At 36.9% G+C, this 57,671-nt stretch carries 51 protein-coding genes, 1 pseudogene and 1 other annotated feature; of the genes and pseudogenes, 41 read left to right on the forward strand and 11 right to left on the reverse strand.

Annotated features, from left to right (window positions below; all coding sequences use genetic code 11):
- The first annotated feature begins 376 nt into the window (after window positions 1–376).
- From JCM9152_RS02990 to JCM9152_RS03070, 16 genes are all read left to right on the forward strand, one after another.
- On the forward strand, window positions 377–772 hold the full coding sequence (locus JCM9152_RS02990) for a hypothetical protein (RefSeq protein ID WP_035340762.1): 396 nt from the start codon (window positions 377–379) through the stop codon (window positions 770–772).
- A gap of 40 nt (window positions 773–812) precedes the next feature.
- Complete coding sequence (locus tag JCM9152_RS02995; protein WP_035340765.1) at window positions 813–1,421, forward strand: FMN-binding negative transcriptional regulator; 609 nt, start codon at window positions 813–815, stop codon at window positions 1,419–1,421.
- Window positions 1,422–2,262: 841 nt separating this feature from the next.
- On the forward strand, window positions 2,263–2,478 hold the full coding sequence (locus JCM9152_RS03005) for a YdbC family protein (RefSeq protein WP_035340771.1): 216 nt from the start codon (window positions 2,263–2,265) through the stop codon (window positions 2,476–2,478).
- A 599-nt stretch (window positions 2,479–3,077) separates the two neighbouring features.
- Complete coding sequence (locus JCM9152_RS21705) at window positions 3,078–6,092, forward strand: GH32 C-terminal domain-containing protein (RefSeq protein WP_235715604.1); 3,015 nt, start codon at window positions 3,078–3,080, stop codon at window positions 6,090–6,092.
- Window positions 6,093–6,663: 571 nt separating this feature from the next.
- Window positions 6,664–7,647 carry a LacI family DNA-binding transcriptional regulator gene (locus JCM9152_RS03015; protein WP_035341077.1) on the forward strand — a complete coding sequence of 328 codons (984 nt, stop codon included), beginning with the start codon at window positions 6,664–6,666 and terminating at the stop codon, window positions 7,645–7,647.
- A gap of 427 nt (window positions 7,648–8,074) precedes the next feature.
- A complete protein-coding gene (locus tag JCM9152_RS03020) occupies window positions 8,075–9,001 on the forward strand; it encodes an ABC transporter permease (protein WP_035341080.1) in 927 nt (308 codons plus the stop codon).
- Window positions 9,002–9,018: 17 nt separating this feature from the next.
- Window positions 9,019–9,924, forward strand: a complete 906-nt coding sequence (locus tag JCM9152_RS03025) for a carbohydrate ABC transporter permease (protein ID WP_035340773.1) — start codon at window positions 9,019–9,021, stop codon at window positions 9,922–9,924.
- 19 nt (window positions 9,925–9,943) lie between these two features.
- Window positions 9,944–11,548: a type 2 periplasmic-binding domain-containing protein gene (locus JCM9152_RS03030; RefSeq protein ID WP_035340774.1), complete on the forward strand. Its 1,605-nt coding sequence runs from the start codon at window positions 9,944–9,946 to the stop codon at window positions 11,546–11,548.
- A gap of 10 nt (window positions 11,549–11,558) precedes the next feature.
- Window positions 11,559–13,007, forward strand: a complete 1,449-nt coding sequence (locus tag JCM9152_RS03035) for a glycoside hydrolase family 32 protein (protein WP_035340775.1) — start codon at window positions 11,559–11,561, stop codon at window positions 13,005–13,007.
- Window positions 13,008–13,234: 227 nt separating this feature from the next.
- Complete coding sequence (locus JCM9152_RS03040) at window positions 13,235–14,089, forward strand: glycosyl hydrolase family 28-related protein (protein WP_035340776.1); 855 nt, start codon at window positions 13,235–13,237, stop codon at window positions 14,087–14,089.
- A complete protein-coding gene (locus JCM9152_RS03045; protein WP_148296421.1) occupies window positions 14,086–14,472 on the forward strand; it encodes a hypothetical protein in 387 nt (128 codons plus the stop codon). The genes JCM9152_RS03040 and JCM9152_RS03045 overlap by 4 nt, the downstream gene beginning before the upstream one ends.
- Window positions 14,473–14,609: 137 nt before the next feature.
- Complete coding sequence (locus tag JCM9152_RS03050; protein ID WP_035340780.1) at window positions 14,610–15,578, forward strand: carbohydrate kinase family protein; 969 nt, start codon at window positions 14,610–14,612, stop codon at window positions 15,576–15,578.
- Between the two features lie 441 nt (window positions 15,579–16,019).
- Complete coding sequence (locus JCM9152_RS03055) at window positions 16,020–17,030, forward strand: DUF3231 family protein (protein WP_035340782.1); 1,011 nt, start codon at window positions 16,020–16,022, stop codon at window positions 17,028–17,030.
- 136 nt (window positions 17,031–17,166) lie between these two features.
- Window positions 17,167–18,129: a tRNA dihydrouridine synthase gene (locus JCM9152_RS03060; protein WP_035340784.1), complete on the forward strand. Its 963-nt coding sequence runs from the start codon at window positions 17,167–17,169 to the stop codon at window positions 18,127–18,129.
- Between the two features lie 782 nt (window positions 18,130–18,911).
- A complete protein-coding gene (locus JCM9152_RS03065; protein ID WP_035340786.1) occupies window positions 18,912–19,532 on the forward strand; it encodes a TetR/AcrR family transcriptional regulator in 621 nt (206 codons plus the stop codon).
- A gap of 32 nt (window positions 19,533–19,564) precedes the next feature.
- On the forward strand, window positions 19,565–19,801 hold the full coding sequence (locus JCM9152_RS03070; protein WP_035340788.1) for a hypothetical protein: 237 nt from the start codon (window positions 19,565–19,567) through the stop codon (window positions 19,799–19,801).
- 51 nt (window positions 19,802–19,852) lie between these two features.
- Here the strand turns inward: JCM9152_RS03070 and JCM9152_RS03075 are convergent, their stop codons facing one another.
- On the reverse strand, window positions 19,853–20,776 hold the full coding sequence (locus JCM9152_RS03075) for an aldo/keto reductase (RefSeq protein WP_035340789.1): 924 nt from the start codon (window positions 20,774–20,776) through the stop codon (window positions 19,853–19,855).
- Between the two features lie 224 nt (window positions 20,777–21,000).
- Here JCM9152_RS03075 and JCM9152_RS03080 point away from each other — a divergent pair, with 224 nt between their 5' ends.
- From JCM9152_RS03080 to JCM9152_RS03095, 4 genes are all read left to right on the forward strand, one after another.
- Window positions 21,001–21,765: an ABC transporter ATP-binding protein gene (locus JCM9152_RS03080; RefSeq protein WP_035340793.1), complete on the forward strand. Its 765-nt coding sequence runs from the start codon at window positions 21,001–21,003 to the stop codon at window positions 21,763–21,765.
- Window positions 21,755–23,707, forward strand: a complete 1,953-nt coding sequence (locus tag JCM9152_RS03085) for an ABC transporter permease (protein WP_035340796.1) — start codon at window positions 21,755–21,757, stop codon at window positions 23,705–23,707. The genes JCM9152_RS03080 and JCM9152_RS03085 overlap by 11 nt, the downstream gene beginning before the upstream one ends.
- 62 nt (window positions 23,708–23,769) lie before the next feature.
- Window positions 23,770–24,279, forward strand: coding sequence for a hypothetical protein (locus JCM9152_RS03090; protein WP_035340798.1), 510 nt, complete (start codon window positions 23,770–23,772; stop codon window positions 24,277–24,279).
- A 13-nt stretch (window positions 24,280–24,292) separates the two neighbouring features.
- On the forward strand, window positions 24,293–24,760 hold the full coding sequence (locus JCM9152_RS03095) for a hypothetical protein (protein WP_035340800.1): 468 nt from the start codon (window positions 24,293–24,295) through the stop codon (window positions 24,758–24,760).
- 167 nt (window positions 24,761–24,927) lie between these two features.
- Here JCM9152_RS03095 and JCM9152_RS03100 read toward each other — a convergent pair whose 3' ends face one another.
- Both JCM9152_RS03100 and JCM9152_RS03105 read right to left on the reverse strand, forming a co-directional pair.
- Window positions 24,928–25,707, reverse strand: a complete 780-nt coding sequence (locus JCM9152_RS03100) for an alpha/beta fold hydrolase (RefSeq protein WP_035340802.1) — start codon at window positions 25,705–25,707, stop codon at window positions 24,928–24,930.
- 11 nt (window positions 25,708–25,718) lie between these two features.
- Window positions 25,719–26,297 (reverse strand): TetR/AcrR family transcriptional regulator, encoded by a 579-nt coding sequence (locus tag JCM9152_RS03105; protein ID WP_035340804.1) that lies wholly within the window; start codon window positions 26,295–26,297, stop codon window positions 25,719–25,721.
- Window positions 26,298–26,609: 312 nt separating this feature from the next.
- Here JCM9152_RS03105 and JCM9152_RS03110 point away from each other — a divergent pair, with 312 nt between their 5' ends.
- The 5 genes from JCM9152_RS03110 (at window position 26,610) to JCM9152_RS03125 (ending at window position 31,689) form a co-directional block, all read left to right on the forward strand.
- The gene (locus tag JCM9152_RS03110; RefSeq protein WP_035340806.1) at window positions 26,610–27,329 is read left to right on the forward strand and encodes an ABC transporter ATP-binding protein; all 720 of its coding nucleotides are present in this window, start codon (window positions 26,610–26,612) and stop codon (window positions 27,327–27,329) included.
- Window positions 27,298–28,443 (forward strand): ABC transporter permease, encoded by a 1,146-nt coding sequence (locus JCM9152_RS23895; RefSeq protein WP_369384512.1) that lies wholly within the window; start codon window positions 27,298–27,300, stop codon window positions 28,441–28,443. Before JCM9152_RS03110 ends, JCM9152_RS23895 begins: the two co-directional genes overlap by 32 nt.
- Entirely contained in the window at window positions 28,350–29,753 is a 1,404-nt protein-coding gene (locus JCM9152_RS23900; protein WP_369384513.1) for an ABC transporter permease, read from the forward strand. The genes JCM9152_RS23895 and JCM9152_RS23900 overlap by 94 nt, the downstream gene beginning before the upstream one ends.
- Before the next feature lie 4 nt (window positions 29,754–29,757).
- Window positions 29,758–30,261, forward strand: coding sequence for a PadR family transcriptional regulator (locus tag JCM9152_RS03120; RefSeq protein ID WP_035340809.1), 504 nt, complete (start codon window positions 29,758–29,760; stop codon window positions 30,259–30,261).
- Window positions 30,262–30,837: 576 nt separating this feature from the next.
- Window positions 30,838–31,689 (forward strand): SDR family oxidoreductase, encoded by an 852-nt coding sequence (locus tag JCM9152_RS03125; RefSeq protein ID WP_035340810.1) that lies wholly within the window; start codon window positions 30,838–30,840, stop codon window positions 31,687–31,689.
- A 662-nt stretch (window positions 31,690–32,351) separates the two neighbouring features.
- Here the strand turns inward: JCM9152_RS03125 and JCM9152_RS23100 are convergent.
- The 5 genes from JCM9152_RS23100 to JCM9152_RS03145 all read right to left on the reverse strand — a co-directional run bounded on the left by JCM9152_RS23100 (window position 32,352) and on the right by JCM9152_RS03145 (window position 35,719).
- Window positions 32,352–32,795, reverse strand: coding sequence for a sensor histidine kinase (locus JCM9152_RS23100; protein WP_235715605.1), 444 nt, complete (start codon window positions 32,793–32,795; stop codon window positions 32,352–32,354).
- A gap of 2 nt (window positions 32,796–32,797) precedes the next feature.
- On the reverse strand, window positions 32,798–33,259 hold the full coding sequence (locus JCM9152_RS23105; protein ID WP_235715606.1) for a histidine kinase dimerization/phospho-acceptor domain-containing protein: 462 nt from the start codon (window positions 33,257–33,259) through the stop codon (window positions 32,798–32,800).
- Window positions 33,260–33,351: 92 nt separating this feature from the next.
- On the reverse strand, window positions 33,352–34,029 hold the full coding sequence (locus tag JCM9152_RS03135; protein WP_035340811.1) for an ABC transporter permease: 678 nt from the start codon (window positions 34,027–34,029) through the stop codon (window positions 33,352–33,354).
- Window positions 34,026–34,940, reverse strand: coding sequence for an ATP-binding cassette domain-containing protein (locus tag JCM9152_RS03140; protein WP_035340812.1), 915 nt, complete (start codon window positions 34,938–34,940; stop codon window positions 34,026–34,028). The genes JCM9152_RS03135 and JCM9152_RS03140 overlap by 4 nt, the downstream gene beginning before the upstream one ends.
- 95 nt (window positions 34,941–35,035) lie before the next feature.
- Complete coding sequence (locus JCM9152_RS03145) at window positions 35,036–35,719, reverse strand: response regulator transcription factor (protein ID WP_235715607.1); 684 nt, start codon at window positions 35,717–35,719, stop codon at window positions 35,036–35,038.
- Window positions 35,720–35,931: 212 nt separating this feature from the next.
- Between JCM9152_RS03145 and JCM9152_RS03150 the strand changes: the two genes are divergently transcribed.
- From JCM9152_RS03150 to JCM9152_RS03185, 7 genes are all read left to right on the forward strand, one after another.
- Window positions 35,932–36,114 (forward strand): PspC domain-containing protein, encoded by a 183-nt coding sequence (locus JCM9152_RS03150; protein ID WP_035340817.1) that lies wholly within the window; start codon window positions 35,932–35,934, stop codon window positions 36,112–36,114.
- A 112-nt stretch (window positions 36,115–36,226) separates the two neighbouring features.
- Window positions 36,227–36,595 carry a YybH family protein gene (locus JCM9152_RS03155; RefSeq protein ID WP_035340819.1) on the forward strand — a complete coding sequence of 123 codons (369 nt, stop codon included), beginning with the start codon at window positions 36,227–36,229 and terminating at the stop codon, window positions 36,593–36,595.
- A gap of 273 nt (window positions 36,596–36,868) precedes the next feature.
- On the forward strand, window positions 36,869–37,645 hold the full coding sequence (locus JCM9152_RS03160) for a CPBP family intramembrane glutamic endopeptidase (protein ID WP_035340822.1): 777 nt from the start codon (window positions 36,869–36,871) through the stop codon (window positions 37,643–37,645).
- Between the two features lie 320 nt (window positions 37,646–37,965).
- Window positions 37,966–38,214: a binding site (T-box leader), on the forward strand.
- Window positions 38,215–38,269: 55 nt separating this feature from the next.
- Window positions 38,270–39,268: a tryptophan--tRNA ligase gene (locus JCM9152_RS03165; RefSeq protein WP_035340829.1), complete on the forward strand. Its 999-nt coding sequence runs from the start codon at window positions 38,270–38,272 to the stop codon at window positions 39,266–39,268.
- A gap of 167 nt (window positions 39,269–39,435) precedes the next feature.
- The gene (locus JCM9152_RS03170) at window positions 39,436–39,972 is read left to right on the forward strand and encodes a GNAT family N-acetyltransferase (RefSeq protein ID WP_148296422.1); all 537 of its coding nucleotides are present in this window, start codon (window positions 39,436–39,438) and stop codon (window positions 39,970–39,972) included.
- Between the two features lie 48 nt (window positions 39,973–40,020).
- Entirely contained in the window at window positions 40,021–40,725 is a 705-nt protein-coding gene (locus JCM9152_RS03175) for a class I SAM-dependent methyltransferase (RefSeq protein ID WP_035340832.1), read from the forward strand.
- Between the two features lie 808 nt (window positions 40,726–41,533).
- The gene (locus tag JCM9152_RS03185) at window positions 41,534–41,758 is read left to right on the forward strand and encodes a hypothetical protein (RefSeq protein ID WP_035340838.1); all 225 of its coding nucleotides are present in this window, start codon (window positions 41,534–41,536) and stop codon (window positions 41,756–41,758) included.
- Between the two features lie 380 nt (window positions 41,759–42,138).
- On the opposite strand, the gene JCM9152_RS03190 is transcribed toward JCM9152_RS03185, so the two are convergent.
- Complete coding sequence (locus tag JCM9152_RS03190) at window positions 42,139–42,567, reverse strand: SRPBCC family protein (RefSeq protein WP_035340840.1); 429 nt, start codon at window positions 42,565–42,567, stop codon at window positions 42,139–42,141.
- A gap of 607 nt (window positions 42,568–43,174) precedes the next feature.
- On the opposite strand from JCM9152_RS03190, the gene JCM9152_RS03200 reads away from it, so the two are divergent.
- Window positions 43,175–44,092 carry a LysR family transcriptional regulator gene (locus tag JCM9152_RS03200; protein WP_035340845.1) on the forward strand — a complete coding sequence of 306 codons (918 nt, stop codon included), beginning with the start codon at window positions 43,175–43,177 and terminating at the stop codon, window positions 44,090–44,092.
- Between the two features lie 114 nt (window positions 44,093–44,206).
- Window positions 44,207–45,310, forward strand: a complete 1,104-nt coding sequence (locus JCM9152_RS03205) for a 5-methyltetrahydropteroyltriglutamate--homocysteine S-methyltransferase (protein ID WP_035340847.1) — start codon at window positions 44,207–44,209, stop codon at window positions 45,308–45,310.
- 1,038 nt (window positions 45,311–46,348) lie between these two features.
- Here JCM9152_RS03205 and JCM9152_RS03220 read toward each other — a convergent pair.
- Together JCM9152_RS03220 and JCM9152_RS03225 are read right to left on the reverse strand one after the other, a co-directional pair.
- Window positions 46,349–47,454: pseudogene (locus JCM9152_RS03220) on the reverse strand (MBL fold metallo-hydrolase).
- A 95-nt stretch (window positions 47,455–47,549) separates the two neighbouring features.
- Window positions 47,550–48,452, reverse strand: a complete 903-nt coding sequence (locus JCM9152_RS03225; RefSeq protein ID WP_035340855.1) for a DUF2268 domain-containing putative Zn-dependent protease — start codon at window positions 48,450–48,452, stop codon at window positions 47,550–47,552.
- Window positions 48,453–49,109: 657 nt separating this feature from the next.
- Here JCM9152_RS03225 and JCM9152_RS03230 point away from each other — a divergent pair.
- The 7 genes from JCM9152_RS03230 to JCM9152_RS03260 all read left to right on the forward strand — a co-directional run bounded on the left by JCM9152_RS03230 (window position 49,110) and on the right by JCM9152_RS03260 (window position 57,627).
- Window positions 49,110–50,141 carry a LacI family DNA-binding transcriptional regulator gene (locus JCM9152_RS03230; RefSeq protein WP_035340858.1) on the forward strand — a complete coding sequence of 344 codons (1,032 nt, stop codon included), beginning with the start codon at window positions 49,110–49,112 and terminating at the stop codon, window positions 50,139–50,141.
- A 434-nt stretch (window positions 50,142–50,575) separates the two neighbouring features.
- Entirely contained in the window at window positions 50,576–52,921 is a 2,346-nt protein-coding gene (locus tag JCM9152_RS03235; protein ID WP_035340861.1) for a glycoside hydrolase family 2 TIM barrel-domain containing protein, read from the forward strand.
- Between the two features lie 24 nt (window positions 52,922–52,945).
- Entirely contained in the window at window positions 52,946–54,241 is a 1,296-nt protein-coding gene (locus JCM9152_RS03240) for an ABC transporter substrate-binding protein (RefSeq protein WP_035340863.1), read from the forward strand.
- 74 nt (window positions 54,242–54,315) lie between these two features.
- Window positions 54,316–55,191, forward strand: a complete 876-nt coding sequence (locus JCM9152_RS03245; protein ID WP_035340867.1) for a carbohydrate ABC transporter permease — start codon at window positions 54,316–54,318, stop codon at window positions 55,189–55,191.
- Window positions 55,184–56,065, forward strand: a complete 882-nt coding sequence (locus tag JCM9152_RS03250) for a carbohydrate ABC transporter permease (RefSeq protein WP_052015511.1) — start codon at window positions 55,184–55,186, stop codon at window positions 56,063–56,065. Before JCM9152_RS03245 ends, JCM9152_RS03250 begins: the two co-directional genes overlap by 8 nt.
- Window positions 56,066–56,086: 21 nt before the next feature.
- Window positions 56,087–56,731 (forward strand): YesL family protein, encoded by a 645-nt coding sequence (locus JCM9152_RS03255; RefSeq protein WP_035340870.1) that lies wholly within the window; start codon window positions 56,087–56,089, stop codon window positions 56,729–56,731.
- Between the two features lie 389 nt (window positions 56,732–57,120).
- Complete coding sequence (locus JCM9152_RS03260) at window positions 57,121–57,627, forward strand: DUF3231 family protein (protein ID WP_035340873.1); 507 nt, start codon at window positions 57,121–57,123, stop codon at window positions 57,625–57,627.
- Window positions 57,628–57,671 lie beyond the last annotated feature (44 nt).

A 57,671-nucleotide genomic window follows, 5' to 3' on the forward strand; every position in this document is an offset into this window, starting at 1 on the left:
CTAAATTTCCTTATATTAGATATGGATTTTATTTGAAAACGGGTGGAATTATGAGTGCATGGTAGGAGGAGACGTAACCCTAGAAAGTCTCCTGCTATCTGATTACTTACTTATTAAAAGCCATTCAATTGAAAAAGCAAAAGTCGTATTAGAGAATGAAGGTCACATTTTAGCGATCAAAAAAAATTATTAGACAAACGGATGCGATAGTTGAATAAGTTTGGACGCTTCGTTTATTGCGCTAAGTAGGCAATCTCAATAAGTGAAAGGGAGCGATGATCCATGAAGGATTATCGTTTTTAATATTGAATTAAGTGTATTAACGTAGAAAATGAGGTCAGATCGGCATTAGTTTTTTATACAAGGGGGATGTAGATTGACTTATTTAAAAAGGTTATTTTTGTGGATTTTCCTTTTATTTATTTCCGCATGGTTATTAGAACAATCACAGGGATGGAAAAACACCTCATTTTTCCCTACAACACCATTTTTACATATATTATCCATTGTAACGCCAATAACTGTGCTGATAGCATTTGGAATTTTACTAGGAAATAAACACTTAATGAAAGAAATTAAAGCAGAAGGGAGGTGGAGGATGAATCTCCCCAAGCTGATTATACTTGGTATATTTCCATTTCTAATCGTTAGTCTACTAGGGTTATTCTATGAACAACTCCATAGTAGCATAGATTTATATATGTTAGAAATTTTAGCCTTAATTTTATGTGGCTACTATATTTCTCATAGTATATATAAAGTGAAAACTTAATGATCGTATAGTGAGAAAAAGAAAGATAGGAGAAACAATCATGTATATCCCTTCACATTTTAAAGTTACAGATGAAAAAATAGTTTACGACATTATGAAAGAAAATAGTTTTGCGACTCTTTGTTCTCAACACAATGGAATGCCATTTGCAACTCATTTACCGTTGATTTTGAATAAGGAGAATACATATTTATATGGGCACTTTGCTCGCTCGAATCCTCAGTGGAAAGATATCAACAATCAAACGGTTCTAGCTATTTTCCATGGTCCACATTGTTATATCTCACCATCATGGTATGAAACGAAAAAAGCAGTGCCAACATGGAATTACGTGACAGCTCATGTTTATGGAGAAGTCGAGCTGTTAGGTGAAGATGAGTTAATGGGCTCCTTACATGAAATGGTACTGAAATATGAAACCCCTGATAGTTCATACAGATTACAGGATGTAGATGCTGAGTTTCTCGATGGAATGAGCAAAGGAGTTCAAGGCTTCAAAATAAAAATCAATAAGATAGAAGGAAAAGCTAAGTTAAGTCAAAATCATTCATTGCAGCGACAAGAACTAGTGATTCATCAACTAGAACAAATTCCAAATACAGATGAGCAAGAGATTGCCTTATTAATGAAGGCAAATATAAAGAAATAATTGTTCAATGTTGCTTGCACTTACAGGTGCTTAGTGGATGAATGTAGTTGTCGTCCCTTCTTGCGCCAATGGGATAGGTTAGTGAACAAGCAAAACGACGGGGCAAAAATATTGATCTACTCGTTTTATACGATCGAGAAGATGACGTTTCAACTTTATACAATATTTCCAATCTGCCAGTAACCCTTATCATTGATCAAAACTTTACATTGGTCAAATCCATTAAAGGTGAAGTCAATACAAACACTTTAATCGCTGAGATTGAAGAATTACTTTAAACATAACAAGACAAAATAATTGCATAACATAATTTGTATTTAAAATTATGATTGTGTTTTCCTTTTAATATAGGATCGAAAATGGAGCGGGAAATATGATATGAAAAAGAGAAATGAAAGGGTGGTTGTTTGAAGTATGGAAAATGGTCAGCCATATTGAGTATCATTTGTGGAGTAGGGCTTCTCTCTTGTTATGTTTTTGCTTCAGACACTCCACAAGGATTAGAATATATAATATTGATAGTACTTTTTTATGGTTCGTTATTTTTAGGGATACTCAGTCTTATTTATACGGTCATTGCTTACTATAAAAAGGAAAAAGGGTTCGTAAAAAACGTAGCACCTATTGTGATTAGTTTCATTCTGTTAGTGTATCTTTTGGTATTTATTTTAATGGTGATTGGATTAACGTCTGGTCCTTAATTAAGATGACACTAAATAGTATTTGCTAAATCTAAATAATGGGATTAGGATGTGTTTGAGAAGAGAAGTCACTGTATGAAGTATCATTTTGGACACATGCGTAGAAATGATATGATTAGAATAATAGGAGGGTATTACGTATGGCTGAATTAAAATTCGAAATTACAGAACACATTGCGGTATTGTCTGAATCTCCGAAAGGCTGGACGAAAGAATTGAATCTCATTAGCTGGAACGGCCGTGAGCCGAAGTATGACATTCGTGACTGGGCTCCGAACCATGAGAAGATGGGCAAAGGGGTTACCATTTCAAAGGAAGAAATGGAAAAGCTGAAAGAGGCTTTACAAAAGGTGTAGGGAAAAAGGCATAATTAATTGATAAGAGTAACTTCATTAAAAAGTTGCTCTTAAAGGTTACTAAATTTGGAAAAAACATTCACAACAAAAAGCAAAACGAATAGGCATATTAGCAATGTGATCAAAAGAGACATTAATACGTATTATCACTTACTCAAAATGGGCTTATATCAAGGATATGATATTTTCAACTAGAAAAAGGGAAATACCTTACCTACTAATCTAACCTAATAAAGAGGTAACATTCTCAAATAACCAAGAATCCAGGGGACAAATTACAAAATATGAATTTTCAGATAGAGTTGATAGTGATTAAAAAGTTATTGACATTTTGAGAAATTATAAATTAATATGTATGTAACCGGTTGACATATGTTTTTAATAACATCATGTCTTTTATTTTTTTGTGTAAGTTTGGAAGCGCTAACAAACTATAAAAAGTTTTAACTCAACATTACTAAAGTAGAAACGAAAATTTTCAAAGGTTGCCTTTACTGATTAAATATTTTGATCTAGATAAACGATATTCACTTTTATGAATATGTGAAGCAGCCTTTAATCATTGTTGGTAGTAGTTAAAATTAATAGGAGGTTAGTTCATGCATAGGAAGAATCGATATTTAAGAGTATCAATGCTAATCTTTGTATTTACTTTATTTGTTAGCGGGACGGTAATAATAAGTGCAGAAGACGAAGATTCTATATCAAATATAGGAGGAAATAATGGGAGTATGCTAGTAGAGTCGAAGGATTATTATACAGAGTTGTATCGTCCACAATTTCACTTTTCTACACCAACAGGAAGGCTAGCTGATCCAAATGGGCTCGTATATTTTGAAGGTGAATACCATTTATTTCATCAAAAGATGGGAACATGGGCTCATGCCGTTAGTCAGGACCTTATTCATTGGGAGCACCTTCCAATAGCTTTGGAGCATGATGAATTAGGTCAGGCTCTATCTGGAAGTGCTGTAGTAGACTGGAACGATACGAGCGGTTTTTTTGCTGGAGAAGCAGGAATGGTAGCTATTTATACAAGTACTCATGGTGGAGAAGCACAAAGTATTGCCTACAGCAAAGACAATGGAAGAACGTGGGAGCGTTATGCTGGAAATCCTATAATTGAAAACCCTGGAATAAAAGATTTCCGTGATCCTAAAGTTTTTTGGCATGATGAGACAGAAAAATGGGTGATGGTTGTTAGCACTGATAAAAGTGTAGCCATTTATAACTCACCTAACTTGATCGAGTGGGAATATCAAAGTAGCTTTGGAGATGATCAAGGTTCACAAGTTGCAGTATGGGAATGTCCAGATTTGTTTAAGTTGCCAGTTGATGGTGATAAGAATAATCAAAAATGGGTATTACATGTGAGCATTGGCGATAATCATGTTACGGATGGCTCGACAGCACAATACTTTGTTGGAGAATTTGACGGATATGAATTTACGAACATAAATTCAGCTGACGAAGTATTATTTACTGACTTTGGACAGGACTTTTATGCAGCTCAGTCTTTTAATAATATTTCTGCTGCTGATGGCCGACGGATATGGTTAGGATGGATGGCGAATTGGCGTTACCCCTATCAATCTCCAACATTTCCATGGATGGGCGCTATGTCTATTCCAAGGGAATTGTCATTAAGGACAGTTGAAGATGATAGCATTCGTTTATTCCAGGAACCAATTAGTGAAATAGAAAGCCTACGGGCAACAAAACACATGATAGACCCATTTATACTTGAGGGTGAGCATTTAATCAAAGATTTTTCAGGGACAACATATGAATTTGAAATAGTTATTGCGTACGATGATGTTGATGAGTTTGGGATTCGTCTAAGACAGTCTGAAGAAAACGAAACAGTTGTCGGAGTTGATGTAAACTCACAAACCATTTTCCTTGATCGTACCAATGCAGGACTTGAAACATTAATTGATCGAAATGGAGACACTTTTCAATTTGGAAAACGCTTTGAAACGGATTACCCGACTGACATAAAACAAATAAAACTAAGAGGATTAGTAGATGATTCTTCGGTAGAACTATTTATCGATGATGGTGAGTATGTTTTTACAAATCTTATATACACAAAACCAACAAATAGAGGAATTGAGCTATATTCACATGGTGGTAAGGTGGAAGTTATCTCACTCGACTTTTACCATCTAGATTCGATATGGAGAGAGTCGCCGGCAGATAGAGAAATAGAACGAATCGTTGTTAGTGAGGAAGAAGTTGTTTTAGAAATAGGAGAACTTACTGAAGTGATTGCTCATGCTAAGCCGGATTGGTTAAATACATTAAACTCTTTTGATTGGGAGGTTGCAGAAGCAAATCTAATTGACTTGAAAGCAATTGATGAGACAACTGTTTCTATTACTGGACTAGAAATGGGTACAACCTCAGTTACAGTAAGCGATCCAAATAGTGGTATTTCCAAAGATATTATTGTAAGAGTGGTAGAGGATAGAACCTCTAAGTATATTAACGGTTGGGGGCCATCTCCTTTAACGGGAGTTTCTTCTGGGAACTGGGATATATTCGATAAGACCAGTTTAAGTAGTCATATTGAATTCAGTCCTGAGTGGAAAGAGATTTTTAGAGAGGAAGTTCTTACTACTGACTTTAGAGTTTTTACTGATATACAATGGATTGACCAAGGCGATGAAGGCTTTCCGAAATATGGAGTTACTATTCAAGACAAAGAAGGAACAATGGTCTCAGCCTTTTTCAACGTGGATATTAATCAGCTTGAAACATTTGCAAGAAACCACCACCAAGATTTCGGTTGGGAAGGCGTTGATTTACCAGCAGGTACGGATCTTCAAGAAGCATCAACGCTAAAAGTAGAGAAAGAAGGTGACATCTTTACTTTTTATATAAATGGTGAACAAATGTATGAAAGAATAGTCGAAATGAAAGGTGACATGAGTGTAGGTCTGATAAATGAAAATACAAAAGCTGAATTCCATAATTTTAAAGTTGAAAAACTATCGGATCCTATATTCGATCATGAAATCGATGTAACGGATTTAAAAAAATTAATAAATTCCGCAAAAGGAATTACAAATAAGGGTGTAACGGAAGCCTCATTTCAAAGATTGCAAGAGGCCATTAAAAGAGCAATTGAAGATCTTGAGACTATCACTACCGATGAAGAGTTGTTAATTGCTATTGAACGGTTACAAGAAAGTATTAATGATTTACAATTAAAGGAATCAGCCCCTGTCCCCATAAAAAAAGAGATTGATGTAAGTGATTTGGAAGAATTAATAGAAAGAGCCATAAAGTTAACAAATAAAAGTATGACAGAAGAATCTTATCAAGTACTACAAGCTGCTATAAATAGTGCAATGGAAAAGCTTGAAAATATATATTCAAAAGATGAATTAAATACAGCGATAAGTGAATTACAAGCAGCGATATCGGAGGTTGAATTCTATCTTCATGAAACGAAATCACAAGAAGGGGTTGATGAGGTACTATCCGACAGCGATAAATTACCGAATACAAGTACTGTTTTGTTTAACTTTTTATTGCTGGGAATGGTATTGGTCACAATCGGTGGAACGGTAATGTATCGTTATAGAAAGAGAGAAAATGAAAGCTAAATACGTAAGATGTACTCAGTGTTAAAGTGGCTGTCCGAAAGGGGTATTACCTTTTCGGGCAGTTTTTTTAAAAGATAAGAAAGTATAACATACGAGGAAGACATGTGGGAAAAGCATAGAGGGTGTAGGCAAACTCAAAGGAGAGCGACGGCTACAGCGGTTTCGCACGCTGCTTTAAAGAAAAGACTGCTGTGCAACTTTTCTTAAGGTGCTTTTTTAATTAGAGCATTGTGAATGTTAGTAGATTTAAAATATTGACAGAGGACAAAATTCTCATATACTATATATGTTACCGGTTGACATAAGGTGAATTAATTACGCTTCTAGTGATGCATACATATTGTTCTACAATTATCATTTTTACCATATCAAGGTATACTAATGCTATACTTATACTAATATCGTTGTCTGGTGATTTTATTTTATTCACCCGACTGGAGAGTGATTCTTTCGTTTTTAAATTGTAATGACATATAACAGAGATATATCATCAACAGCTGGATTTATAATGGTTTTCACAAAAATACATGTGTTATTTGATAAATATTTGATGATGTTAGGAGAATGGAAGTTGAAACCGAAAATAAGTGATGTAGCAAAAAAAGCCGGTGTATCCAAAACAACAGTATCCCGAGTGCTTAATAACAGAGGTTATATTAGTGATAAAACGAAAGACCTCGTCTATAAAGCGATGGAGGAACTTCATTATGTACCCAACGATTTAGCACGTTCGTTGTATAAAAAACGTTCTTATATCATTGGTTTAATTGTACCAACAACAAGTAATCCATTTTTTGGGGAATTAACTTTTCATATCGAAAATTTATGTGACGAATTAGGGTATAGAGTTTTATTATGTAATAGTTCTAATCGAAGTGATAAAGAGCAGAAGTATTGGGATATGTTACTTAGAAATCAAGTCGATGGAGTGATTGTTATAACGTATAATCGAGGACTAATAAATTCAGATAATAAAAAGAATCCTGTTGTCGCAATCGATCATTATTTATCTGATACGATTCCTGTCATTGGTTCTGATAATTATGAGGGAGGAAAACAGGCAACTGAATTATTAGTTTCAAAAAAATGCAAACAAATTATTCATATTCATGGACCAGACTCATTAGAAACACCAGCAAATTTACGTAAGCAAGCGTATGTTGATGTTATGAATTCATATAGCCGTACTCCTATCACCTATAGTGTGGAAAATGTACTTGATTCTAATAATCATATAAAAGTGATATCTACTTTATTTGATCAGCATCCTGATGTGGATGGTATCTTTGCAAGTGATGATTTATTAGCTGCGGCTGTGATTGTAGAAGCAAAAAAAAGAGAAATTTCAATACCTGATCAATTAAAAGTCATTGGTTACGATGGAACAGAGACAAGTAAAAGTCTCTTACCTGAATTGTCAACGATCCAGCAGCCAATTGATCAAATAGCAAAAGTAGCGATTGATTCATTACTGAAAATGATAGAAAATGAGAACCATGATTTACAATTAGAAACATGGTTGCCTATAAAATTAATAGAGGGACGTACGACTTAAAGTTAGCCATTGATTAGTCGATTTGAAAGCGTTCTTATTCATTCTCTTTAAAAAGCGACTCTTATCTTGAAAAGTTGTGACATTTTTCAAGATAAGAGTTTGTTTTTATTAAAGAGGAGAAGGGGCTATTCTTTGACGAAGATATGGACGTTATGAAACCGGTTGACATATGGAACCGGATGACATATAATCTAACTGTGGAATTCATTCCATCATAAATGTAAGAAGAAAAGGAAAAGTCATTTAGTTATGTCATTTCAGAAAACGCTATCATTAGCTCTATGTAAAGGTTTTGAGTTTGTATACCTGTTCCTTGAAAGGGGTGTTTGTTGTCAGTTTAAGAATGGAAGTAAGTTTGATGGTTATTTTATGAAGAATGATAGACAGGGGGGGTTTTATGTCTAAAAATTTGGAGTCTCTAAGTGAAATGGCAATGGTGCTAAATAAGAAAAAAAGAAGCCGTTTAAACTATATCAAAAAAAATTATTTATTGTATTTATTTTTAGCTCCTGCCGTTATTTTAGTTTTTACATTTAATTATGTTCCAATGTATGGGGTACTTATTGCCTTTAAAGATTTTAGTGTTGCTAGGGGGATTATGGGGAGTGAGTGGGTAGGTTTTGAACATTTTCGTAGTTTCTTAACTTCCCCAAACTTTTATCAAATATTTATGAATACGATCAAGCTTAGTACATTCGAGCTTTTAATTGGGTTCCCAGTTCCTGTCATATTAGCTATTATGTTAAACCAGGTAAGGAAATCTAGTATAAAGAAAAATATTCAATTAGTTATCTATGCTCCATATTTTATTTCAACAGTCGTGTTAGCAGGGATGGTTTTTATTTTTCTTTCACCATCAGGACCTATTAATTCATTATTGACAATATTTATCAATAATCCAATATCGTTTATGTCTGATCCTGATTACTTTAGGACGGTTTTCATCGCTTCAGGAATCTGGCAAGGGGCAGGATTTGCTTCGATTGTATATGTAGCAGCATTGTCGAATACGGACCCACAGCTGCATGACGCAGCAACGATTGATGGGGCATCACTTTTGCAAAGAATATGGCACATCGATTTTCAGGTTTTGAAACCAGTTATGGCTGTTCTGTTTATTTTATCTATTGGAGGAATTATGTCTATTGGATTTGAAAAGGCATACTTACTTCAAACCTCAATGAACCTACCAGCATCAGAGATCATTGATACGTATGTGTATAAAAGAGGTTTGATAGCAGGTGACTGGTCATTTGGTGCAGCCGTTGGATTGTTTAATACCATTATTGGACTTATTTTACTAGTAACAGCCAATACCGTTGTTAAAAAACTCAAAGGTGAAACCCTTTATTAAGAAGGGAGTAGGATCTTATGAAAAAAAGAAAGCACAAGACTCAACTAATAAATAATTCGAAGATTGATAGATTATTACTTTTTATAAATAGGATATTTCTAGGCTTAATCGTCATATGTGTTACCGTACCTCTTATATATGTTGTTCTAGGTTCATTTTTACAACCAAATGTATTGCTAACGAGAGGGATATCCTTTAACCCTGAGCATTGGACAATTGATGGATACGTTCGAATATTTGAAGATGGAACGATCATGCGTGGATTTTTAAATTCCGTTTTTTATGCAACTGGCTTTACGTTAGTATCGATTACGTTTACGGTTCTCGCAGGTTATTCTTTATCGATTGATGACCTTGTAGGGAAAAAAATATTTACTGTTTATTTCCTGTTTGCAATGTTCTTTAATGGAGGAATGATTCCAACTTATTTAGTCGTTCGTTCCCTAGGTTTAGTTGATACACCTTGGGCAATTATCCTTCCGGGAGCTATCGGTATTTGGAATATTATTCTAGCAAGAACCTTTTTCAAAGGCTTACCTAATGAATTGAAGGAAGCAGCGAGAATTGATGGAGCATCAGACTTAAGAATATTCTTTAGCATCATATTACCTTTATCGAAGCCAATTATATTCGTTATTGCGTTGTTTGCTTTTATCGGAAATTGGAATTCCTATTTTGATGCAATGATTTACCTTAATGACCGCTCTCTCTATCCGTTGCAATTAATTTTACGTGAAATTCTCGTGCAAAATGAAGTGCAACCTGGAATGATTGGTGATCAATTAGCACGGGCCGAAATGCAGAGAATTGCTGAAATGATTAAATACTCTTCTATTGTTGTAGCAAGTCTACCACTGATGATTATGTACCCATTTTTCCAAAAGTATTTTGAAAAAGGGGTAATGGTAGGTTCATTAAAATAAAAAAAGTGAGGGGATTCATTTGAAAAAAATATTAAAAGCATTATCTTTATCAATCATTGGAGCCGTCGTTATAACAGGATGTAGTAATGGTAATGAACAAACCTGGTCAGAAGATTACGGATTATCGAATATTTCCTTTCCTATAGAGGAAGAAGGGATATCTCTTAAAATTATGACTGAAAGTGCGCCAATAGCACCTGACGACCCTAACGAAAAGTTGATTTATCAACGTTTAGAAGAGCAAACAGGTGTCCATATAGAGTGGCAAAACTTTGTTGGTGAGACGTTTGCTGAAAGAAGGAATTTAGCACTTGCTACAGGAGAAATGCCGGATGCTATTAAGAATGCGCGTTTTAGTGATTATGAGCTTTTAAACTATGCCGAAGACGATGTGATTATTCCTTTAAATGATTTAATAGACAATTATATGCCTAATTTACAAGCAGTGTTGGAAAAGGCGCCGGAGTATCGCGAGATGATGACTGCCCCAGATGGAAATATATATGCCTTTCCTTGGATTGAAGAGCTAGGTTCTAATAAAGGAAGTATCCACTCAGTTGATAACTTCCCTTGGATAAATGTCGAGTGGTTAGATAAACTCGGATTAGATATGCCTACAACTACGGAGGAATTAAAAGAAGTGTTGATCGCTTTTAAAGACCATGACCCAGCAGGGGACGGACAAACGATTCCTATGTCCTTTATGATTAACCACGGAGGCGAAGATCCAGGTTTCTTATTTGGATCGTTTGGTATCGGTGATAACTGGGGACGCACAATTGTGACAAATGATGGAGAAGTTGTATTAACTGCAGCTCATGAAGATTATATTGATTCATTTAACTTTATGAGTGAATTGTACGAAGAAGGATTAATTGATGTAGAAGCTTTTGAACATGACTGGTCTGTTTATGTGGCAAAAGGACAAGAAAATCGCTATGGTCTTTATTTCACTTGGGATAAAGCAAATATTACTGGTATGAACGATAGGTACGATCTAATGCCTCCTCTTGAAGGACCAGATGGGCATAAAAATGTGACGAGGACGAATGGTATGGGATTTGACCGTTCAAGAATGGTTATCACAAGTGCGAATGAAAACTTAGAATTAACAGCTAAATGGATTGATCAACTATACGATCCATATCAATCTGTACAAAACAACTGGGGTACTTATGGTGATGATGAGCAGCAAAATATTTTTGAATGGGATGAAAGTAGCCAAATGCTACGGCATCTTGATTTAGAAGGAACACCACCAGTTGAATTAAGAGAAAAAACCTCTGTTGGAGGACCATTGGCTATACTTGATAGCTATTATGATGAGTTTACGACGATGCCTGACGATGCAGCATGGAGACTGAATTTAATGGAAGAGGTCATGGTTCCACATATGCAAGCGGAAAATGTACTACCGAATATCTTCTTTAGTAAAGAAGAGCTTGATCGAATCTCTACGATCGAGGCTGATTTATTTCCATATATAGATCGAAAAAGAGCTGAGTGGATTATAAATGGGAACGTTGAAGATGAATGGGAAGCGCATTTAGTAGAATTGAATCGTTTAGGTTATCAAGAATGGATCGAAATTATGCAAAATGGATATGATCGAACAACGAATTAAGGAGAAGAACATGACTATTCAAAACATAGATAAGTATAGGCCGAATTTACACTTTGCACCACAAAGAAATTGGATGAACGATCCAAATGGGTTAATTTACTTTAAAGGAGAGTATCATCTATTCTATCAATATAATCCAAATGACAGCGTTTGGGGTCCCATGCATTGGGGCCACGCTGTCAGTAAAGACTTGATCACATGGGAAGAACTAGATATTGCCTTATACCCAGATGAAAAAGGAACGATCTTCTCTGGAAGTGCAGTGATTGATTGGAATAATACATCCGGATTTTTCCCAGAAGAACCAGGAATAGTAGCTATTTTCACCCATCATCATGAATCAGGTGGTGCGGCAGTAAAGCAAACACAAAGCATTGCTTATAGTCATGATCATGGGAGAACATGGGTAAAGTATGAAGAGAATCCAGTATTGGAGCATGAAACAAAGATTGATTTCAGAGACCCAAAAGTATTCTGGCACAATGAAACAAGCAAATGGATCATGGTTTTGGCTACTGGTCAGACAGTTAGTATATACTCATCTACAAATTTAAAAGAATGGCAGTTTCAAAGTGAATTTGGTGAGAATATAGGTTATCACGATGGCGTTTGGGAATGTCCAGATTTATTTCAATTAAAGATTGAAGGCAGTAACGAGCAGCGCTGGGTTTTATTTGGCAGTGTTGGTGATAACGAGCAATTTGATGTTGGTTCATGTACACAATATTTTATTGGTTCTTTTGATGGTACACATTTTAAAGCAGAGCATAATGATACTCGTTGGTTAGATTATGGAAAAGATAATTATGCAGGTGTGAGCTTTTCTGATATTCCTGAAGAAGATGGGAGACGTATTTATCTCGGCTGGATGAGTAATTGGCGTTATGCAAATCAAGTGCCGACAGCTGGTTGGAGAAGTCAAATGACTCTTCCAAGGGAGTTAACTCTTCGAAATTCTCAAGCGGGCAAGAGGGTCGTCCAGAAACTAGTAAGGGAGCTCGATTCTTACTTCGCAAAAAAACATGCAATCGAACAACTGATTGTAAATGAACGAGAAATGTTTCCTGTGAATGAACAATACGTACAATTAGATCTTCATATCGAGAATATTGATGCTAATCTATTTGGTATTACACTGCATCATACAAATAGCCAATACACAACATTAACGATTGATTCAATTAACAACACATGCGAATTAGATAGAAAAAATTCAGGAGAAATTAGTTTCTCTGATAATTTCCTGAAAAATCAAATAGCTACTCTAACAAATACAGATCTTTTACAAATACGTTTCGTTCAGGATACGTCATCAGTCGAAGTTTTTTTAAATGATGGAGAATACGTTCTGACAAGCTTACTTTATCCAGATAACGTCTGTGAACAGATTTCGTTTTTTTCAAAAGGCGGATCAATTAAACTAATAGACGGTTATATATCTGGACCAAAAAGGTTTTAATAAAAAAGAAGTGAAAATAATGTGCACTGAAAAGTAGTTATGTTTCGGGGGGGAAATATGTCTCTCTGCCATTCAAACGTCGCTTAGAAGCAATTCAGAAGCCTATTTTTTTAACATCATTTTTTATTAAAGAAGTTTTCAGTGGTCTTGTGAAATACCTACTTATAATGGAAAAAAGAGCATAAAAGAAAAATATGATTTTTATTGAATATTTAAAGGGGCATAGGATGAAGAAGCTTAACAGTGTATTAATCGTAAGTGTAATTTTGATTGTTGGCTTAGTAGCTGGTGTAGCTGTAACAACGATCCCTCTTTTGCCTCATAGTGTGAGTCAATATTTAGGGATAGCTAATACAACGGGCTATTACAATATTATCGATTATGGAGCGCAATCCGATCGTCCAGGTTTTGATAATGCCAAAGTCATTAATGAGATTATTCAAGATATGGGAGATAACGGTGGAACGATTTATATTCCGGTTGGGAATTTTTACATTCATTCTCCAATAGCAATTGACCGTTCGTATATTTCCATTATTGGAGATAACAGCGGTTTACGCAGTGGTGTAGATGGTTCAACTAATACTACTCAATTCGGGGGTGGTGGTGCGAAATTAATTGTCGAACCTGGTGTGACAGCGATACAAATTCTAGATGAAGAGAATAGTGAGCGTATTTCTGGTGTATCATTCAAGAGTTTTCAATTACGAGGTCAAGGGAATAATGGTATTGGGATTGAGGCAGTACAAGACACTGACCGCATTGTAATTGATGATTTAGTCATTAATAATATCGGAATTGGCGTACAACTACATGGAGCAGATGCCCCTTCGATACGTAATTCTTGGATTGCAGAAACTACGACTTCCATTATTTTAAATGGGGCCTCACAGCAGGCGAGTATTGTTAATAACTCATTAGGCGCACAGCCAGATGGTGTAACGATTGAGTTAGAAAATGCTAAATGGTTTAATATAAGCGGTAACAACATATATCCTGATGGTTCAAGTAATATACGACTATATAACCCAATTCATGGGACTATAGCGAGCAATACTATTTCAGCCCGGTATAATGGATGATTGAATTGTTACCAAATGAATTTGGGGAATATGGTAATGGGAATGTCATTAATGGTAATGTTATCTCTATGATGGAATATAGAAATCATCCTGATGACAAGGACATAGAATGGGGAATATTGCATGTAGAAGCCTATAATACTAATATTAGCGGGAATCAAATTATTGCTGATGGTATGCCAGAAGGGTATACGGCTATTTTAGTAGAGACTGGAGAAAACAATCGAATTTCAAATAATTCTATTGGTGTAACGAATCCATCTAGTGCTAAGATTGTAGTAAACGATACAGCGACTTCCACGATCGTAACAGATAGTATCTATGAAAATGAATTTCAGAATCATGGGGATAATAGTAACGTAAATGTCACCTTACCTGATTAGTTACAAAAGTATCAGGAAATTAAACTTTATTGAGGGAGGAAGAAAACTTCTATTGTTAATAGATTTCTTCCTCTTTTCAAGGTCGTTAATCGTAAATGCTGAATATGTTATCAAGTAGTTAGAAGGAGGATTAGGAAATGCAAACACATTCAACCATAGTATGTATTGGAGAGTTACTTATCGATTTCTTCTGTACGGATACCGGAAATGATCTAATAAAAGGGATGAAATTTGAAAAACAGCCAGGTGGTGCTCCGGCAAATGTCTGTGCATCGATAGTAAAATTAGGTGGACATGCAATGATTTGTGGGAAAGTTGGCAATGATCCATTTGGCCATTTCTTGAAAAATACGTTAGAAGAGCTGAAGGTTGATACTTCAATGCTAGTATTTGATGATACGAATCCAACGACACTTGCCTTCGTGGCCTTACAAGAGAATGGGGAGCGGGATTTTGTATTTAATCGTGGTGCAGATGCGTTTTTAACAGAAGAAGATTTAGTTAAGGGAAAAATAGATAGTGCTCGCATTTTGCACTTCGGTTCAGCTACAGCTTTACTGAATGGTCCAATTCAAACAATTTATTTAAACACAATGAAAGAGGCAAAATTCGCAGATCAATTTATTTCCTTTGATCCTAATTTTCGGACGGATTTGTGGAAAGGGAATGAGCAGGAGTTTGTCGCTTTGGCGAAAAGAGCCATTACTTTTTCTGATTTCGTAAAAGTCAGTGAGGAAGAACTACAACTCATTACAGGAATCAAGGACACCGCAGAAGGGGTTCAGGCTTTTCATCGCGATGGAGCTAAGTTTGTTGCAGTAACGTTAGGAAGTAGAGGAACGTTCATTTCAAATGGAATGACACAAGAGACGATTCCAAGTATAAAGGTGAAAGCAATAGACACGACAGGAGCCGGAGATGCATTTGTTGGAGCAATGCTTTATCAGTTAGCAAAGGAAAAGGTACCAAAACGTGTTTTAGAGAATGTTGAACAAATTAGAGAAATAACGTTATTTAGTAATAAGGTTGCAGCTCTTACATGTACAAATGTAGGGTCAATTGCAGCGATTCCAACATTGGATGATGTAAAATTTCAAAAGAAATAAACTATGCAGATGAATCTTCTTCTGCAGACCAAACGATACTTAAACATTTGATGACAAAACAACGATCATCCTTTTCCGCAATGAAAGCATAGTGGTGACTTAGCATATAAAAATTACTTCGAGGAACATGAACAACTAGACTTTCCGGATGTGTCTATTCGATCGTATATCCTTAGTTATCACTTCTAGTTTTAAATTAAACAAATTTGAAGAACATCGTGGATGGAATAATGAAAATATTCCATGGGAATTTACTATATTAGCTAGTAAATGACATTTTTATATGGACTCAAACCGAAAACGTATGTTTTACAGCAGTATCTTCGTGTTGAAATATATTATTAGAGAAGGTACATCCTTCTCTTTTTTATTTTTGGAAACTACATAGCATTATAGTTTATGGACAAAATACACGATAGAACACTTATGGAGGGATAAACTTTGAAGCAGGGAAAACAGATTAGACTAACATCGGCAGAAATTTCACAGCTTTGGTCTCAATATATGAGTGATAGTGCAAGTGTCTGTATGCTAACTTACTTTTTGGAAAAGGTTGAGGATGCTGAAATAAAGCCTGTCATTGCGTATTCATTAAAATTGTCTCAGTCACATGTTCAAAAGATAACTAAAATTCTTACGGAAGAAAAAAATAAAGTCCCACATGGTTTTAAGATAGAGGAGGATGTGGATGTAACCGCTCCTAGATTGTATTCTGACACATATGTATTAAATTATATTAATCAGATGGCTAGGATTGGTCTAACTACTTATGCAGCAAGTTTATCCTCAACTGTACGAGCAGATATAACAGACTACTACATCGAATGTATCTCAGAGACAATGCGGTTATTTAAAATGTCGAAGGATTTATTATTGTCAAAAGGACTATACATAAGATCTCCTTACCTGCAAAACTTGGAGGAAATTTCTTTTGTGAAAAAGCAAGGATTTTTATGGGATATATTTAATGACAAAAGACCTTTAGTAGCCGCAGAAATAACCAATTTGTTTGCTAATCTCCAAAGAAATGCGTTAGGAGTCGCTACGCTTACAGGATTTAGCCAGGTCGCACAGGATCAAGATGTTACATTATTCATTAGAAGGGGAATAGAAATTGGGAAAAAGCATGCGAAGTTATTTGGAGAAAAATTAGAAGAAAGTAACCTTCCTGTACCTACTACGTGGTCATCTGAAATAACCAATAGTACGGCTCATACATTTTCTGATAAAATGATGATGTTCTATACATCCTCCTTGATATCTTTAAGTATTGGTTACTATGGGACGAGTACTTCACAAAGCCCTAGAGTCGATATAGGTGTTATGTATAACCGGTTGTCATTAGAAATTCAGCTATATTCTGAGGATGGAGCTAATATTATGATAAAAAATAAATGGCTAGAGCAACCTCCAATCGCACCTGATCGAAATGATATAGCTAAAAATAAATAAAGGGTTTTATCGTTTGATAAAATGTACTTATCAATGGTATAAGTGTAAAAGAAGCAGAGTGATCTTTGCTTCTTATTTTTGGGGGATATCAGGAATTTTGCTGATGCTCCGATTGTGAAAGGATTTGGATTTGAACATGATTGATAACTTTTGGCGTGAATTACCACGGCCGTTTTTTATATTGGCACCAATGGAAGATGTAACAGATGTTGTTTTTCGACATGTCGTAAGCGCGGCAGCTAGACCTGATGTTTTTTTTACAGAGTTTACAAATACGGAGAGTTACTGTCATCCAGAGGGGCATCATAGTGTGCGTGGGCGTTTGACTTTTACTGAAGATGAACAACCGATTGTGGCGCATATATGGGGGGATAAGCCGGAATATTTTCGGCAAATGAGTATAGGAATGGCGAAGGAAGGTTTTCGCGGTGTCGATATTAACATGGGCTGTCCTGTACCTAACGTGACATCCAATGGCAAGGGATCAGGTCTTATCTGCCGTCCGGATGTTGCTGCTGAACTTATACAAGCAGCAAAGGCGGGAGGGCTTCCCGTAAGTGTGAAGACAAGGCTTGGTTATACAGATGTAGATGAATGGCACGACTGGCTTACACACATACTGAAACAAGGCATCGCTAATCTTTCTATTCATCTTCGTACGAGAAAGGAAATGAGTAAGGTGGATGCACACTGGGAATTGATTCCGGAGATTAAGAAGCTTCGTGATACGGTGGCACCCGATACTCTTTTGACGATTAACGGGGATATTCCTGATCGTCAAACAGGTATGGAGCTTGCTCGAAAATACGACGTTGATGGGATTATGATTGGGCGTGGGATATTTCACAATCCATTCGCCTTTGAAACGAATCCACAAGAGCATAGTAGTAAGGAATTGTTGGATCTTTTAAGGTTGCACCTTGACCTCTACGATCAATATTCAAAGGAATTTGAAGCGCGTCCGTTCAAATCGCTTCAGCGCTTTTTCAAAATATATGTTCGTGGGTTTAGAGGAGCGAGTCCATTAAGAAATCAATTGATGAACACACAGTCAACAGATGAAGTTCGAGCATTGCTGGATGACTTTTTGGGCGAGTAGATTGCTACTAGTATAATGTAGTTAAGATGCCATTATATATAGTAACGGTGAGAACTAGCCACTCGTACAGATAAAGCTTTAGAAGAGGCGGGGAGCAATTTACGAGAGCCTCCTCCCAAGGACAGTACGTTCTATTTCGGCTACCGTAATAAAACTATTTAAAAAAGGTCAACCAGAAATATCTGGCTGACCTTTTAATACGTAATTGGAAGGTTAGTGTAATAACTAAACAATTATAATCACACTTTGAAAAAATTCTTTAACACAGGTTTGAAGTTCTATGGCTGGCGGTGCCCTATATTGTAATCTATCTTCACCTTAGCATACATTTTCCGCGGTATGTTGGTGATTTAGCTAAAAATAGGGCAAATACAGGTCGTCAAAACATTCAGTAAATTAAGGAAGTTAACAAAAGAATTACTCTGTAGCTCTTGGATGCCCCGGGGCTTGATGAAATAACATAACAATCGTTAAGTTATTTACATTATACAATTTAGCTCGTAGTGTCAATCAATAAATTGCAAGGTATCAGGTGGCGTTATGTTAGGGTGATGTGGTGCACTCTGACAAGGTTAGGCGATTAGGGAGTGTCTGTTGCCTAGATTGTGTCACTAGATCAAGATGACTAAGTATTTCGCCGATTGTGCGATGATCTAACCGTGCTTGGAGGACTAGTAGTGGTCTGTAATGTGTGTTATGATAACGTAATAGTGTGGAAGTAGGACATGAAAATGAACTTTATAATATCGATTATGACAAAAAAAGAAGGTGTGATCTAACTGATGGGACGTAAACGCGAATTCGATGTGGACCAGGCACTGGATGCCGCACTTTGCGTGTTTTGGCGTAAAGGCTATGAGGGTGTGTCGTACACCGACCTAACTCAGGCTATTGGTGTCGAACGACCTGCTCTCTATTCGGCGTTTGGCAACAAGGAAGCGTTGTTCCGCCAAGTTCTGGCGCGCTATTACGAGCGTTACCTGGATTATTTCCCAGCAGCGCTGGAGCTGACGACATCGCGTGAAGTGGTCTCACACATTCTGTACAGCGCGGCTGAATTGCATACTCGTTACCGGGATCGCAAGGGGTGCTTAGGTGTCCACGGCGCTTTGGCTGGCTCGGACGATGCCGAACCTATTCGAAAAGCTCTTATTGATGGGCGTGCGGAAGGTGAGGAATTGCTGTGTGATCGCTTTGAACGGGCAAAGCAGGAGGGAGATCTACCGGAGACCGCTAACTGTGCTGCATTAGCTGCATTCGTGATGGCGGTGATTCATGGTATGGCTGTTCAAGCCAAGGCTGGCTTCAGTCGCGACATGCTAGAGGCCGTTGCTGAGCAAGCGCTCTCTACTTGGCCTACCGGAAGTTCCACACTTCCGGTAGAAAGTCCTCCAAAACCTTAGTGCAGAAGAATATAGTGATATAAAGGGCAAACTTGGCAGTTATGATACCAAAGTCACAGCATCATCCTCTGTGTCATGGTCCAATGAATTCGAAAGAGCATTGTAGTAAGGAATTGTTGGATCATTTAAGGTTTTATCTTGACCTCTACGATCAATATTCAAAGGAATTTGAAGCGCGTCCATTAAGAAATCAATTGATGAACACAGAGTCAACCGATGAAGTGCGAGCATTGCTTGATCGCTACAACGCAACAGTAGACAATCATTAATTGGACGTGTCTGCCATGATAGATTGGCAGACACGTCCGCAATTCCAAAAATTAAGGTAGGATGTTTCCTGCTGAACGATAGATGCTATACCATTCTTCACGAGTGAGGTGGACATCGCTTGCTTTTATACATTCTAGTAATCGGCTTTCATTCATCGTTCCGATGACAGGCTGCATGTTCGCAGGGTGGCGAAGTAGCCACGCAATCGCGATCGTCGTATTCGACACTTCATATTTTGCCGCAACCTCATCTATTCTTTTATTCAATTCGGGGAACTTTTCGTTTCCAAGAAATACGCCCTCAAAAAAGCCATACTGGAATGGGGACCAAGGCTGAATCGTAATATCCTTCAACCTACAATAATCAAGCACACTGCCATCGCGATTTACGGCAGCTTCATTCTCCATATTGACATTGATCCCACTGGAAATCATCGTTGTGTTTGTTATACTTAATTGGAGCTGATTGGCAACAATCGGTTGTTTTAAGTATTTGCTTAAAAGCTCCATCTGCATCGGATTCTGATTGGAGACTCCGAAATGTCTGACTTTTCCTGAGCTTTCGAGAATATCGAAGGCTTCTGCAACCTCTTCAGGCTCCATTAACGCGTCTGGACGATGAAGAAGAAATACATCCAAATAATCAGTTTTCAGACGCTGTAGGATTTTCTCAACGGATTGTACAATATGTTCCTTAGAAAAATCGAATGTACCGACATCTGGTCGAATACCGCATTTAGATTGGAGAATTAAATTTTCTCGGACATCATCATTCATCTGAACCGCATCAGCGAATATTTCCTCACATTCACCCGCCCCATAAAGATCAGCGTGATCAAAAAAGTTCGCACCATTTTCTAATGATGTCTGTATAAAGCGTTCTGCTGCTTTTTGGTCAAGTGAATTAATCCGCATACAACCTACTGCAACAACAGGTACTTCTAGTTCACTAGTTCCAAGCTTAATCGTTCTCATCCTTCACGTCTCCCTTTGAAAAAGAATTGGTCTGTCTTATTGAGCTAAAACTAATTTAATTATAGCAATGTTTATAGGGGATGTCCTTTTTTCTAGTTTGGGGGGCACTGAAAAAGTGCGATTTTCACTTTTTCAGTGGCCTTTAGAGCTAATCTCATTTTCTGGTAATATCATGATATTATTAAATGAAAGGAATATAGATTCTATTTGAAAGGGGAATCGCCTTGGTCATTTTAGATGCAAGTAATATTGTTAAGATTTATGGTGAACTAGATCATGAAAGTTCTACAACGGCTTTAAATGAAGTGAGTCTTTCTATTCATAAAGGAGAGTTCATAGCGATTATGGGTCCCTCAGGAAGTGGCAAATCTACTTTGCTTAATGTATTGAGTGGAATTGACAAGCCTACTTCTGGTGAGGTTTCAATTGCTGGTGAAAAAATAAGTGAGATCACAGGAGATACATTAGCATTATTTCGGCGTAAACAACTAGGTTTCGTGTTTCAAGATTTTAATCTTCTAGATAGTTTGACTGTAAAGGAAAATATCATTCTGCCAATGGTATTGGAACGAAAAACGGCAAATGAAATGGATGCAAGAATAGAATTCCTTTCCAGTCTGTTTGGGATTGAATCAATCTTGTATAAATATCCTTATAACCTATCAGGGGGACAGCAACAACGAACTGCTGTCAGTCGGGCACTAGTTAACAAACCAAGTATACTATTAGCCGATGAACCGACTGGGAATTTGGATTCTAAATCATCGGACGTGATCATGAATTGCTTTAAAAATATAGTCGATGAACTAGCCACTACGGTACTTCTTGTTACCCACGATGTTTTTGCTGCTAGCTACTGTCAGAAGGTTATTTTTTTAAAAGATGGCTCTATTCATTCCTCTATTACTAAAAAAGGAAGTAGAAAAGAGTTCTTAGGCGAAATAATGGATTGCCAAGCTGTTTTGGGAGGAAGAACGGATGTCTTTTAACCAAATCGTTTGGAAAATGGTAATGGCTGATTATAAAAAGTACATTTTCTATTACTTATGTAATAGTTTAGCGGTCATGTTGTTCTTTTTATTTTCAACGCTGTTTTTTAATGAAAACATCGTCGATGTGAAAGGGACGGAATCAATAGAATATGTTTTAGCTGTTCCAGGGATAGCGTTAATTGTATTTACGCTGTTTTTTATTAGTCATGCACATCGTATTTTTATTAAACATAGAAATAGTGAGTTTGGGTTGTTCATGACTTTAGGAATGACGAATCGGGACGTTAGTAAATTATTGATAATCGAGAATGGAATCATAGGCAGTATATCGTTAGTTACTGGTATTGTTGCGGGTTCACTATTTTCTCGTCTTTTCTTTTATTTGTTAACGAGTAGTGTCGGAATAAATTCGGCTTCCTATCATTTAAACATTGAAATGTTCCTGTATACAACAATGATCTTTTTAGTCGTATTTGCTGTGGCAGTAGGAAGAACTCTTTTTCTCATATTCAATCAACAGATCGTTCTCACATTAAAAAGTGATAGGGTTTCTGAGGCCATAAAGATAAAAAGTCCATTGCTTGGTAAACTTGGAATCGTCATCATTTTTTTGTCTGTCTTTGGGCTTTATTTCACTTATACAGGGCCAAGTGGAGGTGATTATCTAGTCATTTGGACAATGACGACATGGATGGGTTTGTATGTAAGTCTTAATCAGTTCACTAGTTACTTTATAGATTTTATCAAAAAGAATAGAGACTATTATTACAAACGTATGTTATCTTTAAGCAGTTTAGATTACAAATTTAAGCAGCTTACCTCTACGCTTATGTTGGTTACTGTGATGATAATGGTCACTATTTTGTATAGTACCATTATATTGTTCACTTACATTGAAACAGCTAAACAAGTTATGAAGGAAAATCCTTATGATATAGCGTTTTTACAAACAGACAATAAGAATAACCTAACTGAAGAAGAATTGTATTCTATTCTGAATCAAACAGAAAACCCGATTCAAAATCATGTAACGTTACCTGTCTATTCATATTTTCAACAAGAATCATATAGTGGATGGACTCATGTTTATCACCTTATGTCTGCTGACGAGTTTAATATATGGACTCCAGATCAAATCAAAATTGATCATAAGGAGTTTATCTATTATATCAATCAACAATCAGAGAATAATGAGAATGATTACGCTCTTAATTTCACCGTCCCGAACGTAGCGGGAGAAGAAGAGTATACACACAGGAAAACCCTTGTTGAAAGGAATTTTAATAACGTAGTTAATGAATTTATTCTTATCAATGATGTTGAAATGAACCTTCTAAAAAATAAATTAGATGGATTTGAATCAACTATTCATTTAATCAATGTAGCAAATTGGGAAGAGACAGGTGAGGTTGTTGGGGAACTTCAGGTACGTTTCACAGCATTCAATGAAAAAACACCTCCCATTATTGATGAAGATGTAGAGGGGATATCTGAAAAGGATCTATTTCGAATAGTGTCTAAAGTTGAAGGCTATAACCGAAATAAAACGACAAATGGAACTTTGATTTTTGTCACGACCTTTTTAAGTGTTCTATTTTTCTTTGGATCGTTTGTTTTATTATATTTAAACCTCTTCTCTAACATTGACAACGAAAGAGTTAAGTTCAAAAAACTTAATCGTATCGGTGTTACGACAATAGAATTAAAGCGCATGATCTCAAATGAACTAACACCTATATTTTTTGCTCCTACGATTATTGGGACGTTTCTTGCGTTTCTTTTTATTATTGCTATGTCAACTGATATTGGTGGAGTTGTTCAAAATCCCAATGTTCTATTCTATTTTCTCGTTGTTTCTGGCATCTATCTTGTCATCCAAATAGGGTTTTATCTGTATGCACGAAAGAAAATGTTCTTATATCTTATAAGTAGGTCTTAAATTGACTTGAAAATGTAGTGAAGAAGCCTTTAGTAAAAAGTAGAATTGAGGTGTTTTGCACGATGTTAAGTATTAAAAATTATACTCCAACCTTCTATGAGGACACGAATAAATTCATAGAAGAATATAAAGATAAGCTAGGTTCTTTAATTGGTCGAAAGATTGATGAGATTTGGACAGTGCATAATGCTTTGGATGGATTGTTTTGGGCTGATTGTCCTGTGATCATTAGTATAGAGGGGGAACGGTTAGAATTTTGTTCTTTTAGGGATAGTGAACTGGCGGTTACATGGAATGAAATTGCTTTAGAGGAGAAGTTGGATTGGTACGGTAGTTCCGAGTTAAATCTTGAATGGCGAAAAAATGCTATTGAAAAGATTCATCACATTATTGGGCAGCCAATTAAAAAAATGGAAGTTATCGAAATGAGGGTGGACTCAAATGAGAAGAGCCCATGGTTACTTGGTTTAGGTTTTGTTGTTGAGAAAGGTTTTTTAGCCATTTTTAATGCGCATGATGAAACAGGATTTTCTCATTCAAGAAATGAACAACATTTATATAAAGAGATATGAAGGAGAGATATGTATGACCCAGTATATTTATTTGGCTTCACCGTTGAGGTTACCTAAAGGTTCATTCGGTTTAAACCCTATATCTTCTGAAGCACCGAATGTATTTGGAAATGAAGTAGATTTTACACATTTATTTTTTGAGGATAACTATGATAGCAACAGTAAACGAAGATTCCCATACAGTTCACATTTTTCATATAAACATCAAGTGGCAGCATACGCTAACCACATTCCTTTAACTAGTCAATTAAAGGGTAATGCGGAAGAGGAAAAATGTTTAACTATTCTATACGACTATATGGGAGAAGCCATCCAAAAAAGTGGAGTTATACAATATTTCACCTCTTTGAATGGCGAAGAAAACTTAGCACTTTCAAATAAGAGAAACATCCATTGGTTAGACTTAAAAAAGCCTTATGACTTAGTTTTAGAAGATCGTGAATTATGGGAGGTTACCCTTTGGAATGTAAATGATGATTGAATGAATAGGAGCCATTTCTAGTCGCTCATCGGCTTTTCTGTTTTGAAATTAAAGTCATACCGTTTATAAAAAGACTGAAAAAACGCTTGAAGTGAATCAAGCGTTTGCTCGTAATAATTTTGTAGATTAATAGGGTGACTTCTCCACGTTATCATAATACATATATCTTAAATTTGGTTATTAGATAGGAATTCTTCTATTTCTATGTTCACCTCTTTAGGATTATCTAAATTTGTTGCGTGGTGTGCGTCTTTAATGATTTTTAGCTGCGAATGTTTTATTTTCTCCAGCATTGCTTTCTGCTGTCTCATAATCATAGTGTCATGATCACCTTGTAAAAGTAAAGTTGGACACTTTACTTTAACTAAATCCGAACCGCTTTCCATTCTAGTTACAGCATCCCACACACGAGTCCAGTTATTTTTTTCAATCATATTAAAGGCTTCCTCAATATAATCTTTATTACGAGGGTTAAACTTTGATAGCATCTTTGCTTGTATTCGTCCAGCAACCTTCATCGGTATTAAACGGGTGGAAAAGCGGTTAATTGGTACAAATAATTTCTCATACCAATTATAAGAATTAGTAAAAGGAGTGCCAATTAAAATTAATGCTTCCACTCTTTCTGGGTAACGAATGGCGGTTTGAAGTGAAATGTGTCCACCCATAGATAAACCGCAAAGTATAGCCTTTTCAATTTTTAGATGGTCTAATAGAGTAATTAAGTCTTTGGAAAAATCTTCAGAATTAACTTTCCCTATAGGTAAGCTAGATTGTCCATGACCTCTAACATCCCAGACGACCGTTTGATAATGATTTGAAAAGTACTTCACTTGTGGGTGCCATTGCTTATGGTTCCAAGACGCTCCGTGTGTAAAAATAATCGGTTTTCCTTCCCCTTGATTTTCATAATACAGAGTAACATTATTACTAGTTATTGTAGGCATTTATGCCCCTCCTAATGATATGGTCTAAGGATAACACTAAAGCAATCGTCTATTAATGCTTCTATTGTTCTTTCAGGGTTTCTTATCCAAAGTAACATGGCTCCTCCAACAGAAGATTGTAAGACTGTGCTAATAACGTTTACATCACATTTCTTAATTTCCCCTTGTGCAATAGCTTGCTTTAAAAGGGTTTGTGTTCCTTTATCAAGAATATCTAGCCTTTTCTTAGATATTTGTAGTAAATCTGGATCAGATGTACTTTCTAAGTAAAAGGAAGCGTGATTGGCTAAAGAAACTGGATCATCTGCTAACTTCATTGCATTTTTATATATTTTTTTTAAAGCGTTTATTGATGATTCTTCTTTCTTAAGTGCTTCATCAAAGCTTTTCTTTGTTAATTGGACGACAAAATCACTATAAGCTAAGAGGATGCCTTTTTTAGATCCAAATCTTTTTAATAGTCCCGCGGGGGAAATATTAGCTTCATTTGAAATGTCATTTATTGTTAATTTCGATATTCCTTTTTGACAAAGAGCTAGATAAACAGCATAAAAGATCGTTTCGTTTGAAAACTCACGTGGTCTTGCCATAAGTACACCACACCTTATAATTAGTAAGTGAACATTCATTTACTAATTATAAACGTTTCTTACAATGGTGTCTATCGACCAATAATATTTCTCTATTGAATAGAGTAGAACTGGTGAGGGTTTGTAAGAGGTTTTTGATTAAACTTGATTCTAAGATACAACTACTAGTGGCCGGGGCGTATTTATCTATTTACAAACTATAATTTTAAAATATACTAAGTATATATATTGATGTGTTTAATTCCTTTAAATACATCGTTTTTTTGTGTATTTATATATATACTTTGTATGTAGAGGGAGTGGAGGGATTTGATGATTAGTGTACAGAACGTGACGAAGAGTTTTTCTCAAGGACATGAACAATCCCAAGTGTTGAAAGGGGTAGATCTTGACATCAAGCAGGGGGAGTTTGTAGCTGTTATGGGGCCAAGTGGTTCAGGGAAAAGTACCCTTCTTCAGCTTCTTGGTGGGCTTGATATACCAGATGAAGGAACGATAGAAATTGGTGAAGAACGTATTGAAAAGATGAAAGAAAAGGAAAGGACGATTTTCCGTAGAAGAAATGTCGGGTTTGTTTTTCAAAATTATCAGCTCCTACAAAACCTGAATGTGGAGGAAAATATCGCATTTCCAATCCATGCAGATGGGACATTGAAACCTAGTGATCAGAAAAGAATCAATGGATTGATTAAGGCAGTTGGACTGTCAGGGCTTGAAAAAAAGAGGGTGAATCTCCTTAGTGGTGGACAGCAGCAACGAGTTGCAATGGCACGAGCTCTTGTAAACAATCCCGGTGTTTTGCTGGCGGATGAACCGACTGGGAATTTAGATCGTGCGAAAGCAGAGGAAATTTTGGCACTAATGGTGTCCTTTCATCGAAATGACAATCAAACAATTGTTATGGTTACTCATGATATTTTTGCAGCTGGATTTGCTGATCGGATCGTTCTGTTTAAAGACGGTAAGGTGGAGCGGATCATTTCAAGAAAGGATGACGATTATGCTGAATATTTGGCGAATTTCATGGCGTAATAGTACACGGAGAAAAAAGAGGTTTTTCTTTACACTTGCGGCAATGGTGATGGGAGTTTCGGTTATGACCGCCATGCTCGTCGCTGATAAGACAACTGAAGATGTGTTTACGTACTATGAGCAGATGTATGTAGCTGATGCGGATTACTGGATTCTTAGCGATGATCATACATTTTCAGAAAATACGGCTGAGGAGGTTGCTGTTCACTCAGAAGTTAGTGAAACCCTTCATGTCCTTGATAAGCAGGCCTTTTTTGAGCTTGAGGAAGAACGACCGAGAAATGAGCGTTCAGTACGTATCACAGGAGTGAGTGATTTTTCAAGTTCGCTATTAAAGCTTCCAGTTGCAGAGGGGAGCTTGGAGGATGAGGGAGTTATTTTGCCAGAACCAGTCGCCCGTTTGCTCGGAAAGGGAATTGGAGACTCTGTACATTTTGAAGGGTTAGGAGAACTTGAAGTTTCAGCAATTGTAGAATATGTACAAATTTTGGCTAGCCCATCTGACTGGGAAGGAGCACAGTCAAGTGGATTTCGTGTCATGGTTCCCCTTGATGTTTTGCAGGAATGGGCGGGTTTGCATGGGGAAATCTCTTATATGCGCTTTCAGACGGATGGGGATGGAGAGGAGCTTTTCCTCAACCTTCAGGAACAATTTCAAGGATCTTCAACATTTGTTCAGCCTGTCGTGGCCGATGATCGTCAGAGTAACGACATTAGTGGGTTGTATACATTCTTCTATTTGATTGCGGCTCTTGCGATTATTATTAGCGGGTTTATCGTTTTTAATATGATCTACACAAGTGTGATCGAAAGGCAAAAGGAATTTGCTATTATGAAAAGTCTTGGATACCTTCAGTCTTCCGTTTCCAAGCTAGTTCTTATAGAAGTGGTGCTTTTAGCCACCATTGCGGTGGTTATCGGAGTCCCGTTTGGCGTTTGGATTGGTGACCTTTTTATGATGGCCCTTCTAGGCGTGTTTGCCTTTGATATGGTATACTCATTGAATTGGATAATCCCGCAATGGTCTCAGCTACAGCAGGCTTCGTCTTTCCGATTCTCTTTTCTCTTGTTCCGATTTATTATGCTGGGAAAACGTCGATTTTGCTCACATTAAAAGGAGAAAATAGCAAGGGAATCTATTCTAATAAAAGCCCACTGCGTTTTGGAGTTGGTTTAGTGCTTCTCGTCTTTGTGTTTGTGGATCATCCGATTTCTTATATCGCTATTTTGGCCGGTGTCATTCTTTTGTTTCCATTTGTACTAACCGTGATTTCGCATCTTTTTAGGCCGGTTCTAACGTATGTATTTGGATACGGAGGTACTTTAGCTGTACAAAACCTCCAAAATCAAATCGGGCGGAATGCGAATACATCGGCCATTCTGGCAGTTGGTATTGCTGTGATTCTTCTGCTTGGTGCAGCAGTAGATTCAGCGCCTGACGGGTACGAAAGAGAAATCCGAAGTACATATGGTGGTGACGTAAGAATTTCCTCAGAATCGCCATGGAGCCCAGAGAATACCTCAGAGCTAGAAGCATACGAGGAGGTCAAGGAGGTTCATGAGCTTGTGGAAGCAACACCGATAACGTGGAAAACAGTTCATGGAGAGTACAGGCAGTTTTCTGTTTTGTCAGTCAGCTCGGGGAATGTTCCTTTATATGATCATCCAGATCAAACACTAAATAACAAGCTATTGGAACAGCCGTCTGTGCTCCTTGGTAATCGGGCTTTTGATGAGTGGGGAGGGAAAATTGGTGAGAGTATCGTAATGAATACTCCAGATGGCAAACAAGAGCTAGAAGTTATAGGGAATGTAACAACCTCTCATTATTCAGGGTACGTTGCATTCATGGAGCACGGTCATATGAACGAGGCTTTTGGATGGGAAGGAAGTTTTGATTTGCTTCTCTCGTTAGAAGAAGAGAGTTATTCGTTCCCTACAAAGGTTTGGGATGATTTCAGGCATCACCTCTCCGGTGTGGAAACAGTAGAAGACGAGATACGCTCTACTACCTCAGCCATATCTGAAATGTATAGTCTCATTTATGTTCTTATGATCATGATGGTTGGCCTAGCCAGTATTGGAACTGCAAATACGATCCTTATGAACACTGTGGAACGAACTTCTGAAATAAGCACAATGAGAGGAATTGGCTTTACGGTGTCTCAAGTGAAACGGATGATCCTTGCAGAAGGGCTACTTATCGGGATCGCGGGTGTTGTTGGAGGAGTTATTACTGGAGTTCTCCTTATTTTCACTGCTAGCCGTTCTGAATTAATGGAAGGGTTTCTCTTCTTCCAGATTCCAGTGAGTTATGTGCTCATTGCAGTCATTACCGGGTTGGTCTTCAGTCAACTTGCATCCTGGTCAGCTGCGAGCCATGCCTCAAACATTAAGCTGCAATCATCACTTAAAGAAGGGTAAGATCATGTCGGTAAAATACGGAATTTTAACGATCTTATATAATGGAATAAATCATGGTTACGACTTAAAGGTGGGGGTTGACTCACTGATCGGGCTGAAAGGGAAAATCAATCCAGGACAAATCTATACAACATTGGACAGATTGGCGCGCGATGGTATGGTTACTTCAGCCGGAACAGACGATCAGGAACGTAAACGGTATGCTATTGAGGTGAAAGGGATCGAATCACTTGAGAAATGGCTGTTGGATCCCGTCCCCTATCATTCGGTCAAAGAGGATTTCTTCTTTAAATGGAACTGTGCTAGAAAGATCCATTTCAAGGAAGAAAAGAAGATGCTTGATCAGCAAAAAGCACTCATCATTAAGGAAACGATGGAACTGTCTAGATTGAAAACGGAGCTTCTTGTCAACGGTGATGAGGATAGGTATCTATTAGTTACAGGAACACTGTTACATTTAGAGGCAGATTTGAGCTGGATCTCAAGAGTGGAAAATCGTCATCAGTAATACAATCCCGCCGTGCTGGAGAGAGCAGCAAGGGCACTGAAAAAGGTTGGTTGCAATGAGCGAAACCGTTGCCTGTTTTAAAAGGTTGATAGGAGTGGGTTTCTCGTATCAATCGAGCATCGTGTAAAGCTATTGCTTGTCGAATCAAGGGCACTGAAAAAGGTTGATTGGTACTTTTTCAGTGTCACGGAAGAGAATCGGTGGACTTTTATGTGAATTGTAGGGGGCATATACTGAATAAATCTCACTCATACATGTCGATTGTGTTTGCCTCTTATCATGTTTTCGGTTATAATTTTAAATATAAAATTAAGGAGGGATTTATGAATGTTAGTTATTTTCCGTACATTGAACAGCTAAATTAATAGTTCAGTGGCTCTGGGTATTTCAGAGTTAAGCGGGATAAGACTATCCATTTATATATCTTTTCGGTTACAAAAAAGGAGTATGGTGGATTAACTACCATATTCTTTTTTTATATGTTTGGCATATCTTTTATCTCTATATAAATGACTTGGAGACACTGTTCTATCGTATCTAATGAGTAAAGATATTTTTAGAGGAGTGTGTTTATTTATGAACAATAACCAATCTAAATCTAAAGTATGGTTTATTACTGGCGCAAGCAGTGGGCTTGGTCATGAATTTACTAAGAATGCACTTGAAGTAGGAGATAAAGTGATTGGAGTTGCTAGAAATATTGATAATTTAGTGGAGTTTGAACAAAATTATGCCGACACTTTTAAATCGTTTAAGCTTGATATAACTGACAGAGCTTCGGTCTTTAAAGTTGTCGATAAAGCGATCCACTACTTTGGTAACCTTGATATTGTTGTGAACAATGCGGGGAATATGATCTTGGGAATGATTGAGGAGTTCACTGAGGCTGAAATCAAGCAGCAAATTGAAACAAACTTCTATGGTGCTGTTTGGGTGAGTCAAGCAGTAATGCCTTATTTAAGAGCACAAAAGTCCGGTCACATCGTTCAAATATCAAGCATAGGTGGAATTGTCTCTGGTCCTATGACAGGTATCTATAGTGCAAGCAAGTTTGCCTTAGAAGGGTTTAGTGAAGCGTTAGCTCAAGAAGCGTCTCATTTTGGAATTCATGTTTCAATTGTTGAACCAGGGGGCTACTGGACTAATTTGTATTCCAAAATGCAGTTCGCTACTTTAAACGATGAGTATAATTCAGTCAGAGAAGCATTAGCAAGTCAAAATATTGAAAGTAAGGATAGTCATCCTAGGGAAGCTGCACAAGCCATAATGAAATTAGTTAACAGCGAAAATCCCCCTTTACGATTAATTTTAGGTAGTCTAGTTTTTGATGCTGCTATTGACCATGCTAATAACAAAATTAAAGTGTGGAAAGATTGGGAAGCTGTAAGCCGTTCGGCAGAGAGAGCAATTCCTAATCCCAATCAATAAGGGTTAACGAGATAGCGAAATCACAGAAAAAGTACAATCGTTTTTTTCAGTGCCTTCGAGATAGCACATGGATAGTTAAGGACATTCTTTCACGAACTGGAGCAATTCTTTAATAAAGGATTGCTCTTTTTTATCTCTCTTTGAAACCAGGAGCGAGTGCTTCTTTTGATTAAGTGGGGAGAATAATACAAGAAGGAATGTTTATATTATTCTCAGCAATATTTATATAGAGAAATGAGAACCGCTCGGGTAGAAAAGGGGAATCCACCTGCCGCTAAAGAGCTGAAATCAGAAGAGAGAGCGCAGAAATGTACTCGACGTTCCGCTATAGAGAGGAAAAGAACCCGATGAACAGGTGAAAAGTTAGAATAACGGCACGAGGAACCGTAAAGGGGGAAAATTTAGCAGGATGGCGGGAATAGAGGAAAGAGGAACCGCTCGATCAGACAAGAGGAATCCTCTTTCCGCTAAAGAGCTGAAATCAGAAGAGAGAGCGCAGAAATGTACTCGACGTTCCGCTATAGAGAGGAAAAGAGCCCGATGAACAGGTGAAAAGTCAGAATAACGGCACGAGGAACCGTAAAGGAAAGAAATCAAGCAGGATGATATGAATAGAGGAACGTGGAGTCCATATGCCTAGCAGGGGTTTCATGTAGCCCATCTTAATTCCATTTCTTAAACCATACGTCAATCATAAATTCATCCTCATGAACGTCGGCAGCTACTTTGCCTTCTTGTTTGTTTATTAGTTGCTGTACAATATGGAGACCTAAGCCAAGCTGTCCGCCACTTCGACTAGGATCTAATTGAAAGGATCGGTCAAATATCCGATTAAGCTCAGTACGATTAAATTGATCTATATCATTTGCGACTTTTAACCTGAAATAGGTTTCTTCTTCTACTAAGTTAATGGTGACATAGCTTTTGGCATACCGTAATGCATTTTGAATAATGTTGGTTACGATGCGATTGGTTGCTTTTTTGTCTGCTAAAATAGGTGATGCTGTCATTTCATCCATATGTACGTTTAATTGATTTTTTTCAAATTCATTGTAGAACATGAGCATCGCTTCTACGACCATTTTATCTAAGAGCTGCTGCTCCAAAGTTAATGGCTTATCAGAGGATTCAATTTGGGATAGCTCATAGAAGGCATCAGCATCATTGTGAGATGGTCAATTTTCTTTTGAATGATACTTAGAAACTCCTTTTTTTCTGCCTCAGATAAAGATGGGTCCGTTAATAGTTCGGAGAAGCCTTTAATGGATGTTAAAGGTGTTCGCAGATCATGGGAAAGGTTTGTTACTTCTTGTTTCAGTTCTTTCTCTTTCTTAACCATATTCTGCTGATCTTGCTTGAATAAATAAATTAGCTGGTTGATTTTCATAATGAATTGAATCAGGATTTTACTATGCGTATTTGTGCGAACCAATTCATTTGTACCAAAATTTCCGATGATTTCATCTAATTGCTTCGTCATTCTTTTCATATCAAATAGGAGAAGCAGAAGCGTCCCAGTACTCATAATGAGTAGAAAAACCAACATGATGATAATCAACCAGCTGTTCACTATTCTTTCATCCCTTCTTCATCAATCAATATTTTGTTTAGCGAATTTTCTTGATCCTATTAGTAAAAATATCACCGAAGTGACAATACCAGTTACCCATGGGCGATACTCGAGTTGAGCGCTTGCGCTAAAAAGCTTATTAAATTTTCGTTTAATAGTGTACTTGGTGCATAGTGATAGAGTTCATTCATTCCTGAAATGGATTGGAATAGCAATCGTATTAAGTCACCAGACAAAAGGAAGACAAAGAGTAACATGACAATGATATAGACATCGCTGATCTTTAGCATTCTAAGCACATGGATGACAAAAAATCCACTAACGACGATTGGAATCATATTGAAACTAGCAAGTAAGAAATTCTTGACGGCTAGTTCCTCACTTGCTAAAAGACTCTCTCCTAATACAATGGTAAAGGCTAGACCAATTACACAAATTAGTAAATAATAAATAAAGGTTAGAGCAAGCTTTGACCAAAAAATGGTGTTGCGAGAGACACCAAAGGATATAGATTGCTTGATAATAGCCGTGTCTTTACCAGTTAGAGCTGAATTAAAGAGTAATCCTATGATCACAATTAATACGCCACCACTAACGATATTTGAATAAAAGAACCTACTCGTGGCATAAGGGAAATTTGGATCGAAATGCAAAGACAAGGATAACACAGCCGCAGTTGCAATAATTAAGGATAATCCAATTGCACTCGTCACATAAAGTCCTTTTTTGTGTAGTAAGCGATAATGCTCGCTTTTCATATAATTCATCATTGTTCATTCGCCTCCACTAATCCTAAGAAATATTCTTCTAAATTCAGAGCTTCAAAACGAAACTCCATCACTAACACTCCATTGGTCGTTAAGAGACGATTCATCTCTCCACCTTGATCGACATGACTTTGAATGGTTATGATCTGATTAGGAAGAACGTTATACTGGATATCGGCAAAGGCTTGCTCTAACAATTGTGCTGTCTTAGCTGTATCATCGACTTTAAGCCGAATTTGCTTTTTACTTTTTTCATCTAACGCCTCTTTGCTTAAGTCCTCGACAATAACACCATCTTTAATAAAGGCAAAGCGCGTAGCTATTAATTGTAATTCACTTAAAATATGACTGGAAATCAAAATGGTTATTTGTTTCTCTTCATTTAACTTCAATAATAACTGACGCATCTCCATAATACCTTCAGCATCTAACCCATTAGTAGGCTCATCTAGCACTAAGCAATCTGGACTACTTAGAAGACACAGTGCTATGCCTAGTCGTTGCTTCATTCCCATTGAATAATCACTAAAACGTTTTTTCTTTTCATTTGCTAACCCGACAATTTGTAGCACTTCATAAATTCTTTTTTTCTCAACGACGCCCCGTTGAATTCGAAAATACTCTAGATTTTGAGTCGCCGTAAAATCCGGAAAAAATTCAGGCGTCTCAATCATAAAGCCCATTCTCTTTTGTGCAATGGCCGTTTCGTTACCTGATTTCCCAAATAAGCGAATCTCTCCAGAGGTAGGAATTAATTGGCCCGAAAGCATTTTAAAAAACGTCGATTTTCCAGCCCCATTTTTTCCGATTAAGGCACAAATTTCTCCTTGTTGTAGTGAGAAATTCAGAGGTTTGATGATTTCATCCTCTTTAAAGGCTTTCGTCAATTGAAAGGTTTGAATAATCGTATTCATCTTGTTGACTCCTTCGCTAAAATTCTTCATATAGTTAGTTTAGCTTAGGTGTCTTTAAATTCCCTTAAGCAAACCATAAAGAAATCATAAAGAATTTAAATGAGCATGAAGCCTACTCCCCAAATGGTTCTAATATACTCATCATCCGTGATTTCGGCCATTTTTCTTCGAAGATTCGAGACATGAACACTAATCGTATTGTCATCGCCTAAGTAGGTCCGCTTCCACGTTCTTTCATACATCTCCCTTTTGGAAAAGGCACGCTCAGGATGACTGATCAATAAGGAGATGATATCATATTCGGCATTTGTTAATTGTAGCTCGTTTCCTTCTAACGTTGCAGAGAATTTATCTGGATTGATCTTAAGTCCTCGCCATATTTTCTCAGAAGTTCTTGATGAGTGACTGCTTGATTTTCGTAATTGTACTTCAACTCTTGCCATCACCTCTTCGTGATTAAAAGGCTTCGTCATATAATCATCTGCTCCCATCTTCAATACGTGTACTTTGCTTTCGACGTCAGCCTTGGCGGAGATGACAATAATGGGGATATCGCTTTCTTTCCTAATTTCTTTGATTAATTCTTCACCGCTTTTCCCTGGTAGCATCAAATCCAATAAAATTAAATCGTATGTATGATTCTGTAGCTGTAACAGACCTTCTGTACCAGAATACGCCACAACTGAATCCATCCCTAATTTGCTGAAAATCACACTTAGTAATCTACTAATTTCTTGATCATCTTCAATGATTAACAGTCGTTTCCCTTCATTATTCACAATCATCAATCCTTTTTGTTCAATCTTATGGATTACATTTCATTATAGCGTATTTAACGAATGAAAATGGAAAGTGATTTGGGCAGAAATGTTGAATGAATGGAATAAGGCTGAAATAAATGATTGTCTTTGTAAAAGATATCCTAAAGAAAACGTTTAAGTGCTAGAATCATAATATGTAATTATGGATGAAAATGGAGGTGGCAATGCTCATGTCGCAAAAGTTAACTAAGTCATCGACGGATAATACCTTATTTGGAATATGCGGAGGAATAGCAAATTTTTTCGGGATATCACCTTTTATTGTGAGGATCATATTTATCTTTACGGCTTCTACTTCTTTGTGGATTTATATAATTCTTGCTTTCGCATTAGAAGATGAGTCATCACTTTGATTGTAGATTCTCTACCGTATTTTAGGGGAGCTTTAATGTGTCAACGAAAACCGTTATCTGAAATCATTTAGTAGGTGGCTACTGAATTAAATAGAGGAGGAGTATTTTTTCAATGAATTATGAGGATGCATTAAAAAAATATATAGAAGCTACTAATACACATGACTTTAATCATGTAAAGAAGGTGCTTCATGAGAAAGCGATTTATTGGTTTACAGATAAAACATGTAACAATATAAGTGAAATTCAGAAATACTTTGAAAATGCCTGGGAATTAATTAAAGAAGAAGTTTATACAGCTAATGACATTCGCTGGATTTCAGCTGACCAAAATTCAGCAACATGTATTTACTCATACCATTATGAGGGATATCATAACGGTAAATTAGTGTCAGGTAATGGAAGGGCAACAAATATATTTATAAAGACGGACAATAATGAATGGAAGCTAATACATGAACACTTGAGTAGTCTATCATAGTACTGAACAAATAATGGACTAACATTTTCTAAGAAGGTTCGAGACATGAACACTAATCGTATTGCCATCTCCTAAGTAGGTCCGATTCCATGTTCTCTTGTATCAATAAATTCATTTCAAAATGATGATTAAACAAAAGTATAGGAGAACACAAAACAATCGCTGCTCTTCTCATTCTATTGAAAATGCATTAATCTATAGAAGTAGGATGAGTGTTTATTGCTCACTTAAGTAGAGCTCAAGGTGTAAGCATATGAAATGGAGTGTTAGTAGATGTCAATTTGGTTACAAGTTTTGTTATTTGCAGTACCAGGCATTATTATATATTACGGTGTGTTTTATGGTACTCCAAAACTGGTATCGAAAGGCATCCCTCTAATCTATTCTTTTTGGTTGTGGTTGTGGGCTCCAGTTCTGCTGTTATTGCCATTATCTATAGGTTTGTATATTTTTCTTGAAGGCGGAACATTAACAATAGATGCACTTAGCGAACGCTTCCGTTTAAATCCTATAAGTAAAGGCGATTGGATATGGATTGTTTTGGCTGTTGTACTCACTATCGTTTTTGACCAAATCCTAGAACCTATAGGAAAGATATTAGCGAAGTATAAATTATTATCACCACCAAATTATTTACCTGCACCATTTAACCCACTAAAAAAAATTAGTATTCCTCCAAAAGAATTTTTTGGTGTTCCATTAAAGGGTAACTGGAAACTACTCATTGTTTTTATACCTGTTCATTTAATGGCAATGTTTAGTGAAGAAATGATGTGGCGAGGATATCTTTTACCAATACAAGAAGTAATGTTTGGAAATATGGCTTGGTTTTTTAACGGATTACTCTGGGCTTGGGTGTTACATATGGCTTTAAAATGGCACTTTATTGGAATGATTCCTAGTATGATGGTAGCTCCATTTATTGCTCAATATACTCAATCTACATGGTCTTCATTTGCGGTTCATGCTATTGGGAATGCTCCTTTATGGATCATACTTTTAATTGGAATCATCAAAACAACAGAAACGCCTGATGATGGTAAGGATTAGACTTTATTCTCAATCGCGGAAACATCACGCTAACGTGGGAAAAGATGTAAGTGGCGACATGCAGATTGATTATAGTGAGTCAGAAAAGTGCAGTATTTTCCAATTGACAAATTCCCAGATGAATTCTCTGATGAGTATAGAGAGTTTATTGAACAATACATAGAGTGTGAAGAATGTACTTAAGTGTTTCTAATATATATGTAAGGCAATATTTTAATGATTTTACGGGGATATTGAGTGGTATTAGTTTCAATTCCTTTATGGAACAGGTCTTGACCTTTTATTATCCATATTTTAGAATGAAAGTTAATATTAAAAATTAGAGTGCGATGAAGAAGAAGAGTAAATTGTATGAACGCTTCAGAGAGCTGATGGTTGGTGAAAATCAGTGCGGGACTATTGTTGAATGGGCTTCTGAGCTACTAGACTGAAATAATTAGTAGGTTTAGCGGAATGTCTTACCGTTAAAAGGGACTAAGTATGAAACAATTAGATTGTTTCTGTACGGATTAAGTGCGTTTACTTATGTGAACGAATTAAGGTGGCACCACGGGTTACTCGTCCTTTTATTTTAGGATGGGTAACCCTTTTTGTATTTCATTTTATAATTAAGGGAGGTCTATTATGAGTAAAACTATCTTAACTGGAATAAAACCAACGGGGTTAATTCATTTAGGGAATTATATTGGAGCTATAAAACCAGCATTGGAATTAGCTAAAATAGAGGGTTATAAAGCAGCATACTTTGTGGCAGATTATCATGGTCTTACAAAAATCCATAATGCTGAGGAATTTAGACATTTATCATACGGAATTGCAGCAACATGGTTAGCATTAGGACTCGACCCTGAAAAATTAACCTTTTATAGGCAATCTGATGTACCTGAAATTTTTGAGTTAAATTGGATATTGAGCTGTTTTACCTCCAAGGGTTTAATGAATAGGGCTCATGCTTATAAAGCGATTGTCGACAGTAATAAAAAATTAGAGAAAGATATAGACTTTGGAGTTAATATGGGCTTGTTTAACTATCCAATTCTAATGGCTGCCGATATTTTAATGTTTAAAACGGAAGTTGTTCCTGTTGGAAAAGACCAAGTTCAGCATGTTGAAATTACTAGGGATATTGCTGAAAGTTTTAATAATATCTATGGCGAAACATTTTTGTTACCAGAGTACAAAATCCAAGCAGAAACAGCTGTATTACCTGGATTAGATGGTCGAAAAATGAGTAAAAGTTATCATAATACAATCCCACTTTTTGAAGAACCGAAAAAATTACAAAAGCTCATAAACAAAATTATCACGGACTCATTACCGCCAGAAGCACCAAAAGACCCTGATACTTCGCCAATCTTTATGCTATATAAAGAATTTGCTTCTAATACTGAAGTTGAAAAGATGAAAGAACAATATCTTCAAGGGATTGGATGGGGAGATGCAAAAAAAGAATTGTTTAATGTGATGAATAGTTTTATCGAAGAGCCACGTGAAAAATATCACGAACTAATGTCCTCCCCAGATAAAATAGATACAATTCTTAGAGAAGGAGCAGAAAAGGCAAGAGCTATTAGTTCACCATTCTTAAAAGAAATTAAGCGTAAAATCGGTTTTAATGTTTAAGCAATAAGGAGATATTGTGAGTTATTTAAATGAACGGATGCGAGAACAGGGCTGATGCTCATTTGACTATAGGTGCAGAAAACTTAAAGAAGGCATTTTAATCACTTTACAGAATAGAGTTAATTGTTTAGCTGAGTTTAGTTTAGAAGAGAAAGGTGAGATGAGAGATGAGGAAGGAAGAGTTGAGTAAAAAGGCTTATGAGGGTGCAATCGAAACAGAGCGACTTATCTTAAGGGAATTAAGTACATCTGATATTCAAAATGTTTACGAAATAGTCAGACAGGATTTAGTAGGATTAGGGTTAAGAGCAGGTAAAGGTATGTCTCTTAAAGAAACAGCAAAATATGTAAATAAATTTTTAGAGCATTGGGACCGCTTTGGTTTTGGGGTCTTCGGGTTGTTAGATAAGACTACTGGTACTTTTGTTGGGCATTGTGGATTAAGATATATTGAAGGAACAAACGATGTAGAAATACTCTATGCACTAGAATCGAATCAATGGGGTAAAGGATACGCTACCGAAGCCAGTAAAGCATCTATTCGATATGCTTTTGAAATTCTAAAGGTATCAAAATTAACAGCACGGGTCAAATTGGCTAACTATAGGTCAAAAAAGGTAATTGAGAGAATGGGTTTTGAATATCTGTATGATAAAAATAACAATGGTATCGAGTTATCTTACTATGAGCTTTTTAATAAATAGTAAAAAATAATAATTTGCATTTGAATTTAATTTAAGAGGTGAGTTGAGTTGAGTAAAGTTGAGCCTAGTAAAAAGTTAGATTTAGACCGAATTATTTTTATTGGCAGAACCTATAAAGAATATTTAAATATGTTCTCGCTTTCAGAAGAAAAATTACAAGGAAAGAAAATACTCGATTGCCCTGCTGGAGCATGTTCTTTTACTGCTGTCGGCAATAAATCAGGATTAAACGTAACAGCTTGTGATATTGCTTATTATCATTCGGGTGAAGACCTAAAAAATAAAGGTCTTCAGGATATGGAACACGCTATGGAGCATATGGAAAAATCGAAAATCAATTATAAGTGGGATTATTTCGATGATCTAGAAGGGCTTAGAAATCATCGTTTAAGTGCCTTACAAGATTGTGTTAATGACATAATGAACTCAAGTGAACGGTATATTCCCGTCACTTTACCTTCATTACCGTTTAAAGACGAAGAATTTGACATTCTTCTCTCTGCACATTTTCTGTTTATGTATGCAGATAGATTAGATGAGCGATTTCACATTGAAACGCTAAACGAATTATTAAGAGTAACAAAGGATGAAATTCGTATTTTCCCTTTAGTTGATTTAAAGGGAAAAAGATACGAGCAGCTAGATAAAATAATTAGTTATCTTATTGCCAAAGGTTGTACAGTTGAAGAAATCAAAGTACCCTATGAATTTCAAACAAATGCAAACTCGATGTTAAAGGTTAAAAAAGGTTAATAAAAAAAGGGTGCACGTGGTGGTGTTTCCCTTCTTTATTTCAACCTACTGGAGTAACCGGAAGAGATTGTTGAATAAGCACATTCCGTTTATTACACGAACGAGCAGGAAATAAAAAAGCTGAGAACATAGTGTCTCTTCATTAGGCAGTAACATAGGGAGGTGGAGGATAATGTGGTGGAGTTTAGCCCCAATAATAATTACTATCTGTTCGATCATAATCAGCATTTTTGTTTTTAAATTGAAGAAGAATAAAAAATATTTTTGGAGTTTTCTTACATTATCAGGCATTAACCTTTTAGGAGGTTGGATTTTTGTCATTTATATTAACTTTATAGCTGGTTTCATTTTATTAACTATTCCATTTTTCATGATCCTGAATGGATTTTATAACTATAACAAAGCTAATAACGGGTAGCCATTGTCCAATAAGAACAATCGCTTGTTGTACTAGAAAGTAGGATAATTTAACAAATGATTAGGAGTCGTTAAAATGATGGTAACGATTTTCTGGAGGGGCATATGGGTTTATCATCTATTTCTTGATTACGGTTTTAAGACATTTACGAGCAACAAATCATAATGATTTGTTAATGCTAAAAAAATTAGATCATATTAGTAAGAAATTAGAGGAAATGAATGACAGGGAGTATCGGAGTTAATAGCCTCTGTCTTTTGAACATATAGTATGAAAATACGTGCAGAAAAGTAAATGTGATTGGAGGTGTTTTTCCTGGATATAGCTGTTTATCTTACTTTAGTATGTACCTTAATTGTATCTACTATCTTTTCCAATTGGTTATTTAAAATGAAAGCAAATAAGTGGTTAGGAGTTTTAACAGGGTTTCTCATTAACACAGTACTGTTAACGCTAGCTACCGTTATTTTTTATAAGATTAATCATTTTAAAGGGGTAGAGGGGCTATTTGCTGGGTTAGGGATTCTGATCTTTGCTTTTTTCATTCCTATCATTACGTGTATGAACTATTATATTATTGAATTTGTAAAAAATAAAAAAGGGGTAGATCACTAGATATGAAGTATTGAAAGCTTTGGTTCGTAAAAACTAACCTTTTACGAATTTAAGGTTTTTTGTGCTTAGTCTAGTGGGGCATCGGGTTATTAATAAATCCTCTAAGTAGTAGCTACATAATATTTAAATTCAAGTTGTCCTTTAAGGAAAGGATGTTTGGCTTGAACAGAGTCAAAGAGTTTAGGAAACATTCTAACTTTACTCAGGTTGAACTTGCTAACAGGGTAGGTAGTAATACAAGCATTTTATAGTTAGAAAGGAAGTCATTTACAACATGTGAGCTGAGAAAATGTAAAAATACAGCCCATAACAAAAAAAGGTATGGGCTGTATTATTATAGTTTAACTACTTTAATTTTATAAAGTGTTATGGCGTTTGCATCAGAATTTCCGATCTTGATAGGGAAGTCCTGTATCTTCCTCGCAATAAGTTTTGAGGCTATATAAAAACATCGCCCAATTGTAGTTGCAGAAACGATAAAAGTCGGTAACTTCCTTCCAATTCATATGACGCAAAATAATGTCTGTTTTACTACCTTTCTCTTTTAACTCAAATGAAATCGTAGTACCGACCCATTCTGGATCTGACTCTGTACATAGCCATTCTATTCGTTTAGATGGAGTTAGCTCTACAATTTGCATCTTTGTTAAATCATTGTCCCCGAAATGAAACTCATTGACTTCTCCAATCTGATCATGGACTGTGAGATCGCGGGTCCACACTTCAGATAATCCCTTTGCTGTCGTTAAAGCTTTATACACTACTGTTGCAGGTGCATGTACGATTTGTAGTTGTTCAATATTTGCCATAATCTTCAACCTCCTTTTATACTTTCTTTGATTATATCAAGACAGGAGTACGAATATTTCTTTTCAATTGCGCTTGTTGACTTTTTTGTGAGTTTTTTTAGCGAAAGCACTTAGTAATGAGGAATATTTTCAACCAACAGTTATCTTTTAAAAAGATTGAATGCTCAATGATAATTACTTTGAAAGGTTGCTAATCTTAGTAAGAAGTGGTAACTTCCCTAATAAAGAAACTACTTAAAGTTGTTATAGGTGAGCTAGTGACAAAAGCAGCTGAAGGAGGAAGCGATCTTGCGAGAATGGTTTGTGATCGAGCAATTGAACAATTAGCAGTTGGAATTGCTCTTGTTTTTCTTCTAATACGGTTTCTGTCGCATACATGTGAGTGTTTTAACTAGTCCTTATATGAAAATACGTTAACAGAAATATTACAGAATAAAAAAGGTAAAACGTATAAGGTACAAGAGCCGATCCTTTCATCTGTTAGTGGCGCTGCCTTAATGACGTTAGTAAATTGTGGCATTTCGACCGATAAGGAAATGATTGCTCATTTACAAACGGTAATATAAATGAATGACACATAAGGATGAATTTAAAATGGAGGGTGTACATGACGTTACAGCAATTAAAATATGTGATTGAAGTAGCAAGAAGTCGGTCGATTAATAAAGCAGCTCAAACGTTATTTATTAGTCAGCCTAGTCTTTCAAACGCACTTAGTGAGCTTGAGGCTGAGGTTGGGATTACGATCTTTTTTCGGTCGAATAAAGGGATTACGATTACCCCAGAAGGGTCTGAGTTTCTCGGTTATGCTAGACAGGTTGTCGAGCAGAGTGAGCTGTTAGAGAAACGTTATATGAAAACACGATCAATTCAGCAGCATTTCTCTGTGTCCACTCAGCATTACGCCTTTGCAGTCAGTGCCTTTGTTCGTTTGTTAAAGGAATATGATCGTGACGAATTTGATTTTACTTTACGAGAAACGAAGACTTATGAAATTATTGATGATGTGAAAAACTTACGAAGTGAAATTGGTGTTCTATATGTAAATGAATTTAATCATAAGGTCATTAAGAAATTTTTGAGAGAAGGCAATTTACAGTTCCACGAGCTGTTTACAGCAGATCCTCATGTTTTTATTAGTTCAACGAATCCTCTTGCGAAACAGGAGTATGTGACATTAGCAGACATAAAACCCTATCCGTATCTTTCTTATGAGCAAGGAGATTATAATTCGTTTTATTTTTCAGAAGAGATTCTTAGCACTCTTTCTAGACCGAAGAATATCCGCGTTACGGATCGAGCGACGTTATTTAACTTATTAATTGGATTAGATGGTTATACGATTGCAACAGGTGTTATTAGCCATAAATTAAATAGCAAGGATATCATTTCTGTTCCTTTGAAGGTAGATGAACGGATTAATGTTGGTTACATCACCCATAGACATGTGACACACAGTACGCTAGCTAACATTTATATTCAATATTTAAAAGAATCGATTCAAGAAGAACTGAATCGGTTATAGGGAAAAGCTATAACGAGAGATAGGTTTTACGTGTTACCGTATAACAATTTTCCCATGCTACACTTACCGTAAGTTAGAGACAGAAAGCTTACAAAAGAGAGAGGGAGATTTGTTATGACACAAACAAAAGTGAACATTCCATTTAGGGCAGATCACGTAGGAAGTTTACTACGACCAGAAAGAATTCATAAGGCTAGAAAGGATTTCCAAGAAGGAGCTCTTACATCACAACAATTACATGCGATTGAAACAGAAGAAATTAAGAAGGTCGTTGATAAACAAATTGAGGCTGGCCTTGAAGCTGTGACAGATGGAGAGTTTCGCCGTAGGTTTTGGCATACAGATTTTCTTGAGCATTTAAATGGGGTGGAAGGCTATGTTCCTGAACGCGGTTATCAGTTCAAAGGGGAGGAAACGGAGAGATACAACGTACGTGTAAACGGAAAGATAGCGTTTAACGTCGATCATCCGCATATTAAAGAATTTATCCAATTTAAAGAAATCGTCGGAGGCCGTGCTGTTGCCAAACAAACGATTCCAAGTCCAAATCAATTATTTAATGCCGGGATCCGTAACCTAGACATTTATCCTGATATTGAAGAATATGCTAAAGATATTATTCAGACGTATCGAGATGCGTTAAGAGCATTTTATAATGCTGGCTGTCGTTATATTCAATTAGATGATGTTTATATAGCTGGACTTAATTCTGAGGGGATTCCTTTTAATGATAGTGGCTTTTCAAGGGAGGAATTGATTGATTTGGCTTTACGAGTGGCCAACGGGGTGTTAGAAGACAAACCAGAGGATTTAATTGTCACGACTCATCTTTGTCGTGGAAACTATCGTTCGAAATGGGCTTTTGAGGGAAGCTATGCCAAGATTGCCCCAACATTATTTGCTAAGGAAAAGGTAGATGCATTTTTTCTAGAATATGATGATGACCGTTCAGGAAACTTTGAACCGTTGGACTATATCCCTAATGGAGGACCATATGTTGTATTAGGCTTGTTCACATCAAAGCATGGGAATTTAGAGGATAAGGAAACGATAAAAGCCCGTGTTAAAGAGGCCACACAATATGTACCCCTAGAACAATTGTGTATTAGTCCACAGTGTGGCTTTGCTTCTACGCATCATGGAAATATTTTAACGGAAGATGAGCAATGGGCAAAGTTGAAATATATCATTGAGACCTCAAAGGAAATTTTGGGATGAATTTGGATTGATCATATTTTTACAGAGTAAGAGTTGTCGAAAGATAACTCTTACTCTATATGTCCTTAAAGTCTTATCTCTGTTGTAGATACCTTCTCTTTTCTAATAAACGCTGAACGCCATATAACAAATACGCTTTGTGGTGTATATACAGAAAAAATTGGAAATGGTTTAAGCGGTGGAGGCGAATAATTTTCATTTTTTTAAGAAAAGGGATGAAGAGGAATGAAAAGAGAGCATTGACAACAGCATTTAGTAATGCAAACTTTTTAAAGTTTCCATATGAATATTTGAGGATCCATATGGAAAGAGGGATATATGGACCGATATCAAATGGCAGTTCATCTCTCATAAATGATTTTGGCTTATCATAAAACTTCCACCAGTTACGATTATGTCCATAAACATGGTACAAACCTTCAACAAATCCTATTATAAAACTCGCTAAAGAGAATCGTTTCAAATCACGTTTGTTTATGAACAGTAATGATAACCATGGTATAGCTATTATGATGACATTAAACCATATGTGCCGTTTGGATGCCATAAGTGAAATTCACCTCAATCTGTATTATTCAATATTTAAAGTGCCCCAACAGAGTATAATCATCCACATTTAAATGATTGATCTACTGGTAAAACAGACCAAATCATATCTCCTAGTTGGTTAAGAGTCCACTGAAAAAGTAAAATCGACTTTTTCAGTGAACTCGGTTTATGTCCTTTTTGGAAGGGGCGGGAGTTTTTTTGAAGGAAAAGAATATATTTGATCAGATTATGAGCACAAGAGTAGCATCAAAGCTTTGGGGGTTGGAACAAGACTCTATTAAGCGGTTAGCTAGAATTGGGGCTATTATCGTTCGTAAACTCGATACCAAAGTCTTCTTAATATGCTTTAAAAAAATCAGCCTATTCCAAAAAAGAGATGGAAATAAAAAGTCAGATAAATTAGTGTTAACAATAATGAAGCGGAGATGCAGATAAATGTGATCTACATCTTCCATTTCGTTTTACGATGTTATTGTTCAACATCAACCTCTATAAATCCCACCAAGTAGAAATAGGAACGTCTAACATTTCAAGATCAACGGTTTCGCCAATTTTCGGTGCGATGAGATGCACGTCTTGCTCTTCTGCGGCAAGAAGGGCGCGTTCGACTGGTTCTGACCAGCCGTGATACGCCAAAGTAAAAGCACCCCAATGCATGAGCATCATCGTTTCCCCGTTAACATCGATATGAGCCTGCACCGATTCCTCTGGGAACATATGAGAGTAGGACCAGCGCTCATCATATTGCCCACCTTCGATTAAGGTGAGATCAAACGGACCATACGCTTCGCCAATTTGTCCAAAGTGTGGACCGTAGCTAGAGTCACCACTCGTGAATAGTCTCGTTTGCTCACCTAGAATGACCCAGCCAGACCATAACGTTTGATTTCGATCCCAAAGCCCTCTTCCAGAATAATGCTGAGCGGGAACTGAGGCAATCGTTAATCCATCCCACTCTACCTCGTCCCACCAATTCAAGGCGGTTATGTTTTCACTTTGAACGCCCCATTCTAACAGATGAGCGTCAACTCCAAGAGGAACAAAGAAGTGCTCCACCTTATCAATTAGCTCAACAATCGATGGGTAATCCAAATGATCATAATGATCATGCGTAATGAACACTGCATCGATTGGAGGCAATTCATCAATGACATGTAATAAGTCATCACTGAACCTTGTGCTTCCTACAAATGAAACCGGAGAAGCCACATCACCGAACATCGGATCAATTAATATTTTTTTACCATTAATACTTAGTAAAAAATTCGAGTGCCCAAACCAGGTGAGACTGTCCTCTTCGCTTCTGATCTTCTCCCAATCAAATGATGAAACAGGAAGACCATCAAGCGGATGACGATCCTCATCCCGACTCACCCAATCACGTAGAAGCGAAAACATCGTCGCGACATCCATCCCCATATCGATTTCATGCTCATTTACAAACTGACCATCCACATAGTTCTCAAGCTGACTATAGCTTCTCGCTGTTCTTTCGTTGGGCTCCCACCAAATGTCGGATGAAAATTCAAAAATAAAACACCCACAACGACACCGACTACTCCTAACCCAAGCAAACTGATGATGATTTTTTTCATATTTAACCTCCAAGCAACGAATCATTCTATTATTATAGTATATTTTGATGAACTGAGTATGAACGGAGGGGGGATGAAATGCCCATAGCAATGTCCTAGTTAGAAAATAGTTCACAGTTATTTAGTATTTCATCAGTACTAAGTAAGGTCGCCTCTTTTATCCCAACTTGATTGGCTTTCATAAACGACTGGACTGCTTGATACCCTACCGCATAACCTGCAAATGGTGATAAGCCAACAGGCTGATAACCTTGTTCTGTTGCAATGGTATCGCCAAACATATAACTGCTAACCTCAGCAAAACCTTTAATATTTAATGAACCTTTTATGACTTCGATCGAGTATTCTAAGTCTTCTTGATTGAAAGAAGTAACCCATGGTCCTAAAAGAGCTTCTCCATAAAGTTCTCTCGCAAAAGATTCAGCTAGCCCTTCTATAATTAAGTAATCACCAACCGTTACATTTCCATGATCCCAATCAAAATAAGAAAAACGAATATTGTGATGAAACTCATGGGCAATAACAGCGGGAAGTCTTGGAATGTTATAGGAATTTGGATATAGAACTACATGAATAAATCCTGGAATTCCACCGAATCCACAGTAGCCTTTTTGTAATTTAAGTGTATTCGGATCTGCTATATACAGCCCAAACCTTAATTCCTCAGCACGTATCTTTACGTTATTTTTTTTAATGAAATGAATACAATCGTTCAACGTATGTTCTGCTGTTTGAAGAGCTTGAATTTCTTTTAAATTCTTTAATGCTTCTCTGCCCATTTCAGTATCTGACATATTAAGATAACCAAGCATATTTGTGGCCATTATGACATCGTAGCCGTTAGGCTGCTTTGCTTTTAATGGAACATTAATCGTGTTCCACATTTGCTCAAAAGGCTTCATTATTGAGTACCGATAATAATATTCTCTGTCTCTTTTCTTATCGATTGAAAACAACTCCTCGTATTGTTCAATTGTGTCTTCTATTATCAATTTCATGGCGACCACCTTTGTATGAATGTTTGTAAAGACTGTTTATTTTACTGTAAAGTATGACATAACGTAAAAGTCAATAGTGGGGAGAGCGTATTTTATTGGTTGGATTTTTTAAAAATTTAAGTGAGGGTGTTATGAGGTTCCTTATTCCGCTAAATTGGGAAAAAGCTTGCTGATCAGAACGAAATGGATCCCCCATTCCGCTAATCAGGCAGAATGTATGAAAACAGTTGGGCAAAACAACAAATAGAGGAATGAGGAACCGGTTGGATGGTCAAATCAACTCTTTTTAGGAAATAGAGGAACGAGGATACCTTCAGATTGTTAGGGAGGTCATTTCAGTAAAATCAACATGTCCAAGTGATCGAGGAGGATGACGGTCATAATCAATAAATATTAATCATAGAATGGGAATTAGACTATTCGTCGTGTTTGCATTGATTTCTATAAGTATAACAGCATGTAATCATTCAGAAGTTACTGAGAAATATCATCTGTTTTCGCAAAGTAAAATGGGTAAAAAAGCGATGAGCTAGCTGGTGAGGCCCGCAATTTATAGGATAATCATTGACAATGATAGCGCTGTCATTTACAATGATGAGCATAGTAACAACTTTCTAAAAATTCGGTTAATTAAAATAGGAAGCAGTCGATCTAATTATGGAAAATAAAAAAGTAACCATTTATGATTTAGCAGAGGAGGTGGGGGTATCTACTGCCACGATTTCACGTGTTATTGCTGGCAATTATCCAGTTAGTCAAAAAACGCGTGAAAAGGTGCAAAAGGTCATTGATAAATACGATTATCGTCCAAATGCCATTGCGAGAACCTTGAGTAACAAAAAATCAAGATTAATAGGCTTTATCACTCCTGCTATTACAAACCCGTTTTTTTCACAAGTATTTGTTGAGGTGGACAAATACGCGCTTGAGAAAGGTTACTCGGTTCTGCTAGGAAATTCTATGCATAGCAATGAACTAGAATCAAGCTATATTCGAATATTACTTGAGCAACAAGCTGAGGGCATTATTTTATTAGGTGGGCTGATTAACGATACAGTACCAGATCCAAATAGTGTTCAAGAGCTAATCGAAGTACAGAAGGGAACAAAGCTGGTCACAATCAATGGCAAGATTGAAGGGATGAATAACAGTTCGGTTAGAACAGATGAAGCTAAAGGTATTGAGTTAATTATTAAACACTTAGTGAGTTTAGGTCATAAAAAAATTGGGTTAATAGGTGGAGTCAAGGGGATAACGACAACAGATATTAAGGTCAATACATTTAAAAAGGAACTTAAGAAGTACAATTTAGACTATAAGGATTCCTGGCAAATTTATAGTTCGTATGACATTGCAAGTGGTGAAGAGGGTTTTGAGGAATTAATTCGCACGAATAGAGAGTTACCAACTGCTTTACTAGGTATTAATGATTTGGTTGGGGTAGGCATGATCAAAGCCTCAAAGCGCCATCCTGATAAGAGTTTTGCTTTTGTTGGATTTGATGATACAAGCTTGGCGCAAACATCCTCACCAGAACTAACGAGTATTCGCCATCCTTATGAAAAACTGGGTAAAATGGCAATCGAGATGATTGATGGTGGAGGACCTAGTAGAGATATCATTCTACCCCCACGTCTAGTGGTGAAGGAGTCGACATTGAGAAACATGGCTGGCAAAGTAGAATTGTAGTCGTTCAGTAGTAACCGGTTACTATAAAGAATTCATTTTTACGTAACGAATGTAACCATCTGCTTTCTAAAAATTTAGGTGATTTTCATGGGTTACCCGGTTTCTAGAAGTAGAACTGTATCACTATGTATTGTGCTAAGGAGTCGGTGTTGGGAAACATGGCTGGCAAAGTAGAATTGTAGTCGTTCAATAGTAACCGGTTACTATAAAGAATTCATTTTTACGTAACGCATGTAACCACCTGCTTTCTGAAAATAAAGGTGATTTTCATGAGTTGACGGTTTCTAGAAGTAGAACTCTATCAATACGTCTTGTGGGTAAGGGATTCATTTTGAAATACATGGATGATTAGGCGAAATAACCTTAAGCAGCAGAGCTTAGAGGCTAATTCAGCAAAAAAGTAAGCGGTTACTACGCATAGAAAGGTGATTTTTATGACAAAAAAGTACAACGTGAACCTTGATTGGAAGTTTTTACTAGGTGAAGAGAAAAATGCTTGGTATAAAGGGTTTGATGATCGGCATTGGCGAGATGTGCAGCTTCCACATGATTGGTCAGTTGAAGCTCCTTTTTCAAAAGAGCATTCAAGTGGTACTGGTTATTTACCAGGTGGCATTGGCTGGTATCGTAAGTCGTTTCATCTACAAGAAGAAATAAAAGGAAAAAAGGTCAACTTAACGATTGAGGGTGCGTATCAAAATGCGAAGGTTTGGGTTAACAGCTATTATCTAGGATATAGACCATATGGATACAGCTCGTTTAGTTATGATATTTCTGATTTTGTTCATTCTGGTGATAATGTACTTTCGATTCGATTGGATCGCCCTTCAACGAGCGATTCTCGCTGGTTTACTGGTTCTGGTATTTATCGCAACGTATACGTGTCGGTTCAAGAACATACACGTATAGTACCAGAAAGCACGTTCTATTACACTAAATCATCTGATGAAAACAATGCAGTAGTTGCTGTGGAGACAACTATTGAAAACGATACAGTGTACAAGAAAAAGCTTAAAATTGAAAGTGTTCTATATGATGATCATGACCACATTCAAGGGGAGTTATCACAGTTGGTTACTCTACAGGCTAATGATGCCCAGCAGCTATCATTTGAGCTAAATATTGATTCCCCCCAATTATGGTCACCAGAAACGCCGCATCTATATCAATTGGTTACACGTGTTAGTGAAGCAGATGAACTTGTCGATGAACTGGTGACTACAGTGGGAATACGAAGCATTAGCTTTGATTATGAAACCGGTTTCTTTTTGAATGGGAAATCTACGTTACTAAAGGGTGTATGTGTGCACCATGATGCAGGAACACTAGGTGCTGCTGTACCTAAAGAAGTGTGGAAACGGCGTCTCGAAAAATTTAAAGATTTGGGTGCTAATGCAATTAGAATGAGTCATAATCCGCCTGCGCCAGATTTGTTGGATCTATGCGATGAAATGGGTTTCTTAGTCATCGATGAAATTTTCGATGAATGGGAAGGCCCAAAGAATAAATGGTCGACAGGTCATAATGTTTATCCGCCTAAGCATGATGGTTATTTTGAACATTTCCCTGAATGGGGCGAACGAGATCTGAAGGATTGGGTGCAAAGAGATCGTAATCATCCTTCTATCATTGCTTGGAGTATTGGTAATGAAATTGATTATCCAAATGATCCGTATTGTCATCCATCGTTTAAAGAAATGACTGGTAATAATGATAAAGATAAGCCAGTTCAAGAGCGGCAATACGACCCGAATAAGCCAAATGCAGAGCGACTTGTTTCGATTTCTAAAAAACTAGTTAACTATGTAAAAGAAATCGATACGACGAGACCCGTAACGGCTGCATTGGCTTATCCTGAGCTATCAAACTTAACAGGACTGTCAGACACATTAGATATCGTTGGTTATAACTACAAAGAACATTTATATGAGCAGGATCACAACAAGTATACTGGCCAAGTGATTTATGGCAGTGAGAACAGTCATAGTGTTGACAACTGGTTGGAGGTGGTTAATCGCCCTTATATTTCAGGTCAGTTTCTATGGACTGGAATTGATTTTCTAGGAGAAGCACAAGGTTGGCCGATAAGAGGATCGATGGCTGGCTTACTAGATTTAGCAGGCCGTGAAAAGCCGGGTTTTTATTTGCGGAAAAGCTTATGGTCAAAGGAGCTATTTGGCAAGATGACTGTCGAACAGATGGATAGCCACAAGGAACTTTTTATGTGGGATTATGATGAAGGTGATCAAGTCTTAATTAGAGGTTATACAAATGGTGAAAAAGCGGAGTGCTTCGTCAACGGAAAATCGTTAGGCGTTAAAGAAGTAACGAACATTGGTGAAGTGCCGGTGTGGCAAACAACCTTTCAAAAAGGCGAGATAAAGCTAGTCGTCGTCAATGATGATCATGAGTCTTTTGAGGATGTGCTTTACACACCAAGTCACGATCACTATCTACTAAAGGCGATAAGCGATAAAGACACATTAGTAGGAAATGGCGAGGATGTTGCTCATATCGAAGTGTATCTGACCGACCAGGAAGGGAAAATGGTGATCAATGATCAAGAAAGAATCGAAGTGAGTACTGAGGGAGCCATTGACATATTAGGGATTGAAAATGGAGACCTGTCTGATTTAACCCCATATTCAGCATCTCAGCGAAATTTTCATCAAGGTTATGTACTCATCTATGTACGTAGTAAAACTGAGGGGGGTGAGGCGGCGATTCATATTCGCAACACAGGTGCAAAGGATACTAAAGTGCCGTTTACGATTGTTTGAATGAGAAAAGGGGAGGCGTTATTAATGTTAAGAAAAATGGGTGGATTCTTGCTTCTAATGGTTATTTTTGTTCTAGTGGCGTGTGGAAATAATGCAACAGAAGATGTTAGTAGTGATAAAACAGAGATTCGATTTGCATATTGGGGCGGAGATTTTGACCAAACACGTATGGAAACTATTAAGGCTGCCTTTGAGGAACAAAATGATAGCATTGAAGTAGAATTAGTTAATGTTCCGGGAGATGAATATGGTCAACACCTGTTAACGCGCTTTGCTTCTGGTGATGTATATGATATTGTCCAGCTTGCTGAAAATTCCTATTATTTTGCTACTCGCGGCGTGTTAGAAGATTTAACGCCATGGGCTGAGGAAGATGATGACTTTGATTTAGATGATTTTTATGAAGTGGGTATTGAGGCCTATAGCCATAATGACCGCTTATATGGACTGCCGCTTAGATTAGGCACAGTCATGATGTTTTACAACAAGGATTTGCTCGATCAGCATGGCTTAGATTATCCTGATGAACATTCAACTTGGGAAGAAATTATTGAGATGGCTGAAGTGATTACCAATCCTTCTGAAGGTGTGTTTGGTATGAATCCATTAGGTGGCTGGTGGGCAAGTACAAGTCAATTTACGCGCTCACACGGTGTGAGAATGCTAAGTGAAGATTTTACCGAATTTCAATTAGATTCACCTGAAGGAATAGATGTAATCGAAAAAATGCGCTATTTAGTTAATGATTTAAATATTGCACCAAATGATTCACAAATTCCAGAGGGTATTGATCTTTGGACAAGTGGACGACAAGGGTTTTTAATTGATGGGCCTTGGCATATTCTGTCTAGTCGAGCGAATATTGAGGATTTTGAATGGGATATGACTAGTGCACCGACTATGCCAGGTGTTACTGATACTGCACCAACGTTCTCGAATGCGTTTCATATTGCCAATGCATCAGATAATAAGGATGCTGCATGGGAGGTTATTAAGTTTTGGACGGGAGTCGAAGGTCAAGAGATTCTAGCTAGCGAGCATGCTGAGACACCTTCGCGACGTTCGGTAGCAGAATCAGATGCTTACTTAGAAATTGGTGATATGGGTCCGGAAAACTTCGCATCAACGCTTGAAGCGGTGGAAGGTGCGTTTCCTCCTGAAGCATCATTAATGTGGAGCGAAATTAATGAAGAGGTACAAAATAGATTATCAAGAATTATTAATTTAGAGGAACCAGTAGATGTAGAAATGAAAGCGCTTAGAAAAGATATTGAACCGCTTCTTGAAGAGCAGGAACGATTATTAGAGAGCTTTGAATAAAGAGTAAAAAAGGCTAAATATAGAGGGTACTCCCCTCTATATTTAGTTAAATTGCATAAGAAAGGGATTTTACTATGAATAATGAAAAGAAGAAATTCTGGTTATATATTTCCCCTTTTATTATTGGCTTTAGCCTTTTTACAATTGGACCTATGATCGCGTCCATTTATCTAAGCTTTACCCGCTACGATGTACTAACGCCTGCTGAATGGATTGGTATAACCAATTATATAAGCTTGTTTCAAAATGAACGATTTTGGTCCTATTTGGGGAACACACTATATTATGTGTTTATAGGAGTTCCAATCACTGTAACGGCGTCGTTAATTGTGGCGCTCGTGCTCTATCGAAACATCCCCGCGATCTCATTTTTTAGAACAACCTTTTACTTGCCATCCATCTTTGGTGGCGTCGCAATCTTAATTTTGTGGAACTACATGCTCGCACCAGGGTTTCAAGGAGAGAATGTTGGGGTCATTAATGCGGTTTTAGCAACAATTGGTATTGAGGGGCCTGGTTGGCTAAGTGATCAACATTGGGCAAAGCCTGCGATTATTTTGACCCAGCTTTGGGGTGTAGGCGGGAGTATGCTGATTTTGCTACCTGCACTTGCTAGTGTACCACAGGATCAGCTTGAGGCGGCAGACATTGATGGGGCATCACCAATTAGAAAGTTCTTCTCTGTGGTTGTTCCTCAAATAAGCCCTGCCCTATTCTTTTTGTTAACAATGGGGATGATTGGTACGTTTCAAATGTTTAATGAACCGATGATTTTACCCGGAGCGGATCGACTATGGACCGATACCTTAATGGTCCATTTGTACAGTAATGCATTTGAAAGCTATCGTATGGGTTATGCTTCTGCCTTAGCGTGGGTCATGTTTGTGGTGATCATGTCCTTTACACTCATACAATTGGCCTTAGGAAAAAAGTGGGTGCATTATGAATAACAAACAAATAAAAAGATTGAGAGAGGTTTGGGCATTGCCTCCAAAAGAAAAGTTACTACTCGTTATAAAGTATGCCTTTTTGATCGGGTTAACCATTGCGTTCTTAATTCCAATCGTATGGACAATATCGGGTTCATTGAAGCCCTCAGGTAGAATTTTCACTGTTCCTATTGAGTGGATCCCATCGACCTTTCATTGGGAAAACTACACGAATCTAATAGATCGGTTTCCATTCTTTAAATATGCTTTAAATAGTTTCATATTAGTTGGCTTTAATATGGTGTTTACGATCATCTCGTCATTAATAGTGGCATACGGATTTGCTCGATTTAGACATCCGTGGAATCAGAAGGTGTTTATTTTCGTATTAGCGACGATGATGATTCCGCCACAAGTAACTTTAATTCCGCAATTCCTCATTTTTTCAAGCTTGGGCTGGGTGAATACTTACTTGCCTTTAATTGTGCCTAATTTATTCGGAAGTGCATTTAACATCTTTCTCATGCGTCAGTTTATTATGGGGATACCACGCAGTTTAGATGAGTCTGCTTATATGGATGGGGCAAGCTCATTTAAAATCTTAACGAAAATAATTGTACCTTTATGTATGCCTGTCATCATCACAATTGGTGTCTTCACCTTTAATAGTAACTGGAATGACTTTATGGGTCCGTTAATCTATTTAAGTACACAAGAGAAGTATCCTTTACAGCTTGCATTATATACATTAGACGCTGGTCGTCAAGGTCTTACCGACTTTGGTATGTTATTTGCAGCTTCAATCGTTGCACTAATTCCTCCGTTGCTTTTATTTGTTTTACTGCAAAAACATATAATGGCGGGTATTAAACTCGGTGGTTCAGTAAAAGGATAAATGGTTAGGAGGACGTGTTCTATGTTTTTGGAAAATCAACCAATCCTTCAAAAGCTATATTTGTTAGCTATTTGGATATCACGGTTAGCAACGGTAAACTTACTTTGGCTTGCCTTTACTTTACTAGGATTAGGTATATTTGGCATTGGTCCTTCCACAGCGGCAATGAGTGCTGTCATTAGTCGCTGGATAGATGGCGATAGTAGCTTCTCGGTCGTACGTCTTTTTATGAATGTGTATCGCAAGCATTTTATTAAGACGAATCTGATCTTTCTGTTGTCAGCGATCGTAGGTGCTGTTTTGTTGTTTAATTATTCCTTTATTCAAGCAAATAGTCTGCCTATGTTCTATAGTGTAATAACAGTGGCAATGGGAATGATTTATTTGCTAATCTGTATCATTATTATACCGCTATATATCAACAATCATGTTAGTATTATGCAGCTATTTAAAACAAGTACCTTGTTTGTTATAGGGTACCCAGTGAATTCCTTGATTATTGTTGTTGCCACAGGTGGATTAGTCATTATCCAGCTATTCATGCCAGGATTATTATTCTTTTTTTCAGGAAGTGCGATTACCTTTGTTGTTGTATTAAGAATCAAAAAAGCAATAGATAAAACAAGGGCAATACAAGATGAGATGAGAGAAAGTGTGAATGTTTAGATACTCAAAAAATAGCTAGAAAGTTGAAGAGGTTTCGAGCAGAATATAAACATATTTCTGAACCTAAAGGTAGGAAATAGATACAGCAGGCTTTAGAGAAAAAGGCAGTTCCTTTGAAGTAGAAACTGCCTTTTTGTGCGTGCGAGTATTTGACATAGAACTGGGTAAACGGGAGGCATCTGGGTTTATAACATTTTCATTAGGGGAAGTTTAATTTAATACTTTTTGCACATCTTCGCTAAAAGTATGGGTATAGAATAAGGAGGATTTTGTCAGAGATAAATATACGTTATTGATCAATAATTTTAGATGATTGGGGTTATCCTATCTTTGTACTAAATTGGAGTGATTTAGAATTGAATTTAAATTTCATTAGGAGGATAACAACAATGGGAATTTTAAGTGGTAATCCGCAAGAAGAACCAATGCATTACGGTGAGGTATTTTGCACATGGGGATTTTTACATGCTGCTAAATTAGCATTAATTTCTCATCAAACATTATTGAATCATACAGGTGATGAAGATTTACGGAAGTTTTTAACAAGTGTAATGGACAATGCGAAGCAAGAAATTGAGCAATTAGAAAAGCTATTAAAGGAGAATGAAATTGCGCTACCTCCTAGTCCACCAGAACGTCCAAATGCGGATTTAGAATCAATCCCGGTAGGAGCGAGATTTAATGATCCTGAAATTGCTGCGATGTTAAGTGCCGATATTGGAGCGGGGCTTATTGCTTGTAGTAAAAATATGGCACAGGGAATTAGAGAAGATATCATCATGATGTTCGACCAGTTTCATACACAAAAAGCAACACTTGGTGGAAAGCTATTACGCATGACAAAAGAAAAAGGCTGGTTAGTACCGCCACCGTTACATTTAAGTAAAGCTGAATAGATATAAAAGCAAAAAGGCTTAAGGATAGTTCCTTAATGCCTTTT

Origin of the sequence: Halalkalibacter hemicellulosilyticusJCM 9152 (assembly GCF_000513115.1) — a bacterium.
In the GTDB taxonomy this organism is placed as follows: Bacteria; Bacillota; Bacilli; order Bacillales; family Bacillaceae_D; genus Halalkalibacter; species Halalkalibacter hemicellulosilyticus.

Excerpts from the sequence above, each read along its gene's own strand:
- JCM9152_RS02995 (WP_035340765.1), top strand. The coding sequence starts at position 813 with ATGTATATCCCTTCACATTTTAAAGTTACAGATGAAAAAATAGTTTAC.
- JCM9152_RS03005 (WP_035340771.1), top strand. The coding sequence starts at position 2,263 with ATGGCTGAATTAAAATTCGAAATTACAGAACACATTGCGGTATTGTCT.
- JCM9152_RS21705 (WP_235715604.1), top strand. The coding sequence starts at position 3,078 with ATGCATAGGAAGAATCGATATTTAAGAGTATCAATGCTAATCTTTGTA.
- JCM9152_RS03020 (WP_035341080.1), top strand. The coding sequence starts at position 8,075 with ATGGCAATGGTGCTAAATAAGAAAAAAAGAAGCCGTTTAAACTATATC.
- JCM9152_RS03025 (WP_035340773.1), top strand. The coding sequence starts at position 9,019 with ATGAAAAAAAGAAAGCACAAGACTCAACTAATAAATAATTCGAAGATT.
- JCM9152_RS03035 (WP_035340775.1), top strand. The coding sequence starts at position 11,559 with ATGACTATTCAAAACATAGATAAGTATAGGCCGAATTTACACTTTGCA.
- JCM9152_RS03040 (WP_035340776.1), top strand. The coding sequence starts at position 13,235 with ATGAAGAAGCTTAACAGTGTATTAATCGTAAGTGTAATTTTGATTGTT.
- JCM9152_RS03045 (WP_148296421.1), top strand. The coding sequence starts at position 14,086 with ATGATTGAATTGTTACCAAATGAATTTGGGGAATATGGTAATGGGAAT.
- JCM9152_RS03050 (WP_035340780.1), top strand. The coding sequence starts at position 14,610 with ATGCAAACACATTCAACCATAGTATGTATTGGAGAGTTACTTATCGAT.
- JCM9152_RS03060 (WP_035340784.1), top strand. The coding sequence starts at position 17,167 with ATGATTGATAACTTTTGGCGTGAATTACCACGGCCGTTTTTTATATTG.
- JCM9152_RS03065 (WP_035340786.1), top strand. The coding sequence starts at position 18,912 with ATGGGACGTAAACGCGAATTCGATGTGGACCAGGCACTGGATGCCGCA.
- JCM9152_RS03075 (WP_035340789.1), bottom strand. The coding sequence starts at position 20,776 with ATGAGAACGATTAAGCTTGGAACTAGTGAACTAGAAGTACCTGTTGTT.
- JCM9152_RS03085 (WP_035340796.1), top strand. The coding sequence starts at position 21,755 with ATGTCTTTTAACCAAATCGTTTGGAAAATGGTAATGGCTGATTATAAA.
- JCM9152_RS03090 (WP_035340798.1), top strand. The coding sequence starts at position 23,770 with ATGTTAAGTATTAAAAATTATACTCCAACCTTCTATGAGGACACGAAT.
- JCM9152_RS03095 (WP_035340800.1), top strand. The coding sequence starts at position 24,293 with ATGACCCAGTATATTTATTTGGCTTCACCGTTGAGGTTACCTAAAGGT.
- JCM9152_RS03100 (WP_035340802.1), bottom strand. The coding sequence starts at position 25,707 with ATGCCTACAATAACTAGTAATAATGTTACTCTGTATTATGAAAATCAA.
- JCM9152_RS03105 (WP_035340804.1), bottom strand. The coding sequence starts at position 26,297 with ATGGCAAGACCACGTGAGTTTTCAAACGAAACGATCTTTTATGCTGTT.
- JCM9152_RS03110 (WP_035340806.1), top strand. The coding sequence starts at position 26,610 with ATGATTAGTGTACAGAACGTGACGAAGAGTTTTTCTCAAGGACATGAA.
- JCM9152_RS23895 (WP_369384512.1), top strand. The coding sequence starts at position 27,298 with ATGCTGAATATTTGGCGAATTTCATGGCGTAATAGTACACGGAGAAAA.
- JCM9152_RS23900 (WP_369384513.1), top strand. The coding sequence starts at position 28,350 with ATGGTCTCAGCTACAGCAGGCTTCGTCTTTCCGATTCTCTTTTCTCTT.
- JCM9152_RS03120 (WP_035340809.1), top strand. The coding sequence starts at position 29,758 with ATGTCGGTAAAATACGGAATTTTAACGATCTTATATAATGGAATAAAT.
- JCM9152_RS03125 (WP_035340810.1), top strand. The coding sequence starts at position 30,838 with ATGAACAATAACCAATCTAAATCTAAAGTATGGTTTATTACTGGCGCA.
- JCM9152_RS03135 (WP_035340811.1), bottom strand. The coding sequence starts at position 34,029 with ATGATGAATTATATGAAAAGCGAGCATTATCGCTTACTACACAAAAAA.
- JCM9152_RS03140 (WP_035340812.1), bottom strand. The coding sequence starts at position 34,940 with ATGAATACGATTATTCAAACCTTTCAATTGACGAAAGCCTTTAAAGAG.
- JCM9152_RS03150 (WP_035340817.1), top strand. The coding sequence starts at position 35,932 with ATGTCGCAAAAGTTAACTAAGTCATCGACGGATAATACCTTATTTGGA.
- JCM9152_RS03155 (WP_035340819.1), top strand. The coding sequence starts at position 36,227 with ATGAATTATGAGGATGCATTAAAAAAATATATAGAAGCTACTAATACA.
- JCM9152_RS03160 (WP_035340822.1), top strand. The coding sequence starts at position 36,869 with ATGTCAATTTGGTTACAAGTTTTGTTATTTGCAGTACCAGGCATTATT.
- JCM9152_RS03165 (WP_035340829.1), top strand. The coding sequence starts at position 38,270 with ATGAGTAAAACTATCTTAACTGGAATAAAACCAACGGGGTTAATTCAT.
- JCM9152_RS03170 (WP_148296422.1), top strand. The coding sequence starts at position 39,436 with ATGAGGAAGGAAGAGTTGAGTAAAAAGGCTTATGAGGGTGCAATCGAA.
- JCM9152_RS03185 (WP_035340838.1), top strand. The coding sequence starts at position 41,534 with ATGAAAGCAAATAAGTGGTTAGGAGTTTTAACAGGGTTTCTCATTAAC.
- JCM9152_RS03190 (WP_035340840.1), bottom strand. The coding sequence starts at position 42,567 with ATGGCAAATATTGAACAACTACAAATCGTACATGCACCTGCAACAGTA.
- JCM9152_RS03200 (WP_035340845.1), top strand. The coding sequence starts at position 43,175 with ATGACGTTACAGCAATTAAAATATGTGATTGAAGTAGCAAGAAGTCGG.
- JCM9152_RS03205 (WP_035340847.1), top strand. The coding sequence starts at position 44,207 with ATGACACAAACAAAAGTGAACATTCCATTTAGGGCAGATCACGTAGGA.
- JCM9152_RS03225 (WP_035340855.1), bottom strand. The coding sequence starts at position 48,452 with ATGAAATTGATAATAGAAGACACAATTGAACAATACGAGGAGTTGTTT.
- JCM9152_RS03230 (WP_035340858.1), top strand. The coding sequence starts at position 49,110 with ATGGAAAATAAAAAAGTAACCATTTATGATTTAGCAGAGGAGGTGGGG.
- JCM9152_RS03235 (WP_035340861.1), top strand. The coding sequence starts at position 50,576 with ATGACAAAAAAGTACAACGTGAACCTTGATTGGAAGTTTTTACTAGGT.
- JCM9152_RS03240 (WP_035340863.1), top strand. The coding sequence starts at position 52,946 with ATGTTAAGAAAAATGGGTGGATTCTTGCTTCTAATGGTTATTTTTGTT.
- JCM9152_RS03245 (WP_035340867.1), top strand. The coding sequence starts at position 54,316 with ATGAATAATGAAAAGAAGAAATTCTGGTTATATATTTCCCCTTTTATT.
- JCM9152_RS03250 (WP_052015511.1), top strand. The coding sequence starts at position 55,184 with ATGAATAACAAACAAATAAAAAGATTGAGAGAGGTTTGGGCATTGCCT.
- JCM9152_RS03255 (WP_035340870.1), top strand. The coding sequence starts at position 56,087 with ATGTTTTTGGAAAATCAACCAATCCTTCAAAAGCTATATTTGTTAGCT.
- JCM9152_RS03260 (WP_035340873.1), top strand. The coding sequence starts at position 57,121 with ATGGGAATTTTAAGTGGTAATCCGCAAGAAGAACCAATGCATTACGGT.